General features: G+C 72.0%; 40 protein-coding genes and 2 rRNA genes (1 of these 42 running past the window's edge). 18 read left to right on the forward strand and 24 right to left on the reverse strand.

Annotated features, from left to right (window positions below; genetic code table 11):
* Nucleotides 1-73 (forward strand): 23S ribosomal RNA (locus ACIQHQ_RS00005); the annotation flags it as partial.
* An 84-nt stretch (nucleotides 74-157) separates the two neighbouring features.
* Nucleotides 158-274, forward strand: a 5S ribosomal RNA gene (gene rrf, locus ACIQHQ_RS00010).
* Between the two features lie 78 nt (nucleotides 275-352).
* Here the strand turns inward: rrf and ACIQHQ_RS00015 are convergent.
* Genes ACIQHQ_RS00015 through ACIQHQ_RS00035 form a run of 5 tightly spaced genes read right to left on the reverse strand, consistent with a single transcriptional unit; the run spans nucleotide 353 to nucleotide 5,975 of the window.
* Nucleotides 353-1,663, reverse strand: coding sequence for a DUF58 domain-containing protein (locus ACIQHQ_RS00015; protein WP_402608496.1), 1,311 nt, complete (start codon nucleotides 1,661-1,663; stop codon nucleotides 353-355).
* Nucleotides 1,663-2,652 (reverse strand): AAA family ATPase, encoded by a 990-nt coding sequence (locus ACIQHQ_RS00020; protein WP_402608498.1) that lies wholly within the window; start codon nucleotides 2,650-2,652, stop codon nucleotides 1,663-1,665. The genes ACIQHQ_RS00015 and ACIQHQ_RS00020 overlap by 1 nt, the downstream gene beginning before the upstream one ends.
* Nucleotides 2,652-3,848, reverse strand: coding sequence for a DUF4350 domain-containing protein (locus ACIQHQ_RS00025; protein ID WP_402608500.1), 1,197 nt, complete (start codon nucleotides 3,846-3,848; stop codon nucleotides 2,652-2,654). Before ACIQHQ_RS00025 ends, ACIQHQ_RS00020 begins: the two co-directional genes overlap by 1 nt.
* Nucleotides 3,845-4,612: a DUF4129 domain-containing protein gene (locus ACIQHQ_RS00030; protein ID WP_402608502.1), complete on the reverse strand. Its 768-nt coding sequence runs from the start codon at nucleotides 4,610-4,612 to the stop codon at nucleotides 3,845-3,847. Before ACIQHQ_RS00030 ends, ACIQHQ_RS00025 begins: the two co-directional genes overlap by 4 nt.
* A gap of 4 nt (nucleotides 4,613-4,616) precedes the next feature.
* Nucleotides 4,617-5,975, reverse strand: a complete 1,359-nt coding sequence (locus tag ACIQHQ_RS00035) for a glycerophosphoryl diester phosphodiesterase membrane domain-containing protein (protein WP_402608504.1) — start codon at nucleotides 5,973-5,975, stop codon at nucleotides 4,617-4,619.
* 140 nt (nucleotides 5,976-6,115) lie between these two features.
* Between ACIQHQ_RS00035 and mtnA the strand changes: the two genes are divergently transcribed.
* From mtnA to ACIQHQ_RS00070, 7 genes are all read left to right on the forward strand, one after another.
* Nucleotides 6,116-7,264 carry an S-methyl-5-thioribose-1-phosphate isomerase gene (gene mtnA, locus ACIQHQ_RS00040; RefSeq protein ID WP_402608506.1) on the forward strand — a complete coding sequence of 383 codons (1,149 nt, stop codon included), beginning with the start codon at nucleotides 6,116-6,118 and terminating at the stop codon, nucleotides 7,262-7,264.
* Nucleotides 7,265-7,495: 231 nt separating this feature from the next.
* Complete coding sequence (gene mtrA / locus ACIQHQ_RS00045) at nucleotides 7,496-8,185, forward strand: two-component system response regulator MtrA (protein ID WP_009188938.1); 690 nt, start codon at nucleotides 7,496-7,498, stop codon at nucleotides 8,183-8,185.
* A 1-nt stretch (nucleotide 8,186) separates the two neighbouring features.
* Complete coding sequence (mtrB, locus tag ACIQHQ_RS00050) at nucleotides 8,187-10,382, forward strand: MtrAB system histidine kinase MtrB (RefSeq protein WP_402608509.1); 2,196 nt, start codon at nucleotides 8,187-8,189, stop codon at nucleotides 10,380-10,382.
* Nucleotides 10,372-12,201: an LpqB family beta-propeller domain-containing protein gene (locus ACIQHQ_RS00055; RefSeq protein WP_402608511.1), complete on the forward strand. Its 1,830-nt coding sequence runs from the start codon at nucleotides 10,372-10,374 to the stop codon at nucleotides 12,199-12,201. The genes mtrB and ACIQHQ_RS00055 overlap by 11 nt, the downstream gene beginning before the upstream one ends.
* Before the next feature lie 359 nt (nucleotides 12,202-12,560).
* Nucleotides 12,561-13,484 (forward strand): ComF family protein, encoded by a 924-nt coding sequence (locus tag ACIQHQ_RS00060; RefSeq protein WP_402608513.1) that lies wholly within the window; start codon nucleotides 12,561-12,563, stop codon nucleotides 13,482-13,484.
* 312 nt (nucleotides 13,485-13,796) lie between these two features.
* The gene (hpf, locus tag ACIQHQ_RS00065) at nucleotides 13,797-14,492 is read left to right on the forward strand and encodes a ribosome hibernation-promoting factor, HPF/YfiA family (RefSeq protein WP_033308245.1); all 696 of its coding nucleotides are present in this window, start codon (nucleotides 13,797-13,799) and stop codon (nucleotides 14,490-14,492) included.
* 205 nt (nucleotides 14,493-14,697) lie between these two features.
* Complete coding sequence (locus ACIQHQ_RS00070; protein ID WP_283973050.1) at nucleotides 14,698-15,444, forward strand: response regulator transcription factor; 747 nt, start codon at nucleotides 14,698-14,700, stop codon at nucleotides 15,442-15,444.
* Nucleotides 15,445-15,453: 9 nt separating this feature from the next.
* Here the strand turns inward: ACIQHQ_RS00070 and ACIQHQ_RS00075 are convergent, their stop codons facing one another.
* Nucleotides 15,454-16,626: a winged helix-turn-helix domain-containing protein gene (locus ACIQHQ_RS00075; RefSeq protein WP_402608516.1), complete on the reverse strand. Its 1,173-nt coding sequence runs from the start codon at nucleotides 16,624-16,626 to the stop codon at nucleotides 15,454-15,456.
* 69 nt (nucleotides 16,627-16,695) lie between these two features.
* Nucleotides 16,696-17,262 carry a GNAT family N-acetyltransferase gene (locus tag ACIQHQ_RS00080; protein ID WP_402608518.1) on the reverse strand — a complete coding sequence of 189 codons (567 nt, stop codon included), beginning with the start codon at nucleotides 17,260-17,262 and terminating at the stop codon, nucleotides 16,696-16,698.
* Between the two features lie 280 nt (nucleotides 17,263-17,542).
* On the opposite strand from ACIQHQ_RS00080, the gene secA reads away from it, so the two are divergent.
* Entirely contained in the window at nucleotides 17,543-20,389 is a 2,847-nt protein-coding gene (gene secA, locus ACIQHQ_RS00085) for a preprotein translocase subunit SecA (RefSeq protein WP_402608520.1), read from the forward strand.
* 66 nt (nucleotides 20,390-20,455) lie between these two features.
* On the opposite strand, the gene ACIQHQ_RS00090 is transcribed toward secA, so the two are convergent.
* Nucleotides 20,456-21,526, reverse strand: a complete 1,071-nt coding sequence (locus ACIQHQ_RS00090; RefSeq protein WP_402608522.1) for an Rv3235 family protein — start codon at nucleotides 21,524-21,526, stop codon at nucleotides 20,456-20,458.
* 309 nt (nucleotides 21,527-21,835) lie between these two features.
* Here ACIQHQ_RS00090 and ACIQHQ_RS00095 point away from each other — a divergent pair, with 309 nt between their 5' ends.
* The 5 genes from ACIQHQ_RS00095 (at nucleotide 21,836) to ACIQHQ_RS00115 (ending at nucleotide 30,527) form a co-directional block, all read left to right on the forward strand.
* Complete coding sequence (locus ACIQHQ_RS00095; protein ID WP_402608524.1) at nucleotides 21,836-22,351, forward strand: DUF6912 family protein; 516 nt, start codon at nucleotides 21,836-21,838, stop codon at nucleotides 22,349-22,351.
* Nucleotides 22,352-22,431: 80 nt separating this feature from the next.
* A complete protein-coding gene (locus ACIQHQ_RS00100) occupies nucleotides 22,432-23,097 on the forward strand; it encodes an HAD family hydrolase (RefSeq protein WP_402608526.1) in 666 nt (221 codons plus the stop codon).
* A 469-nt stretch (nucleotides 23,098-23,566) separates the two neighbouring features.
* Nucleotides 23,567-28,519 carry an NAD-glutamate dehydrogenase gene (locus ACIQHQ_RS00105; RefSeq protein WP_402608528.1) on the forward strand — a complete coding sequence of 1,651 codons (4,953 nt, stop codon included), beginning with the start codon at nucleotides 23,567-23,569 and terminating at the stop codon, nucleotides 28,517-28,519.
* Nucleotides 28,520-28,621: 102 nt separating this feature from the next.
* Nucleotides 28,622-29,080 (forward strand): GtrA family protein, encoded by a 459-nt coding sequence (locus ACIQHQ_RS00110; protein WP_402608530.1) that lies wholly within the window; start codon nucleotides 28,622-28,624, stop codon nucleotides 29,078-29,080.
* On the forward strand, nucleotides 29,064-30,527 hold the full coding sequence (locus ACIQHQ_RS00115; RefSeq protein WP_402608532.1) for a hypothetical protein: 1,464 nt from the start codon (nucleotides 29,064-29,066) through the stop codon (nucleotides 30,525-30,527). The genes ACIQHQ_RS00110 and ACIQHQ_RS00115 overlap by 17 nt, the downstream gene beginning before the upstream one ends.
* A 115-nt stretch (nucleotides 30,528-30,642) precedes the next feature.
* On the opposite strand, the gene ACIQHQ_RS00120 is transcribed toward ACIQHQ_RS00115, so the two are convergent.
* The 4 genes from ACIQHQ_RS00120 to ACIQHQ_RS00135 all read right to left on the reverse strand — a co-directional run bounded on the left by ACIQHQ_RS00120 (nucleotide 30,643) and on the right by ACIQHQ_RS00135 (nucleotide 36,298).
* Nucleotides 30,643-32,289 carry a glycosyltransferase gene (locus ACIQHQ_RS00120; RefSeq protein ID WP_402608534.1) on the reverse strand — a complete coding sequence of 549 codons (1,647 nt, stop codon included), beginning with the start codon at nucleotides 32,287-32,289 and terminating at the stop codon, nucleotides 30,643-30,645.
* Nucleotides 32,286-34,481, reverse strand: coding sequence for a CDP-glycerol glycerophosphotransferase family protein (locus ACIQHQ_RS00125; protein WP_402608536.1), 2,196 nt, complete (start codon nucleotides 34,479-34,481; stop codon nucleotides 32,286-32,288). Before ACIQHQ_RS00125 ends, ACIQHQ_RS00120 begins: the two co-directional genes overlap by 4 nt.
* Before the next feature lie 79 nt (nucleotides 34,482-34,560).
* Nucleotides 34,561-35,385: an ABC transporter ATP-binding protein gene (locus tag ACIQHQ_RS00130; protein WP_402608538.1), complete on the reverse strand. Its 825-nt coding sequence runs from the start codon at nucleotides 35,383-35,385 to the stop codon at nucleotides 34,561-34,563.
* Nucleotides 35,378-36,298 (reverse strand): ABC transporter permease, encoded by a 921-nt coding sequence (locus ACIQHQ_RS00135; RefSeq protein ID WP_402608540.1) that lies wholly within the window; start codon nucleotides 36,296-36,298, stop codon nucleotides 35,378-35,380. Before ACIQHQ_RS00135 ends, ACIQHQ_RS00130 begins: the two co-directional genes overlap by 8 nt.
* A 185-nt stretch (nucleotides 36,299-36,483) precedes the next feature.
* Between ACIQHQ_RS00135 and ACIQHQ_RS00140 the strand changes: the two genes are divergently transcribed.
* The gene (locus ACIQHQ_RS00140; RefSeq protein WP_402608542.1) at nucleotides 36,484-37,110 is read left to right on the forward strand and encodes a TetR/AcrR family transcriptional regulator; all 627 of its coding nucleotides are present in this window, start codon (nucleotides 36,484-36,486) and stop codon (nucleotides 37,108-37,110) included.
* Between the two features lie 264 nt (nucleotides 37,111-37,374).
* Here the strand turns inward: ACIQHQ_RS00140 and galE are convergent, their stop codons facing one another.
* Both galE and ACIQHQ_RS00150 read right to left on the reverse strand, forming a co-directional pair.
* Entirely contained in the window at nucleotides 37,375-38,355 is a 981-nt protein-coding gene (galE, locus tag ACIQHQ_RS00145) for a UDP-glucose 4-epimerase GalE (protein ID WP_402608544.1), read from the reverse strand.
* A 69-nt stretch (nucleotides 38,356-38,424) separates the two neighbouring features.
* A complete protein-coding gene (locus ACIQHQ_RS00150; protein ID WP_402608546.1) occupies nucleotides 38,425-40,071 on the reverse strand; it encodes a glycosyltransferase family 2 protein in 1,647 nt (548 codons plus the stop codon).
* Nucleotides 40,072-40,174: 103 nt separating this feature from the next.
* Here ACIQHQ_RS00150 and ACIQHQ_RS00155 point away from each other — a divergent pair, with 103 nt between their 5' ends.
* Nucleotides 40,175-41,791, forward strand: coding sequence for a glycosyltransferase family 39 protein (locus ACIQHQ_RS00155; protein ID WP_402608548.1), 1,617 nt, complete (start codon nucleotides 40,175-40,177; stop codon nucleotides 41,789-41,791).
* On the opposite strand, the gene ACIQHQ_RS00160 is transcribed toward ACIQHQ_RS00155, so the two are convergent.
* A complete protein-coding gene (locus ACIQHQ_RS00160) occupies nucleotides 41,721-42,236 on the reverse strand; it encodes a MarR family winged helix-turn-helix transcriptional regulator (RefSeq protein ID WP_402608550.1) in 516 nt (171 codons plus the stop codon). The genes ACIQHQ_RS00155 and ACIQHQ_RS00160 overlap by 71 nt on opposite strands.
* Before the next feature lie 94 nt (nucleotides 42,237-42,330).
* Here ACIQHQ_RS00160 and ACIQHQ_RS00165 point away from each other — a divergent pair, with 94 nt between their 5' ends.
* Nucleotides 42,331-42,744: an organic hydroperoxide resistance protein gene (locus ACIQHQ_RS00165; protein ID WP_030837644.1), complete on the forward strand. Its 414-nt coding sequence runs from the start codon at nucleotides 42,331-42,333 to the stop codon at nucleotides 42,742-42,744.
* Between the two features lie 19 nt (nucleotides 42,745-42,763).
* Here ACIQHQ_RS00165 and ACIQHQ_RS00170 read toward each other — a convergent pair whose 3' ends face one another.
* From ACIQHQ_RS00170 to ACIQHQ_RS00210, 9 genes are all read right to left on the reverse strand, one after another.
* Nucleotides 42,764-44,323: a hypothetical protein gene (locus ACIQHQ_RS00170; RefSeq protein ID WP_402608552.1), complete on the reverse strand. Its 1,560-nt coding sequence runs from the start codon at nucleotides 44,321-44,323 to the stop codon at nucleotides 42,764-42,766.
* A 72-nt stretch (nucleotides 44,324-44,395) separates the two neighbouring features.
* Nucleotides 44,396-46,231, reverse strand: a complete 1,836-nt coding sequence (locus tag ACIQHQ_RS00175) for a hypothetical protein (protein ID WP_402608554.1) — start codon at nucleotides 46,229-46,231, stop codon at nucleotides 44,396-44,398.
* Nucleotides 46,228-48,468: a CDP-glycerol glycerophosphotransferase family protein gene (locus tag ACIQHQ_RS00180; RefSeq protein ID WP_402608556.1), complete on the reverse strand. Its 2,241-nt coding sequence runs from the start codon at nucleotides 48,466-48,468 to the stop codon at nucleotides 46,228-46,230. Before ACIQHQ_RS00180 ends, ACIQHQ_RS00175 begins: the two co-directional genes overlap by 4 nt.
* 8 nt (nucleotides 48,469-48,476) lie before the next feature.
* Complete coding sequence (locus ACIQHQ_RS00185) at nucleotides 48,477-50,684, reverse strand: CDP-glycerol glycerophosphotransferase family protein (RefSeq protein WP_402608558.1); 2,208 nt, start codon at nucleotides 50,682-50,684, stop codon at nucleotides 48,477-48,479.
* A gap of 163 nt (nucleotides 50,685-50,847) precedes the next feature.
* Entirely contained in the window at nucleotides 50,848-53,109 is a 2,262-nt protein-coding gene (locus ACIQHQ_RS00190) for a CDP-glycerol glycerophosphotransferase family protein (protein WP_402608559.1), read from the reverse strand.
* Between the two features lie 142 nt (nucleotides 53,110-53,251).
* On the reverse strand, nucleotides 53,252-54,112 hold the full coding sequence (locus ACIQHQ_RS00195; protein WP_402608560.1) for a carbohydrate ABC transporter permease: 861 nt from the start codon (nucleotides 54,110-54,112) through the stop codon (nucleotides 53,252-53,254).
* A complete protein-coding gene (locus tag ACIQHQ_RS00200; protein ID WP_402608561.1) occupies nucleotides 54,109-55,455 on the reverse strand; it encodes a carbohydrate ABC transporter permease in 1,347 nt (448 codons plus the stop codon). The genes ACIQHQ_RS00195 and ACIQHQ_RS00200 overlap by 4 nt, the downstream gene beginning before the upstream one ends.
* Nucleotides 55,456-55,459: 4 nt before the next feature.
* Nucleotides 55,460-56,872 carry an ABC transporter substrate-binding protein gene (locus ACIQHQ_RS00205; protein ID WP_402608562.1) on the reverse strand — a complete coding sequence of 471 codons (1,413 nt, stop codon included), beginning with the start codon at nucleotides 56,870-56,872 and terminating at the stop codon, nucleotides 55,460-55,462.
* A 174-nt stretch (nucleotides 56,873-57,046) separates the two neighbouring features.
* Nucleotides 57,047-57,671, reverse strand: partial view of an FtsK/SpoIIIE domain-containing protein gene (locus ACIQHQ_RS00210; RefSeq protein ID WP_402610584.1) — the 3' end only. It continues 3,398 nt past the right edge of the window; the window shows 625 of its 4,023 coding nt (coding positions 3,399-4,023); the start codon falls outside the window, past its right edge; it ends in the stop codon at nucleotides 57,047-57,049.

Consider the following 57,671-nt stretch of genomic DNA (forward strand, 5'->3'; position numbering starts at 1 on the left):
GTTGATAGGCCGGATATGGAAGCACGGTAACGTGTGGAGTTGACCGGTACTAATAGGCCGAGGGCTTGTCCTCAGTTGCTCGCGTCCACTGTGTTGGTTCTGAAACCACGAACAGCCCCACGTGCCACACGTGGTGCGGCTGACAGTTTCATAGTGTTTCGGTGGTTATAGCGTAGGGGAAACGCCCGGTTACATTCCGAACCCGGAAGCTAAGCCTTACAGCGCCGATGGTACTGCAGGGGGGACCCTGTGGGAGAGTAGGACGCCGCCGAACAATTTTTGGGAAAACCCCCGCATCTTCGGATGCGGGGGTTTTCTGCGTTTCAGGACCCCTTTCGGGGCCCGCTTTCGTTCAAAGGCGTCCGGCCGCCTTCAACGCCAGATAGGCATCCGCCAGCGCCGGCGCCAGGTCGTCCGGTGCGGCGTCGACGACCGTGACGCCGTGGCGGCGGAGTTGCTCTGCCGTACGGTGACGTTCCGACTGGGCCTGGGCGGCTGCGGCGGCCTCGTACACGGCGTCGACATCCCCGCGGCCCTTGGCCATGCGGGTGATGTGCGGGTCCGCCACCGAGGCCAGCAGGACCGTATGGCGCTGAGTGAGCTGGGGGAGGACCGGGAGCAGGCCCTCTTCGACGGGGGCCGCGTCCGAAGACGTGAGCAGGACGATCAGGGAGCGGCGGGGAGACGTGCGCAGGGCGGTGGCCGTGAGACCCCGGGCGTCCATCTCGACGAGTTCCGGTTCGAGCGTGGCCATGGCGTTGACCAGCGCGGGAAGGACATCGCCTGCGGTGCGGCCCTGGACGAGGGCGCGGACTTTGCGGTCGTAGGCGAGAAGGTCCACGCGGTCGCCGGCGCGGGAGGCGAGGGCGGCGAGCAGGAGGGCCGCGTCCATGGCGGCGTCCAGGCGGGGGGCGTCGCCCACGCGGCCGGCCGAGGTGCGCCCGGTGTCGAGGACCAGGAGGATGTGACGGTCCCGCTCGGGACGCCAGGTGCGTACGGCGACCGTGGTCTGGCGGGCTGTGGCGCGCCAGTCGATGGAACGGGTGTCATCGCCCGGGACGTACTCGCGCAGGCTGTCGAACTCGGTGCCTTCACCGCGGGTGAGGACGCTGGTCCGGCCGTCCAGTTCGCGCAGGCGGGCCAGTTTGGACGGCAGGTGCTTGCGGCTGGTGAACGGGGGAAGGACGCGTACCGCCCAGGGGGCCTGGTGGGTGCCCTGGCGGGCGAAAAGGCCGAGGGGGCCGTACGAGCGGATGGTGACGCGGTCGGTCTGGCGGTCACCTCGGCGGGTGGGGCGCAGCCGGGTCGTCACACGGCGGCGTTCCCCCGGCGGGACCGTGATGCGGTGGCGGGAAGCCGTCGTTTCCGTGCCCGGTGTCCAGCTGCTGGGGGGCCAGGCGTCACGGAGCCGGGCGCGGAGGGGGCGGCGGGACGGGTTGGTGAGCGTGAGGGTCACGTCCGCCGTGTCGCCCAGGCGTACGGAGGTGTCGCCGGAGCGGGTCAGGCCCAGGCGTCGTACGGGGGCGGCCAGTGCGAAGTCACAGGCGCAGGCCGCGGCCAGGGGAGCGTTGACCGCCAGGATGCCCGTCCAGCTGGGCTCCCAGATGCCGACGGGGAGGGAGCCCAGGGCCGCGAGGAGGGCGGCGCGTCCGGTGAGTGCCATCAGCGGGGGACGGGGACGTGGGCGAGGATGGCGGTGATGACCGAGTCGGCCGTCACGCCTTCCATCTCGGCCTCCGGGCGGAGCTGCACGCGGTGCCGGAGGGTGGGGAGGGCGAGTGCCTTCACATCGTCCGGGATGACGTAGTCGCGGCCGGTCAGCCAGGCCCAGGCGCGGGCGGTGGACAGGAGGGCCGTGGCGCCTCGTGGGGAGACGCCGAGGGTGAGGGACGGCGACTCGCGGGTGGCGCGGCAGATGTCGACGACGTAGGCGGTGATCTCCGGGGAGATGGTCGTCTTGGCGACGGCGGCTCGGGCTGCTTCCAGGTCGGCGGGGCCCGCCACGGGGCGGACGCCGGCGGCCCGCAGGTCGCGTGGGTTGAAACCTTCGGCGTGACGGGTGAGGACGTCGATCTCGTCCTCGCGGGACGGCAGGGGGATGGTGAGCTTGAGGAGGAAGCGGTCCAGCTGGGCTTCCGGGAGGGGGTAGGTCCCCTCGTACTCGACCGGGTTCTGGGTTGCTGCGACCAGGAACGGGTCGGGGAGGGGGCGGGGGGTGCCGTCGACGGTGACTTGGCGTTCCTCCATGGCTTCCAGGAGGGACGACTGGGTCTTGGGAGGCGTGCGGTTGATCTCGTCGGCGAGGAGAAGGTTGGTGAAGACCGGGCCGGGCTGGAAGGAGAACTCGGCGCTGCGGGTGTCGTAGACCAGGGAACCGGTCACGTCGCTCGGCATGAGGTCGGGAGTGAACTGGACGCGCTTGGTGTCGAGTTCGAGGGCGGAGGCGAGCGCTCGGACCAGGAGGGTCTTGGCGACGCCGGGGACGCCTTCGAGGAGGACGTGGCCGCGGCAGAGCAGGGCGACGACGAGGCCGGTGACGGCGGGGTCCTGGCCGACCACGGCCTTGGCGATCTCGGCGCGCAGGGCCTCCAGGGCGTCTCGGGCGGTGCCCGGGTCCCCGGTCTGCCCGGCGTTGTCAGTGGTCGGGTCCATCATGGACGGCGTACCTCTCTTTCGAGGGCGTCGAGTCGGTCGGCGAGTGCGATGAGCGCTGTGTCGTCGCTGGGCGGTGGTCCGAAGAGGAGTGCGTGCTGGTCCCGGCCGTCGCCGTGGAGGTGGGCGGACAGGGCGGGGAGCAGGGCCTCGGGCGTGTGCGCCTGGGTGACGGGGACGCCTACGAGGGGGGCGAGGCGGGTGCGGGTGGTGGAACGAAGAGCGTCGGCCGCGCGGTCGCGGGCGTCGGCCTTGCGGTAGAGGCGGGCGCGGCCTTCGGCGGTTTCCGAGGCGCGGATCGCGACGGGGAGATTTTCGGGCACGAGGGGGCCGAGCCGGCGTGCCCTCCACAGGGCGGCCAGGGCCGCGGCGATGAAGAGCTGCAGGGTGCCCCAGAGCCAGCCCGGGGGGAGCAGGTCGAAGAAGCTGCGTTCGTCGTCGGCGTCGCTGGCCGACGTGTCGGAGAGCGAGGGGAGATACCAGACGAGATGAGGGCGGGAGCCGAGCAGTTGGAGGGCGAGCGAGGCGTTGCCCTGCTCGTCGAGGCGGTCGTTGAGGAGGATGTCGGGCGCGCCCAGGGCGATGGTGTCGCCGTCCCCGCGTGGGTCCGGGATGCGCAGCAGGGTGGCCAGACGCTCGCTGGGGTAGCACTGGTCCGCGCCGAGGTGGGTGGTGGTGTAGCGGACGCCGCCGGTCTCGGCGGTGCCGGCGCGCCGGGCGGCGGGCAGGGTGCAGTTTGGGGAGAGCGTCGAGTCGAGACTGGTGGCGGGGTCGGCGGTGACGCCGGGGGCGAGCCGTTCGATGGAGGCGCTGCCGGAGGCGACCAGGACGGTGCGGCCGTGGGAATCGGCGAACGCGCGGTGCAGGCGATGCTGCTGACCGGGGGTCAGCAGGTCGGGGGCGGCCACCAGGAGGGTGGTGTCCGGTCCGGCTGCGGTGGCCGCGTCGTTCAGGGTCGTGACGACCCGGGTGTCCACGCCGCGGTCGGCGAGGAGTTCGGCGACGGCGCGGCTGCCGTTGGGGTCGGCGGAGCGCGGGTCGAGTTCGCCGTGGCGGGCGTCGGAGCGGATGACGGCGATGGCGACAGCTCCCACGAGGAGCACCACGAGGGCGAGCGCGATGCCGCGGGCGCGGGTCCACACCTGGCGGGCGGTGGGCGAGGCCGAGGTGGAGGAGAGGGTGGCCTCGGTGGTCATTCGGCGGCTCCCTGGCGGCCGGTGGGGGCCGTGCTCGCGCCGCTCGCCGTCAGCTGGGGCTTGGTGCGTTCCAGGTCGCGGTCGAGTTCCGCGATGCGATGGTACGACTGCTCGGTCGCCGAGCGGCCGCCGTACGTCACGTCGTCGAAGTCGCGTGCGGCGGTGCGCAGCCGGTCGGTGTGGGCCGGCAGGGCGCGGCCGGCTTCGGCTACGGCCTCGTCGGCGGTGCGGCCGGGGCGGACGTCGAGGAGGGCGCGTTCCTCCAGGGCGCGGACGAGGGCCCGCATGCGTTCCTGGACGGCCTGGTTCCAGTGGCCCTGTGCGGCGTGCGCCTCGGCCGTGGCGCGGTGGTCGGCGGCGCTGCGAGGGCGGTCGTCGAACAGGGCGGCGGACGAGGTGGGTCGGCGGCGGGGGGTGCCCAGGCGCCACCACAGGGCGGCCAGGAGCGCGATGACGGCCAGGATGATGACGATCAGGCCGAGGGTGCCGCCGGGGGTGGCGGCCGAGGTGGCGTCGAAGAGTTTGCCGAGCCAGTCCCAGAAGGCGTCCAGGGCGCGCTGGAACAGGCTGGGGTCGTCCTCGTGGTACATCCGCTTGGACAGCTCGCGCCGGGCCGCCTCGCGCGCGGGGTCGCGCGGTGTGGTGAGGGGCGGTTCGTCGGCGGAGCGGGCCGGCGACAGCAGGGGTGTGTCGCCGGCGCTCAGCAGCGTCCGTATCCCGGCGCGTGGCAGCGCCGTGATGAGAAGTTCCCCCGCCCTGCTCACCGCATCAGCTCCCCGGAGTGGCGCCGGGGGCGGGGGAGCCGTAGCCCTGGACGCCTGCGGCGCGGGCCAGTTCGAGGTCGAGGGCCTCGCGGCGGATGCGCTGGTCGATGTAGAGGAGCACGGTGACACCTGCCGTGATCGGCAACGTGATCATGGAGCCGATCACCGAGCCGATGCCGCTGATGATGAGGAACGTCCAGCCGAGGCTGCCGACACCGCTGTTGAGCCAGCCGGTGAGGCCGTCGCCGCTGAGGGCCGCGGCGAGGAGGGTGAAGGGGATGACGATGATCGAGGCGACGACGTTCGCGATGAGCGTGGCGAGCAGCTGGATGCCGAAGATCCGCCACCAGGTGCCCTGGACCAGCTTCGCGGACCGGCTCATGGCCTTCTTGATGCCCTGCTTCTCCAGCATGAGGGCGGGCGAGGCGAGAGAGAAGCGGATCGCCAGCCACAGGGCGACGATGCCGGCGCCGATGATGCCGAGAACCGTGAGAGCGACGCCTGCGCCGTTGTTCCCGGCGACGGTGACGAGGAGGCCGGGCAGGGCTCCCACGGTGACGACGCCGACGGTGATGAGCAGCAACACGCAGATCAGGCCGAACAGTTTGAGGACCTGAGGGCGGGCGTCCCGCCAGGCTTCGCCGATGGTCACCGACGTGCCGAGGACGGCACGGCTGGTGACGGTGGTGAGCAGCGCGGTGGCGATGACGGTGCCGACCAGGGAGATCACGAAGACGACCGTGGAGTTGAGCATGGCGTCGCCCATGGCGCGGGTCAGCTCGCTGAGGGTCGCGCTGGGATCGTTGAGGGCGTCGGTAGTGGCCTCGTCCAGGACGAGGCCCTGGAAGAGGACGACGATGACCTCGGTGAGGACGGCGACGGTGAGCGAGATGCCCAGGACCGTGCGCCAGTAGGTGCGCATGGTGGAGACCGCGCCGTCGAGGATCTCGCCCACGCCGAGCGGGCGGAGCGGGATGACGCCGGGCTTGGCGGCGGGCGGGGGGCCGCCCCAGCCGCTTCCCCAGCCGCCGGGGGCGCCGTGTCCGGGGCGGCCTCCGGGGCCGTATCCGCCGGGACCGTGGCCGCCGGGAGGCTGGGTGCCCCAGCCCGGGCCGGGCGGCGGGGGCGGGGGCGCCTGGCCGGGGACGGCCGGGCCGCTGGGGGCGGACCACTGGGCCGGTGGCGGCTGCTCCTTGGACCACTGCGGGCCCGGGCCCTGCGGGGTCCGGCCGGGCTCGGCCGGCTGGTCCGCGGGCTGTGCGGGTCCGGGGCGGTCGGTGGGCTCGGCAGGGCCGGACTGATCCGGCTTCTGCCCGTCGGACGGGGCGGATCCGGGCGAGGCCCAGCCCGGAGTGTCGTTCATCGTCGCTCCTTCACGGTGCCCGTCCGCGGTCGCGGCGGCAGGTTGGCAGCCATCGTGCCATGGGGTGGTCTTGGAATGACCGGCCGCGGTATGGGCTGCGTACCTTCAATTGTCCGCTCGATAGGGGGCAGACTGACGGCATGGCTGATCAGTACGCGCACAGCGGTGACGACAAACGGCCGACTGACATCCCCGCGATCCGCTGGGAAGAGCCACCGGAAGGCCCCGTTCTGGTCCTGCTGGACCAGACGAGACTGCCCGTAGAGGAGGTCGAACTGGTCTGTACGGACGCGTCCGCACTCGTGGAGGCGATTCGCTCGCTCGCCGTGCGCGGAGCGCCCCTGCTCGGCATCGCGGGGGCGTACGGGGTCGCGCTCGCGGCCATGCGGGGTTTCGACGTGGACGAGGCCGCCTCCGCGCTGGCGGGTGCCCGGCCGACCGCGGTGAACCTGGCTGTGGGTGTGCGCCGGGCCCAGGCGGCTCACCGGGCGGCGCTCGCCGAGGGCGGTGACGTCCGGCAGGCGGCCGCGGCGGCGCTGGCCGCGGCGCGGCAGCTGCACCGGGAGGATGCCGAGGCCAGTGGGCGGATGGCCGAGCACGGGCTGGCGTTGCTCGACGAGTTGCTGCCCGGGGGCGGGCACCGGATCCTCACCCACTGCAACACCGGTTCGCTGGTGTCGGGCGGGGAGGGGACGGCGTTCGCGGTGGCGCTCGCGGCACACCGGACGGGGCGGCTGCGGCGGCTGTGGGTGGACGAGACACGGCCGTTGCTGCAGGGAGCTCGCCTGACGGCGTACGAGGCGGCTCGCAGCGGGATGGCGTACACGCTGCTCACCGACAATGCGGCGGGGTCGCTGTTCGCCGCCGGTGAGGTGGACGCGGTGCTGATCGGGGCGGACCGCATCACGGCGGACGGTTCGGTGGCGAACAAGGTCGGGAGCTATCCGCTGGCGGTGCTGGCGCGGTACCACCATGTGCCGTTCATCGTGGTGGCGCCGGTGACGACGGTGGATCTGGACACTGCGGACGGTGCGTCCATCGAGGTCGAGCAGCGGCCGGGGCACGAGGTGACGGAGGTGACCGCGCCGCAGGTGCCGGTGGCCGGTGCGGAGGCGGGCGGTGGGATTCCGGTGGCGCCGCTGGGGACACAGGCCTACAACCCGGCGTTTGACGTGACCCCGGCCGAGCTGGTGACGGCGATCGTCACGGAAGAGGGTGTCGTTTCGCCTGTGACGGCGGAGGCACTCGCAGAGGTGTGTGCGCGGTCGCGACGGGTGTCGGCGGACTGAGCAGGCGGTTGCAGAGGGTGCGCGGGGCGAGGCGGGTTCCGGGCACCCTCGCCTCGCCGTGCTCCGTTCTGCGGTCTTCCCTGCCCTTGAGAGGCCCTGAAACCGGGCGGGTCTCGTCCGCGTCGAGATCATCGGCGGGCGGGCGAGGGCAGACAGTAGCGCTAGCTGCGACTATGGTCACTGGCCGGTGAGCTACCTCACCACTGCCTTCGCCACCGTTATGAGAATGGGATGATGTCGTTTATGAAGGGACGAGTCCTTGTCGTCGACGACGACACCGCACTGGCCGAGATGCTCGGCATCGTGCTGCGTGGTGAGGGTTTCGAGCCGTCGTTCGTGGCCGACGGCGACAAGGCGCTGGCCGCTTTTCGCGAGGCCAAGCCCGATCTGGTGCTGCTCGACCTGATGCTGCCCGGCCGGGACGGCATCGAGGTGTGCCGCCTGATCAGGGCGGAGTCGGGCGTGCCGATCGTGATGCTGACCGCGAAGAGCGACACCGTCGATGTCGTCGTGGGCCTGGAGTCCGGTGCCGACGACTACATCGTGAAGCCGTTCAAGCCGAAGGAGCTGGTGGCCCGTATCCGGGCGCGGCTTCGGAGGTCCGAGGAGCCCGCTCCGGAGCAGCTCGCCATCGGTGACCTGGTCATCGACGTGGCCGGTCACTCCGTGAAGCGGGACGGGCAGTCGATCGCGCTGACGCCGCTGGAGTTCGACCTGCTGGTCGCGCTGGCCCGCAAGCCTTGGCAGGTGTTCACCCGCGAGGTGCTGCTGGAGCAGGTGTGGGGCTATCGGCACGCGGCGGACACGCGGCTGGTCAACGTGCATGTGCAGCGGCTGCGCTCCAAGGTCGAGAAGGACCCGGAGAAGCCGGAGATCGTGGTGACCGTTCGTGGTGTCGGGTACAAGGCAGGGCCGAGCTGACATGTCCGGCGACAGTGCCGCTTCGGCGCCCGGCCGGTCCGGGGCCCGCCCGGAGCGGCCTGTCGGGCGGCGGAAATCCGGCTCCCGCTGGGCGCGGTTCCTGGAGAGCGGCCTGCTCCAGGGCGGCGTCCAGGGCAGCCCGGTCATCCGTCTGTTCATGCGATGGGTGCGCCGGCCGCTGCTGCCCGTCATGCGGCTGTGGCGGCGCAACATCCAGCTCAAGGTCGTCGTCACGACCCTGCTGATGTCGCTCGGTGTGGTGCTGCTGCTGGGCTTCGTCGTCATCGGGCAGGTGCGCAACGGCCTGCTGGACGCCAAGGTGAAGGCGTCCCAGAGCCAGGCCACGGGCGGGTTCGCGGTGGCCAAGCAGCGGGCCGGCGAGGCGGCGAGCGGCACCGGCGACGACGCCGTCACGGCGGACGGGCGCCCCGCGCAGAACGTCACCCCGTGGATGAGCGACCTCGTCTCCTCGCTGTCCAGTGGCGGCCAGGGCGCCTTCGACGTGGTGACGCTCCCGGCCTCCGACGCCGACGGCGCGGGCGGCCGCGGGCAGCGTGCCTCCGGCGAGGTGGACTGGAGCAGGAGCGTGCCCGCCGACCTGCGTGAGCGGGTCGGCAGCAGTACGGCGGCCGCGCAGAGCTATACCCGCATCACCTACAACAACGAGACCAAGGACTCCCAGCCGGGCCTGGTCATCGGCATGCAGGTCGACGACCCCAACGGCGACCCGTACCAGCTGTACTACCTCTTCCCGCTCACCCAGGAGGAGAAGTCGCTGAGCCTGGTCAAGGGCACGCTGGCGACGGCCGGGCTGTTCGTCGTGGTCCTGCTCGGAGCGATCGCCTGGCTCGTCGTGCGGCAGGTCGTCACGCCGGTGCGGATGGCGGCGGGGATCGCCGAGCGGCTGTCGGCCGGGCGGCTTCAGGAGCGTATGAAGGTCACCGGCGAGGACGACATCGCGCGGCTCGGTGAGGCCTTCAACAAGATGGCGCAGAATCTCCAGCTGAAGATCAGCCAGCTGGAGGACCTGTCGCGGATGCAGCGGCGGTTCGTGTCGGACGTGTCGCACGAGCTGCGCACGCCGCTGACGACCGTCCGGATGGCCGCCGACGTCATCCACGAGGCGCGTGTGGACTTCGACCCGGTGACCGCCCGGTCGGCGGAACTGCTCGCCGACCAGCTGGACCGGTTCGAGTCGCTGCTCGCCGACCTGCTGGAGATCAGCCGGTTCGACGCGGGCGCCGCGGCGCTGGAGGCGGAGCCGATAGACCTCAGGGACGTCGTACGGCGGGTGGTCAGCGGGGCCGAGCCGCTCGCGGAACGCAAGGGCACCCGCATTCGGGTCCTCGGGGACCAGCAGCCCGTCGTCGCCGAGGCCGATGCCCGGCGCGTGGAGCGGGTGCTGCGCAACCTCGTCGTCAACGCCGTCGAGCACGGTGAGGGCAGGGACGTCGTCGTCAAGCTCGCCGCGGCCGGTGGTGCCGTCGCCGTGGCGGTGCGGGACTACGGGGTCGGTCTGAAGCCGGGCGAGGCGACCCGGGTGTTCAGCCGCTTCTGGCGGGCCGACCCGGCCCGCGCCCGTACCACCGGTGGTACGGGCCTGGGGCTGTCGATCGCCCTGGAGGACGCGCGGCTGCACGGCGGCTGGCTGCAGGCGTGGGGTGAGCCAGGGGGTGGTTCGCAGTTCCGGCTGACGCTGCCCAGGACCGCCGACGAGCCGCTGCGGGGCTCTCCGATACCGCTGGAGCCCAAGGATTCACGGCGGAACCGGGGGCTGGACGATGCCGGCCTGCCGTGCGGCGGTGGGGACGGCGAGAAGCGGGCGACCGTGCCGGCGCAGCCGGTGAGCGGGCCGGTGCCGCAGGGCACGAAGCGGGACCCGATACCGCCGCGTGTCGCCCCCACGGCGGATCCGACGGCCCTGCCCGGCAACGGTTCGCGTGTGGTGCCCAGGCCCGCCTCGGCCACGCGGCGGCAGGACGAGGCGGCGGGGGCGGAGCAGTCGGCTCCCGGCGCGGGCGTGAGTGAGCCGGAGGGGTCGGGGCGGGGCGAGGACGCCGGCGGCCGGGCCGGGCCGACCCGGGATCCGGTCGGGAACGGGCCCCGGGACGACGACGACCGCTCCGCGGGATCGGGCGGCCGGGAGACCGGGCCCCGGGACGTGGACAGGCAAGGGGAGGCATCTCGTGGGCGCTGACCGCGAGGGGCGCGGCCGGCGCAGGCCCGCGCGCGTGATGGTGTACGCCGCCGGTGGCGTCCTGGTGCTGGCGGGGTGCGCCTCGATGCCGGACAGCGGGGATCTGCGGGGCGTGGAGTCCACCCCGCGCCAGGAGACACAGGTGCGGGTGTTCGCCGTGCCGCCGGGGGAGGACGCGCCGCCCTCGGAGATCGTGCAGGGCTTCCTGGAGGCGCTCACCAGCGACGATCCGCACTACAAGACGGCACGCCAGTACCTGACCGGCGACGCCGCGAAGACCTGGCGGCCCGAGGCGTCCGCCACCGTGCTGACGGACGGGCCGGGCGCCAAGCCCGAGGCCGGCGGCGGTGGTGAGGACAGGGGCGAGATCTCGTACATGCTGACCGGCACCAAGGTCGCCACCGTCGACGCGCAGCAGGCGTACGCGCCCGCGAAGGGGGCGTACGGCAGGAGCGTGCGCCTGACGCAGGACGACAAGCGGCAGTGGCGGATCGACGCGCTGCCGCAGGGCGTCGTCATGGGCGAGTCGGACTTCCAGCGCAACTACATGTCCGTCAGCAAGTACTACTTCGCCTCGAACGCCGACGCGGCCGGATCGAAGTCACAGCCCACGGCGGTCGCCGACCCGGTCTACGTGCGTCGGCGCGTGGAGCCCATGACGCAGATGGTGAGCTCCCTGCTCAACGGGCCTACGCGGTGGCTGGGGCCCGTGGTCAGATCGAGTTTCCCCACCGGTACGGCGCTGGCGAAGGACGCCGGCGCCCTGACGCCCGACGACCGGAACAAGCTGACGGTTCCGCTCAACGACAAGGCCGAGGGCGTCGGCACCAACCGGTGCGAGGAGATGGCCGCCCAGCTGCTCTTCACGCTGCGGAACCTCAGCCCCGCGGTGGACGAGGTCGAGCTGCGGGCCGGCGGGGAGAACCTGTGCTCGCTCACCCAGGGAGCGGCCGAAGCGGCGGCCTCCCGGAGCGCGGCGCGGCACCCCGACTACCTGTACTTCGTCGACGGCAAGCACCGGCTCGTACGGATCGCCGCGGGCAACAGTGACACCGATCCGGAACCGGCGCCGGGGGCGCTCGGCGAGGGTGAAACGGCGCTGCGGTCGGTGGCGGTCTCGCGTGACGAGCACACCGCGGCCGGTGTCAGCCTCGACGGCAAGTCGCTGTACGTGGGCTCGCTGGTATCGGGCGGTTCGCTGGGCGAGCCGGTGCTGCGCAGCCAGGGCGGGGCCGAGAAGCAGCGGCTGACCACGCCCAGCTGGGACGCGGACGACGGTCTGTGGGTGGCCGACCGCGACCCCGAACATCCCCGGCTGCTCCTCCTCCAGGAGGGCAAGGGCGATCCGCTGGAGGTGCGCATGCCGCACCTCGATGGACGGATCCAGTCCGTGCGGGTGGCCGCCGACGGGGTGCGGATCGCGCTCGTCGTGGAGAAGGGCGGCAAGAAGACCCTGCTCATCGGGTTGATCGAGAGGGGCGAGAAGCAGGGCGGTGAGCCGGCCGTCAGCGTGGTCGAACTGCGCTCCGCGACACCGGAGTTGGAGCAGGTCTCGGCCATGTCGTGGGCCGGGGACAGCCGGCTCGTGGTGGTCGGGCGCGAACACGGGGGCGTCGAGCAGATGCGGTACGTCCAGGTCGACGGTTCCACCCCGGACGTGCCGGTGCCCGCGGCCCTGACCGGCGTCAAGGACGTCACCGCCGCAGAGGACGACCAGTTGCCGCTGGTGGCGTACTCGGTGGACGGCATCGTCCGGCTGCCGTCGGGGGAGCAGTGGCAGAGGGTGACGGAGGGGACGGCGCCGGTTTATCCGGGGTGAGGTGTGAGCGTCCCGGAGGTGTCGCCGGGGTGTGCTGAACGCGGGCGGCCGCTCCTGCCGAGGATGGACTCGGCAGGAGCGGCCGTCGGCGTTCGGGCGGGGCGGTGCACGGGGTTGCCGCCGCTGTGGGGCGGGGCGGTTCACCGCGCTGCCGCCGGTCTGGGGCGCGGTCCGTAGGGGGCCGGGCCTGTGCGGGTGTCGCTCTGCCGGCTTCACTCCTGTCGGCTTCACGCGTGGTGACTTCACCCGTGCGGGCTCCACTCGTATGGGGGACGGCCGGGTCGCGGCGCGGCTGGTTGTGCACAGGGGGTTGTCCACAGGGGTGGTCGGGCCGGGCCCGGGTGGGCACAGTGGTGGCCATGTGGGGGTGGTGGCAGGACCTGACCGACCTGGTGCTGCCGGGCGAGTGCGGGGGCTGCGGAGCGCTTCGTACGGTGCTGTGCGCCCGGTGCCGTGCGGTGCTGAGCGGAGCGGCGGTGCGTCGGGTGCGTCCGGTGCCGGAGCCGCCCGGGCTGCCCATGGTGCACGCGGCGGCCCGGTATGCGGACGAGGTCCGGGCGGCGCTGCTGGCCCACAAGGAGCGAGGCGCTCTGGCACTGGCCGGGCCGCTCGGGGTGGCGCTCGCGGGGGCCGTGCGGGCGGGGCTCCGGGACGCCTCGGCTCCGGCTGCGGCCGGGATGGCGCGGTCCCGGGGTGGCAGAGCTCCTGTGCTGCTCGTGCCGGTGCCGTCCGGGCGGCGCGCCGTGCGGGCCCGGGGGCATGATCCGACACGGCGGATCGCGCTCGCGGCGGCGGTGGAGTTGCGGCGGAGAGGGCTGCCGGCCCGGGTGCTCGGCGTGCTGCGGCAGCGGCGGGCCGTCGCCGATCAGTCGGGGCTCAACTCCCGGCAGCGGCTGGACAATCTCGCGGGGGCCCTGGAGGTGGCTCCCGTCGGTGTCCGGCTGCTCTCCGGAGGGCCGGTCGTCCTCGTCGACGACGTGATGACCACCGGGGCCTCTCTCGCGGAGGCCGCACGAGCCGTGCGCGCGGTCTCGTACAGGCTTGCGGCCTCGTACCGCGCGACGGGGCCGATTCCGAACGCTGCGGGGACTTCGGCCGTGTACGGGCGAGAGACGTGGGAAAGCAGAGAGGAACAGAACGTCGGATCAAGGCGAGAGAGGACGGGCCGGCGGCCCGCCCGGCAGGGAATCGCGGGCGCGGATGACACCGACGGGGTCGTCGACATGGTGTGCGCGGCAGTCGTCGCGGCATCACCGGACTCATTGGAAATAAACCGGAACTGACCGAGATCTTGTGTCGTTGCAGGTAACGAGAGGGCCTATTCACCTGAACGGAGGTACGCCGCAGTAGAGGGTGACGACATCCGTCCGGGCGAGATATGTTCGGTTGAGAGGGAAAGCCGCAGGCCACACCTCTCCAATCCGAATGCCGTGCCGCGCGTTTTTCTTCATCACTCGCGACGGTGGAGTGGAGATCTTGCCCATGGGGGAGGAGGTGGAAGTCACCGAGTCCGAAGGTTCCGGGGCTCACCGGAACCTGGTGCAAAAGGGAGACGCTCCGCATCGAAGCGGAGCGATCCGGGAACGGAGTTCTGCGTGGACATCGTCGTCAAGGGCCGCAAGACCGAGGTGCCCGAGCGGTTCCGGAAGCACGTGGCCGAGAAGCTGAAGCTGGAGAAGATCCAGAAGCTCGACGGCAAGGTGATCAGCCTCGACGTCGAGGTGTCCAAGGAGCCGAACCCCCGACAGGCCGACCGCTGTGACCGAGTGGAGATCACACTCCGCTCCCGCGGTCCGGTGATCCGGGCGGAGGCAGCGGCGAGCGACCCGTACGCGGCGCTCGACCTGGCGGCGGAAAAGCTGGAAGCCCGGCTGCGCAGGCAGCACGACAAGCGGTACTCGCGCCGTGGAGCGCGCCGGATCCCGGCCGCCGAGGTCGCCGACCACGTCCCGGGCGTGGCGACGCTCAACGGAAACGGCCTGGTGCCCGCCTCCGAGGAGGAGCCCGAGGCCGTACCCACGAAGAAGATCGGCTCACTGGAAGTGCAGGGTGACGGCCCCATCGTCGTCCGCGAGAAGACCCACGTCGCAGCACCCATGACCCTCGACCAGGCTCTCTACGAGATGGAGCTGGTCGGGCACGACTTCTATCTGTTCGTCGACTCCGAGACCAAGGAACCGAGTGTCGTCTACCGACGGCACGCCTACGACTACGGCGTGATCCATCTCAGCACGGACACCATGGTCACCCAGGCGCACTCTCCCGACGCGGGCGGTGCGCTCGGCGGCTGACCATGCCGGGTGACAGCGGAACCGGTGCCCCTGGAGCGCGTGTGCGCCCCCAGGGGCACCCCCGTGCGACCACTTCGCGCCCCGCTCCGGCACCCCGGTGCCGTCCGGGCATGAAATCATGGTGGCCACGGCCCAACCGGTGGGTCGTTGCTCTGGGTTGGCGATGGCTCAGGACCTCAGGCCACAGCCTTCAGGGGGAGGAACGATGGCGGACAGCTTCGGACCGATGCGTGACAAGGATGCCGGCGACGGCGTCGTCGCCATGGGCCCGGACTCGGGGACTCCACGCAAGGAACCGATCAGAGTCCTCGTGGTGGACGATCACGCCTTGTTCCGCCGTGGTCTGGAGATCGTGCTCGCCGCCGAGGAGGACATCCAGGTCGTGGGAGAGGCGGGCGACGGCGCCGAGGCCGTCGAGAAGGCCGCCGACCTGCTGCCCGACATCGTCCTGATGGACGTCCGGATGCCCAAGAGGGGCGGGATCGAGGCATGCACCTCCATCAAGGAGGTGGCACCCAGCGCCAAGATCATCATGCTGACGATCAGCGACGAGGAAGCCGACCTCTACGACGCCATCAAGGCGGGCGCGACCGGCTATCTCCTCAAGGAGATCTCCACCGACGAGGTGGCCACCGCCATTCGCGCGGTGGCCGACGGGCAGTCGCAGATCAGCCCGTCCATGGCGTCGAAACTCCTCACCGAGTTCAAGTCGATGATCCAGCGCACGGACGAGCGCCGGCTGGTGCCCGCTCCGCGCCTGACCGACCGTGAACTCGAAGTCCTCAAGCTCGTCGCCACGGGAATGAACAACCGCGACATCGCCAAGGAGTTGTTCATCTCCGAGAACACCGTGAAGAACCACGTCCGCAACATCCTGGAGAAGCTGCAACTGCACTCCAGGATGGAAGCGGTGGTGTACGCGATGCGGGAAAAGATCCTCGAGATCCGCTAGGACCCGGCCTCAGCCGAGCAGGCGTGCGAGGTCCTTCACCAGGGGCTCGCGCAGGTCCGGCGCGTCGACCCGATCCACGCGGACGTCCGTGCAGCCCACCCAGGTAGCCGCCTCGGCCAGGGCCTGGGCGACGGCCGGGACCGACTTCGGGCCGTCGAGCGTGACCTGCTTGGCCACCAGTGTGCGGCCCTCGCGGGCCGGGTCCACGCGGCCGACGAGACGGCCACCGGCCAGCACCGGCATCGCGAAGTAGCCGTAGACCCGCTTCTGCCTGGGGACGTAGGCCTCCAGGCGGTGCGTGAAGCCGAAGATCCGCTCCGTGCGAGCCCGCTCCCAGATCAGGGAGTCGAAGGGCGACAGCAGCGTCGTGCGGTGACGCCCCCGCGGGGACGTCTCCAGGGCCGCGGGATCGGCCCAGGCCGGCTTGCCCCAGCCCTCGACCGAGACCGGGACCAGACCCGAGTCGGCGATCACCGCGTCGACCTGTTCCCCCTTGAGACGGTGGTAGTCGGCGATGTCAGCACGGGTCCCGACCCCGAGCGACCGGCCCGCCAGACGGACCAGGCGGCGCAGGCACTCGGTGTCGTCCAGCTCGTCGTGCAGCAGCGCCTCCGGGACGGCCCGCTCGGCCAGGTCGTAGACGCGCTTCCAGCCGCGGCGCTCCACGCACACCACCTCGCCGTACATCAGGGCGCGTTCGACGGCGACCTTGGAGCCGGACCAGTCCCACCAGTCGTTCGTCTTCTTCGCGCCGCCCAACTCCGTGGCTGTGAGGGGGCCTTCGGAGCGGAGCTGTTTGATGACCCGGTCGTAGGCGCCGTCGGGCAGCTCGTGGTTCCAGTGCGGGCGGTTGCGGTAGGCACGGCGGCGGAAGGCGAAGTGGGGCCACTCCTCGATCGGGAGGATGCACGCGGCGTGGGACCAGTACTCGAAGGAGTGGGTGTCCTGCCAGTAGGCGTCCTCGACCGTCCTCCGGCCCACCGCGCCCAGGCGGGCGTACGGCACGAGTTCATGGGAGCGGGCCAGGACCGAGATGGTGTCGAGCTGTATCGCGCCCAGGTGGCGAAGGACGCCCCGGACGCCGGAGCGACGGTCGGGCACGCCGAGGAAGCCCTGGGCACGCAGCGCGATTCTGCGGGCCTCGTCCGCGGAGAGGTCTGCTGTGGGGCGCGGAGTGGTCATGGTCGCAGCGTAGGGGCTGGGACTGACAACGGGCTGTGACCTGCGGGTTCGCCAGGGAGATCGAGCCGGTCAGCGTGCCGGCAGGTACGGGGCCACCGACGGGAGGCCCAGGTCCGAGGGGAGCAGCGAGCCCACCCAGGCGTCACGGCGTACCCCCTTGTTGTTCGTCGCGGAGCGCAGTGTGCCCTCGATCGTGAAACCCGCTCGTTCGGCCACCGCTCGGGACGCCCGGTTGCCCACCTCCGCGCGCCATTCGACGCGGTCGAGTGCGGCGTGGGTGAAGGACCAGCGGCAGGCGGTCAGGACGGCCTCGGTGACGTAGCCGTTGGCGCGGTGCTGTTTCGCGGCCCAGAAGCCGATCTCGCCCAGGCCCAGGGCGCGCAGCGTGATGCCGAGCATCCCCGCCAGTTCTCCGGAGTGCAGGAAGACACCGAAGGTGAACATGGAGCCGTCCGCCCAGCCCCGCGGTGCCAGTTGCTCCGTGAAGTTCCGGGCGTGCTCGCGCAGGTAGGGCGAGGGGATCGTGGTCCAGCGCTGGATGTCGGGGTCCTGGCAGGCGTCGTACACCGCGTCGGTGTCCTGGGGGCCCACCGGGCGCAGCAGGAGGCGGTCCGTGGTGAGGGTGACGGGGTCCATCGGCCGATTCTGCTCGGAGGCCGGCCGCGCCGCCATCGATTTGCCGTGCGTGAGCGGGTGATCACGTGGTGTGCGATTCGGCCGAGAGGTGCGGCACCATCCGGGAGGGCCGGACGTTGTCCCCTTTGAAGCAGACGTGAATCAGAATGGAAGCAGCGGACGGTCGCCGTCACGGCAGGCCCTCCCGGCGCGGCGGGGTCCTCGCATACGATGGCCGTTGCTCAGTAAGTCAAGTGGTAACCGACCGTCCCAGGCCCGACCGGCAAGGAGACCAACCCCCGTGTCCGTCCTCTCGAAGATCATGCGTGCAGGCGAAGGCAAGATCCTGCGCAAGCTGCACCGCATCGCGGACCAGGTCAACTCCATCGAAGAGGACTTCGTCGACCTCTCCGACGCCGAGCTGCGCGCCCTCACCGATGAGTACAAGCAGCGCTATGCCGACGGCGAGACCCTGGACGACCTGCTGCCCGAGGCTTTCGCCACCGTCCGCGAGGCCGCCAAGCGCGTCCTCGGCCAGCGTCACTACGACGTGCAGATGATGGGCGGCGCGGCGCTGCACATGGGCTACGTGGCCGAGATGAAGACCGGTGAGGGCAAGACCCTCGTCGGCACCCTTCCCGCGTACCTCAACGCCCTGTCCGGCAAGGGCGTCCACATCATCACGGTCAACGACTACCTGGCCGAGCGCGACTCCGAGATGATGGGCCGCGTCCACCGCTTCCTGGGCCTGAGCGTGGGCTGCATCCTCGCCAACATGACGCCGGCTCAGCGCCGCGAGCAGTACGCCTGCGACATCACGTACGGCACCAACAACGAGTTCGGCTTCGACTATCTGCGCGACAACATGGCGTGGTCCCAGGACGAGCTCGTGCAGCGCGGCCACAACTTCGCCGTCGTCGACGAGGTCGACTCCATCCTCATCGACGAGGCCCGTACGCCGCTGATCATCTCCGGCCCGGCCGACCAGGCCACCAAGTGGTACGGGGACTTCGCCAAGCTGGTGAAGCGCCTCAAGCGCGGCGAGGCCGGCCAGCCGCTCAAGGGCATCGAGGAGACCGGCGACTACGACGTCGACGAGAAGAAGCGCACGGTCGCCATCCACGAGTCGGGTGTCGCCAAGGTCGAGGACTGGCTGGGCATCGACAACCTCTACGAGTCGGTGAACACCCCGCTGGTGGGTTACCTGAACAACGCCATCAAGGCCAAGGAGCTCTTCAAGAAGGACAAGGACTACGTCATCATCGACGACGAGGTCATGATCGTCGACGAGCACACCGGACGTATCCTCGCGGGCCGCCGCTACAACGAGGGCATGCACCAGGCGATCGAGGCCAAGGAAGCGGTGCCGATCAAGGACGAGAACCAGACGCTCGCCACGATCACCCTCCAGAACTTCTTCCGCCTGTACAAGCGCCACGACCACAACGGCAAGGAACAGCCCGGTCTGTGCGGCATGACCGGTACGGCCATGACCGAGGCCGCCGAGTTCCACCAGATCTACAAGCTCGGCGTGGTGCCGATCCCGACCAACCGGCCGATGGTCCGCAAGGACCAGTCGGACCTGATCTACCGCACCGAGGTCGCCAAGTTCGAGGCGGTCGTCGACGACATCGAGGACAAGCACCGCAAGGGTCAGCCGATCCTCGTCGGCACCACCTCGGTCGAGAAGTCCGAGTACCTCTCGCAGCAGCTCAGCAAGCGCGGCATCCAGCACGAGGTGCTGAACGCCAAGCAGCACGACCGTGAGGCGACGATCGTCGCCCAGGCCGGCCGCAGGGGCGCCGTCACGGTGGCCACGAACATGGCCGGGCGTGGTACGGACATCAAGCTCGGCGGCAACCCCGAGGACCTCGCCGAGGCGGAGCTGCGTCAGCGCGGCCTCGACCCCGAGGAGCACATCGACGAGTGGGCGCACGCCCTGCCCGAGGCGCTCGAGCGGGCCGAGAAGGCCGTCCAGGCCGAGAAGGACGAGGTCGAGAAGCTCGGCGGGCTCTACGTGCTCGGTACCGAGCGGCACGAGTCGCGGCGCATCGACAACCAGCTGCGAGGTCGTTCCGGCCGTCAGGGCGACCCCGGCGAGTCGCGCTTCTACCTTTCCCTCGGCGATGACCTGATGCGCCTGTTCAAGGCCCAGATGGTCGAGCGCGTGATGTCGATGGCGAACGTCCCGGACGACGTGCCGATCGAGAACCGGATGGTCACGAAGGCGATCGCGTCCGCCCAGTCGCAGGTCGAGCAGCAGAACTTCGAGACCCGGAAGAACGTCCTCAAGTACGACGAGGTCCTCAACCGGCAGCGCGAGGTCATCTACGGCGAGCGGCGCCGCGTCCTGGAGGGCGAGGACCTGCACGAGCAGATCCAGCACTTCATGGACGACACCATCGACGCCTACGTCCAGGCCGAGACCGCCGAGGGCTTCCCGGAGGACTGGGACCTCGACCGGCTGTGGGGCGCCTTCAAGCAGCTCTACCCGTGCAACATCACCGTCGAGGAGCTGGAAGAGGCGGCCGGCGACCGCGCCGGCCTGACCGCCGAGTTCATCGGCGACTCCATCAAGGACGACATTCACGAGCAGTACGCGGCGCGTGAGGCGCAGCTCGGCTCCGAGATCATGCGCGAGCTGGAGCGCCGGGTCGTGCTGTCGGTCCTCGACCGCAAGTGGCGCGAGCACCTCTACGAGATGGACTACCTCCAGGAGGGCATCGGCCTGCGCGCCATGGCGCAGAAGGACCCGCTGGTCGAGTACCAGCGCGAGGGCTTCGACATGTTCACCGCGATGATGGAGGGCATCAAGGAGGAGTCCGTCGGCTACCTGTTCAACCTGGAGGTCCAGGTCGAGCAGCAGGTCGAGGAGGTCCCGGTCGAGGACTCCAAGCCGGTGGCCGACCTCGAGAAGCACGACGCGGTGCCGGCGCAGGCCGGCGCCCGGCCGGAGATCCGGGCCAAGGGGCTCGACGTCCCGCAGCGGCGCAACCTCCACTTCTCCGCGCCGACGGTCGACGGCGAGGGCGGCACCATCGAGGGCGACTTCACCGAGGACGGCGAGCCGGTGCGTTCCCAGGCCGACGGCCTCACGCGCGCGGAGCGGCGCAAGCAGGCGCGCAGCCGCGGGCGTCGTAAGAAGTGACGGTAGTCGCGTAGCGGCTTGAGGGGCCGGACACCTGCGGGTGTCCGGCCCCTCGGCGTGCAGGCCTCAGTCGGATTCCGGGCGGGGTGGGCGGGGGCCGCCGAGCTCCACCGCCGTGCAGCGCCAGCGCAGGTCCTCGCCCAGTTCCAGGCGGAAGGCCATGGCGCGCAGCCGGTCACCGGCGCCGATGCGGGCGAAGGCCTCGATGGCGCCCGGGCGGGGCTCGAAGTAGCCGATGTCGCGGACGACGGGGCGGGCGCCGCGGGTGCGCAGGGGGCCGCGTTCGGCGAGCCAGGCCAGTTCGTCGTAGGCGCGTCCGCGGGTGTGGCGGAGCATCGAGTGGACGGGGCGGTGCCCGCTCAGGACGGCGACGAGGAGATCGGCGAAGAGATCGGTGGGCCGGGGCTGGGGGACCGCCGCCTGGCGGAAGCCCTGGACCGGGAGGCGCGGGGCGGCTTCGGTGGCGGCCGGGGCAATGGTGCCCGCGCGCGCCGGGGTGGTGGTGTCCGTCGCCCTGCGGGGCGCTGTGCGGGTGGTGGAGGGCGTCGATGGGCGCGTGTCCGCGGGGCGCGTGCGGGAGGTCCTGGTGCGGGCGGAGGCCGGTGGACGGCCACCCGCGGCCGGAGGCCGGGTCCGGCCGCTGCCGGGGGAGCGCGGGGGCGCGGCGCCGGCAGGGGCGGGCGGTGCGGTTCGGGTGCCGGCGAGGGCGGGGCCGGACACCTGCGGGTGTCCGGCCCCCGGCCGGGTGGCTCCGGCGTTGGCGGGAGTGCGCGTGTCGTGTGCCGTGCTGCCGGGTGTGCCGGGTGCGGTGTTGTGGCGGATGGTGGGTGTGGTGCTCCCCGGCGGGTGGGGTGTCGTGTTGTCGGGTGTGCCGGGTGCGGTGCTGCCGGGTGTGCCGGGTGCGGTGTTGTGGCGGACGGTGGGTGTGGTGCTCGCGGACGTGTGTGGTGTCGTCTTGCTGGATGTGCCGGGTGCGGTGCTCCCCGGCGGGTGGGGTGTCGTGTTGTCGGGCTTGCCGGAGGCGCTGCTCACGGGAGCGTCGGGTGGGGTGCTCGCCGTGGGGCGTCGGGTGATCGGGTGGTGGGGCTCGTGGTGGCTCGGTGGGCGGGTGGCCGGACGGTGCTGGGTCCTGGTCATGACCTTGTGCATGGGGGTCCCCGTTCGTGGGCCCGGGGGATACCCGGGAGTAACTTCGGTCGGTGATCTTGTACGGGGCCGATGGGGGTGGCGGCAAGGCAGCGTGCCTCGGGGCGCGGGCGGCGGAATGTTCACCTATCCGGGTGATGCCGGGGGTGTGGTCCCCGTCGGCGCGGGGGTGTGCCGGGTGAATTCCGGGACCGGGGTGGACGCGTCGGGCGGCACGGGGCGGGACTCGAAAGGGGACGCCCCGCACGTATCCTGAAGGCCCTCCGGAGCCCTCCGACCCGACCACGAAAGCGGCCAGCCATGCGTGTCTACGTGCCCCTGACCCTCCCCGGTCTCGCCGAGGCGTACAAGGCGGGCCAGCTGGGAGCCGGGCCGTTCGCCGCCTACGCCGTGACGCCCGGGCTGCGCGAGTGGTACGTCTCCGACGACATCGAGGAGCTGGAGTACGCGGCGCTCAGCCGGGCCGCTCTGGCCTCGCTGCGGCTGCTGGCGGCCGAGCCCGAGGCGCCACGGCGCCGGGTCGTGGTCGCCGTCGACGTGGCCGACCGGGCCGTGAGCGCGGATCCGGACCGGGCACTCGATCCGGCGGCGCTCGGCGAGGTGCTGGTCGCGGGTGCGGTGCCCATGGGCAAGGCGGCGTCGGTGCACGCCGACGCGGCGGACGCCGAGGCCGACGTGACGGCGGCCGTGGAGGCACTGCCGGCGGCGGACGGCGGGGACGGCGACGCGCAGTTCGTCGTGGACGGGGCGGAGGACCACGAGCTGCTGTGGTTCGCCACGCAGGAGATCCCCAACCTGGTGGAGCGCGGGACCTGAACCGGCCGAGGGGGCGCTCCGAGGGGGCGCGTTGAGGCGCCGTCTCTTGATTGTCAGTGGAGGCGGGTACGTTTTCGGGCATGGGGATGAAGACGCGCGCGCACATTGTCTGGGACTGGAACGGGACGCTGTTCCACGACATCGACGCGATCATCGGGGCGACGAACGCGGCCTTCGCCGAGCTGGGGCTGGAGCCGCTGACGCTGGAGAGGTACCGGGAGCTGTACTGCGTACCGGTGCCGAAGTTCTATGAGCGACTGATGGGGCGGCTGCCGACCGAGGCCGAGTGGGAGGCCATGGACGACATCTTCCACCGGTACTACGCCGAGCACCGGACGACGTGCGGGCTGACGGCGGGGGCCGTGGAGCTGCTGTCCGGCTGGCGGTCGGCGGGGTGCAGCCAGTCGATCCTGAGCATGTACGTGCACGAGGAGCTCGTTCCCCTGGTGCGGGGCTTCGGAATCGAGCCGCACTTCATACGGGTGGACGGGCGGACCGGGCCGTCGGGGGGCAGTAAGGCCGAGCACATGGTGCGGCACCTGGCGTCCCTGAGCGGGGTGGCGCCGGAGCGCACCGTGGTGATCGGGGACGCGGCGGACGACGCCGTGGCCGCCCTGCATGTAGGGGCCCGGGCCGTGCTGTACACCGGCGGGTCGCACAGCCGGGTGAGCCTGGAAGCGGTCGGCGTTCCTGTGGTGGACACGCTGGAAGAAGCGGTCGAAGAGGCGCAGCGGCTCGCGGCCTGACCGGTACCCCGGAGGTCCTCCAGACCAAGATGCGTAGCGGCACTGTGCAGAACGTCAAACTTCCAGGGCTGGTTTTGTACACATACGGCTCATGACGGAGTACCTGTAAGGAGCGATAGCCTTAGTGGCGTGATCAGCGCGATAGTTCGCGGGGACGTCGTCGTCCCTGCCCTGCGCCCGGAGAGCACGGACGACATCCGTGACCGGGCGGCGGTCGCTGGTCTTCGCAGGCGGGACGTGGCATCGAGGACTCCCGGGACGCCGAGCATCATCCGTTCCCAGGCGTCGCAGAGAGCAGTGTCACACCGGTGGCGCAGCTCAAGAATGGCTCAGACACCCCCGCTCATCTCACCTTGCGGCATAGCGTCGGAACAGACCGGATACCCCGTGTCACGACGTGAGGTCGTAAGCGCAGAGGCCGTACTTCCTTCTACGTCACGCAACGGCGCGCGACAGGAGCCAGAGGACAATGCAGACCAAGCTGGACGAAGCCAAGGCCGAGTTGCTCGAGAGGGCCGCCCGGGTAGCTGAGAACAGCCCGGTCGGGGGGCACCTACCGACCGGGTCGACGGGCGAGGAGACCCCAGACGCCCAGAAGGCCCCGGACCGCGAGACCCTCCTTACGTTCCTCCAGCGTTACTACCTGCACACGGCCCCGGAGGACCTCACCGACCGCGACCCGGTCGATGTCTTCGGAGCCGCCGTATCGCACTACCGGCTGGCCGAGAACCGCCCCCAGGGCACCGCCAACGTGCGCGTGCACACCCCCACGGTGGAAGAGAACGGGTGGACCTGCAGCCACTCCGTGGTAGAGGTCGTCACCGACGACATGCCCTTCCTCGTCGACTCCGTCACCAATGAGCTGACGCGTCAGGGGCGCGGGATCCACGTCGTCATCCACCCGCAGTTCGTGGTGCGGCGCGATGTCACCGGCAAGCTCATCGAGGTCCTGTCCACCCCGGCGACCGGCGACCTTCCGCACGACGCGCACGTCGAGTCCTGGATCCACGTCGAGATCGACCGCGAGACCGACCGGGCCGATCTGAAGCAGATCACCGCCGACCTGCTGCGCGTGCTGTCCGACGCCCGTGAGGCCGTCGAGGACTGGGGCAAGATGCGGGAGGCGGCGATCCGGCTGGCGGAGGGGCTGCCGGACGAGCCCATCCCCTCCGACCTGCCCGGACCCCAGGTCGAGGAGGCCCGCGAGCTGCTGCGCTGGCTGGCCGACGACCACTTCACGTTCCTCGGCTACCGCGAGTACCAGCTGCGCGACGACGACTCGCTGGCCGCCGTGCCGGGCACCGGGCTCGGCATACTGCGCGCGGACCCGCACCACGCGGCCGAGGAGAGCCACCCGGTCAGCCCGTCGTTCGAGCGGCTGCCCGCCGACGCCCGGGCCAAGGCGCGCGAGCACAAGCTGCTCGTGCTGACCAAGGCGAACAGCCGGGCGACCGTGCACCGGCCGTCGTACCTGGACTACATCGGCGTCAAGAAGTTCGACGCCGAGGGCAACGTCATCGGCGAGCGCCGCTTCCTCGGACTGTTCTCCTCCGCCGCCTACACCGAGTCCGTGCGCCGGGTCCCGGTCATCCGTCGCAAGGTCGAGGAGGTCCTGGAGCGGGCCGGATTCTCGCCCAACAGCCACGACGGCCGTGACCTGACGCAGATCCTGGAGACGTACCCGCGCGACGAGCTCTTCCAGACCCCGGTCGACGAGCTGCGGGCCATCGTCACCTCCGTCCTGTACCTCCAGGAGCGCAGGCGCCTCAGGCTCTACCTGCGCCAGGACGAGTACGGGCGCTACTACTCCGCCCTCGTCTACCTCCCGCGCGACCGCTACACCACGGCCGTGCGCCTGAGGATCATCGAGATCCTCAAGGAGGAGCTCGGCGGCATCAGCGTCGACTTCACGGCCTGGAACACCGAGTCGATCCTGTCCCGGCTGCACTTCGTGGTCCGGGTCCCGCAGGGCACCGAGCTGCCGGAGCTGTCCGACTCCGACAAGGAGCGCATCGAGGCCCGGCTGGTGGAGGCCGCCCGCTCCTGGGAGGACGCCTTCGCCGAGGCGCTCAACGCCGAGCTCGGCGAGGAGCACGCGGCCGAAGCGATGCGCCGGTACGCGCACGCCTTCCCCGAGGGCTACAAGGCCGACCACAACCCGCGCGCCGCGGTCGCCGACCTCGTCCACCTCGAGCAGCTGAACGCCGAGGAGGGCAAGGACTTCGCGCTCAGCCTGTACGAGCCGGTGGGCGCCGCCCCCGAGGAGCGCCGCTTCAAGATCTACCGCACGGGTGACGCGATCTCCCTGTCGGCCGTGCTGCCGGTCCTCAACCGGCTCGGTGTCGAGGTCGTCGACGAGCGGCCGTACGAGCTGCGCTGCTCGGACCGCAGCGTGGCCTGGATCTACGACTTCGGTCTGCGCATGCCGCGTGCGAACGGCGCCGGGGACCACTTCGGCGACGACGCCCGCGAGCGCTTCCAGGACGCCTTCGCCGCCACCTGGACCGGCAAGGCGGAGAACGACGGCTTCAACGCCCTCGTGCTCAGCGCCGGGCTGACCTGGCGCCAGGCCGTGGTGCTGCGCGCGTACGCCAAGTACCTGCGCCAGGCGGCGTCGACGTTCAGCCAGGACTACATGGAGGACACCCTCCGCAACAACGTCCACACCACCCGGCTGCTCGTCTCCCTGTTCGAGGCGCGGATGTCGCCGGACCGGCAGCGCGCCGGGCACGAGATCGTGGACGCGCTGCTGGAGGAGGTCGACGCGGCCCTCGACCAGGTGGCCTCGCTCGACGAGGACCGGATCCTGCGGTCCTTCCTGACCGTCATCAAGGCGACCCTGCGGACCAACTTCTTCCAGGAGGCCGCGGGCGGCCGGCCGCACGACTACGTCTCCATGAAGTTCGACCCGCAGGCCATCCCCGACCTGCCGGCACCGCGCCCGGCGTTCGAGATCTGGGTGTACTCGCCGCGCGTCGAGGGCGTGCACCTGCGCTTCGGCAAGGTCGCGCGCGGAGGCCTGCGCTGGTCCGACCGGCGTGAGGACTTCCGCACCGAGATCCTCGGCCTGGTCAAGGCGCAGATGGTGAAGAACACCGTCATCGTGCCGGTGGGCGCCAAGGGCGGCTTCGTCGCCAAGCAGCTGCCCGACCCGAGCGTCGACCGTGACGCGTGGCTGGCCGAGGGCATCGCCAGCTACAAGACGTTCATCTCGGCGCTGCTCGACATCACCGACAACATGGTCGCGGGCGAGGTCGTCCCGCCCGCCGACGTCGTCCGCCACGACGAGGACGACACGTACCTCGTCGTCGCCGCCGACAAGGGCACCGCGACCTTCTCCGACATCGCCAACGGCGTCGCCGAGAACTACAACTTCTGGCTCGGTGACGCCTTCGCCTCCGGCGGCTCCGCCGGTTACGACCACAAGGGCATGGGCATCACCGCCCGTGGTGCCTGGGAGTCCGTCAAGCGGCACTTCCGCGACATGGGCGTCGACACCCAGAACGAGGACTTCACGGTCGTCGGCATCGGCGACATGTCGGGTGACGTCTTCGGCAACGGCATGCTGCTCTCCGAGCACATCCGCCTGGTCGCCGCCTTCGACCACCGGCACATCTTCCTCGACCCCAACCCGGACGCCGCGACCTCCTACGCCGAGCGGCGCCGCCTGTTCGAGCTCCCCCGCTCCAGCTGGGAGGACTACGACAAGGGGCTGCTGTCTGCCGGTGGCGGCATCTTCCCGCGCACGGCCAAGGCGATCCCGGTCAACGCGCACATCCGTGAGGCCCTCGGCATCGAGGCCAAGGTCACCAAGCTGACCCCGGCCGACCTGATGAAGGCGATCCTCCACGCGCCGGTGGACCTGCTGTGGAACGGCGGCATCGGCACGTACGTGAAGGCCTCGACCGAGTCGAACGCGGACGTCGGCGACAAGGCCAACGACGCCATCCGCGTCGACGGCAAGGACCTGCGCGTCAAGGTCGTCGGCGAGGGCGGCAACCTCGGCCTGACCCAGCTGGGCCGGATCGAGTTCGCGCTGCACGGTGGCCGGATCAACACCGACGCCATCGACAACAGCGCGGGCGTGGACACCTCCGACCACGAGGTGAACATCAAGATCCTGCTCAACGGCCTGGTCACGGACGGCGACATGACCGTCAAGCAGCGCAACAAGCTGCTCGCCGAGATGACCGACGAGGTCGGCCGCCTGGTGCTGCGCAACAACTACGCGCAGAACACTGCGATCGGTAACGCCCTCGCCCAGTCCAGCGCCATGCTCCACGCCCAGCAGCGCTTCATGAAGCACCTGGTCAGGGAGGGACACCTCGACCGGGCACTGGAGTTCCTGCCCACGGACCGGCAGATCCGCGAGCGGCTCGCCCAGGGCCAGGGCCTGACCGGCCCGGAGACGGCCGTACTGCTGGCCTACACGAAGATCACGGTCGCCGAGGAGCTGCTCCACACCTCGCTGCCCGACGACCCGTACCTGAAGGGCCTGCTGCACGCGTACTTCCCGACGGAGCTGCGCGAGCAGTTCTCCGACCGGCTCGACGGCCACCCGCTGCGCCGCGAGATCACCACGACCGTCCTGGTCAACGACACGGTCAACACGGGCGGTACGACGTACCTGCACCGTCTGCGCGAGGAGACCGGCGCGTCGCTGGAGGAGATCGTGCGGGCCCAGACCGCGGCCCGGGCGATCTTCCGCCAGTCCCCGGTGTGGGACGGGGTCGAGGCGCTCGACAACAAGGTCGAGGCCGAGGTCCAGACCCGTATCCGGCTGCACGCCCGTCGCCTGGTGGAGCGCGGCACGCGCTGGTTGCTCAACAACCGGCCGCAGCCGCTGGAGCTCGCCGGGACCGTCGACTTCTTCGCCGAACGGGTCGAGCAGGTCTGGGGGCAGCTGCCGAAGCTGCTGCGCGGCGCCGACCTGGAGTGGTACCAGAAGATCTACGACGAGCTGACGGGCGCCGGCGTCCCGGACGAACTCGCCACCCGGGTGGCGGGCTTCTCCTCGGCCTTCCCGACGCTCGACATCGTCTCGGTCGCCGACCGCATGGGCCGGGAGCCGCTGGACGTCGCGGAGGTCTACTACGACCTCGCCGACCGGCTGCGCATCACCCAGCTCATGGACCGCATCATCGAGCTGCCCCGCTCCGACCGCTGGCAGTCCATGGCCCGCGCGGCGATCCGCGAGGATCTGTACGCGGCCCACGCCGCGCTGACCGCCGACGTCCTGGCGGTGGGCAACGGCACCTCGACGCCCGAGCAGCGCTACAAGGCGTGGGAGGAGAAGAACGCGGCGATCCTCGGCCGTGCCCGCACCACGCTGGAGGAGATCCAGAGCTCCGACGCGTTCGACCTCGCCAACCTGTCGGTGGCGATGCGCACGATGAGGACGCTGCTGCGCACGCATTCGTAGGCGCACGGCGTGACGGGCGCCCCGGGCCGGTTCCGGCCCGGGGCGCTTGTTCTCGGTGTGTCTTAGGGCGAGGCGACCCCGAATCCGGCTAAGGCTTGGGTCGTGACTGTGAACCTCGCCGAGGAGCGGGTGGCCGCCCCCGCCCTCCCGGTCAAGCGCGTCATCCTCGAAGTGGCGGACTTCGCGCCGGTCGGCGGCAGCGGTGTCGCCGTCAACGTCCCGGTGTCCAACGTGCCCCTGCACGGGCTGCACCGGTCCGCCATGGTGGCGACCGTGCGGGCCGGCCTGGTCGCGAGGGGCGGCAAGCACCTCGGCTTCCGGTACGTCACCTCTCGCGACCGGGCGTCCCGGACCCGGCGTCGGATCGGGCTGTTCTTCGTGTTCGGCGCGCTCGGCGTCGCCTTGGACAGCGGACTGTTCCACGCCGGGTTTCACGGCCTCGGCCTGGACGGGCCTCTCGAATCCCATGCCGTCAAGGCGGTGCCCATCGTCCTGGCCTCCGCCTTCCTGTTCCTCGTCCACCGGGCCCGGGTGTTCCAGCACGATGCGCGCCGCGCCTAGACCGGCCGTCGTCGCCGCGCAGGCCGCTGCCGCGGTGGTGGTCCTGCTGTTGCTCCTGGTCATCGTCCGGCTGCCGTGGGCCGGTGATCTCGGGATGCACGCGGCGACCGTCCAGCGCCTGCGGCACGACCTCGTCGACCCGGGCAATCCGCTCGTCGACGCGGACACGCCGAGCCCGTACTACTCGCCCTGGATGCTGGTGCTCGGCTGCCTCGCGCGGGTCAGCGGCCTGTCGGTCTTCGTGGTGCTGCGGCTGGCGGCACTGGCAGGGCTGGGGCTGCTGGTGACAGGGGTGTGGCGGTACGTGCGGACGCTGACCGGTCATCGTGCCGCGCCCGCGCTCGCCCTGCTGAGCCTGCTGTTCCTGTGGGGAACGGCCCTGTTCAAGTGGAGTGGCTTCTACGGGCTCAACTCGCTGGCGCTGACGGTGTCGTACCCGAGCCTGTTCGCGCTGGCGCTGGCGTTCCACCTCTGGGCATGGCTGGCGCGGGCGGTGCGCAGCGGTGCCGGATGGGGGGTGTGGCCCGGACTCGGGACGCTGTGGGCGGTGATCGCGCTGTGCCACCAGTTCTCGGGCGTGGTGGCGTCGCTGGGCGCGGTCGCGACGGTGGTGGCGGCGCGGCCCGGCCGGCAGGTGTGGCTCCGGCTCGGCGGTGGGCTGGCCGTGGGGCTCGCGGTGCTGGCGCTGTGGCCGTACTACGACTTCTTCGCGCTGTTCGGGGCGGGGGACGGGCTGGAGGCGGTGCACCGGCCGTTGTACGAGGACCTGCTCGGGCGGTACTGGCTGGTGCTGCTCGGGGTGGTGGCCCTGGGGATGCGGGCGTGGCGGGACCGGTGGGATCCGCTGGTGCTGTTCTTCGTGCTGGGTGTCGTGGTGGTGACGGTGGGCGGGGTCAGCGGGCACTACGCCTGGGGGCGGGCGTTGCCGGCGGCGCTGATCCCGGCGCAGCTCGCGGCGGCCGTGGAGGCGTGCGAGGCAGGGCGGCGCGGGGTGCGGGTCGGGTGGGCGTGCGTCCTGGGCGCGGCGCTGGCTCTGGGCGCGTGGACGCAGGTGGGGACGGTCGGGTACGTGGTGAAGCCGCGGGATCTGCCGGAGGCCGTCGCGGAGAAGTACCGGCGGCCGTGGACCGGGTACCACTGGATGACGCGCTGGGTGGGGTACGGGGATGTGGTGATGGCGCGGGAGGGGCGGCCGGCCCGGCAGATCCCGGCGTACGGGGCGTACACGGTCGCGCCGGGGTATCCCGACTTCTTCCTGCCGGACGAGGGGCGGCGGGAGCGGGCGGTGCGGAGGTACTTCGCGGACGGGACGCCGAGGGAGGAGCGGGGGGAGATCCTGCGGGAGTACGGGGTGCGGTGGGTCGTGGACACGGGGAGTGGGGGAGCGGGGCTGCGGGAGGTGGCTCGGGGGCCCGAGGGGCAGGTGTTGTACGCGGTGGTGCGTTAGGGGGTGCTGCGCGGGGGTCGCCGAGACCGGGTGGGTCCGCAACCCCGGCTGCGGGCCTGGGTGCCGCCGGGCCCACCCGGGCCACCCCGCGGCGCCCATGCCCGCGGCCGGGCGGTTACTTCAATGCGCTCGCCACCAAGCGCACCGCCCGTTTCACCCTCGGGCGGGCCACCCTGCGTACCGTCGGGCGGATCAGCCTCGCCGTCACGCCCACCGGCTCCCAGCGGACCTGGAGGCGGCCCGGGCCGTGGCCCTCCGGTTCCACCGTCAGACGGTGGGAGGGGACGCGGGTCGTCAGCGTCGGGAAGGTCAGGGGCGCCAGCAGCAGGCCCGTGTGGGACAGGCCCTGGTGCTGGAGGCGGAGCAGCGGGTGGCGGATTCCGGCGAAGCCCTGGAGGGGGAGCGGGGCCGCCGCGAGGTCGAGGTGGGCGTGTCCTTCGAAGAGGCCGGGGCGGACGGGGGAGAGGCGGAAGTGGACGCGGAGACGGCGGCCGCCCGGGGCGATGAGGAGCGTCGCTCGCTGCGGGCCGACGGGGAGGCGCAGCGCCGGGTCGTAGGTGCGGATCGTGAGGTCGATCGAAGCACCCGGCCCTCGGGTGATCTCCTTGATCTCGTGGCGGAACTGGGCGCTCGGGAAGGGACGGGTCTCCAACTCCAGGTCGGAGACGTCCAGTTCGCGGCGTGACCACTCCGACTGGGGGACCCGGTCCCCCCAGTAGGTGCGGCCGTCCCCGTCGGTGATCACACGCCTCGGTGCCACCCCGTGCCCCAGGCCCCGGGCCGCCAGACGCGCCTCCGGCAGACGGCCCTCGCGGATCAGCTGGATGACGACGCGTTCGGCGCGCGGGAGACGCGCGAACGCGCCCGGGGTGAGTGTGCCGAGGTAGGGGGTGACGATGTCCGCGAAGGACGTCAGCCAGGCGTCGTCCCGGTAGGGCAGGTCCCCGGCGTACATCCGGAAGTCGTGCTTGAGGAACTTGTGGTCCTTGTCCTCGCGCAGCGACTCGTGCCCGCTCTCGGCCAGGAACGCGTCGATGAGGTGCTGGACGTGGATCCGGTCCCGGACGTTGGCGAGCCTGTGCCGCTGGTTGGAGATCGAGGCCGCCTCGGAGGCCGCGAAGGGTGCCACGTACCAGCGGTAGACCGGCTCCGGGATGATGGTGAAGCTTTCGGCCAGACAGTACGCCTGCGCAGAGAACAACTGGTCCTCGTAGTGGATGCCCTCGGGGAAGCGCAGGTCGTGCCGGTCGAGGAAGGCACGGGCGTACATCTTGCTCGTCGACAGGTGCTCGAAGAGCAGGCGCGGGTCCGCCTCGATGCCGTCGAGGGTGCGGCGCTCGGCGACCAGGTGCGGCATCCAGGTCGAGCGGCGGCCGTTGTCCACCCGGATCCGCTGCACCGCGCCCATCGCGAAGTCGATCTCGCGTTCGCGATGCGCGGCGAGCAGCAGTTCGACGGCGTTGTCGGGGAGTTCGTCGTCGCTGTCGAGGAACATCAGGAACGGGGCGCGTGCGATCCGCAGGGCGCGGTTGCGGGGGGTGCTGCAGCCGCCGCTGTTCCGCTCCAGGCGGAGGTGGCGGACACGGGGATCTCGGGCCGCCAGCCGCTGGGCCACCGCCGGGGTCTCGTCCGTGGAGTGGTCGTCGCTGATGATGATCTCGATGTTCGTGTGGGTCTGGCGGCGGACCGATTCGACCGCGCGGGTGAGCCGTTCGGCGTCGTTGTAGACGATGACCGTCACGGTGACGTCGGGGGTGCTCATGCGGTCGCCTCCTGCGGGGTGGGGGCGGGTGTGCGTTCCTCGACCGGCAGCACGGGCGGCAGGTCCCGTTCGTCCTGGCCGAGGAAGACCCGGCGCACGACGCGTTCGGCGGCGCGTCCGTCGTCGTACTCGCAGAACCGGCGGCGGAAGACGGCCCGGGTCTTCGCCGCGCCCTCGTCACGCCAGGCCTCGGTGGTGAGAGTCTCCGTCAGCTCCTCCTGGGTGCGGGCGACCGGGCCCGGGGCCTGGTCCATCAGGTCGAAGTAGACGCCCCGGGTCGTGCGGTACGTCTCCCAGTCGTCGGCGTGGATCACGATCGGCCGGTCGAGGTTGGCGTAGTCGAACATGATCGAGGAGTAGTCCGTGACCAGGACGTCCGCCGCCAGGCACAGCTCCTCGACCGGGTCGTAGGAGGAGACGTCGATGATCCGGCCCGTGCGGCGCAGGTTGGTGAGCGGGGAGGCGGCGCCGCCGTAGAAGTAGTGGCCGCGCACGAGCAGGACCGTGTCCTCGCCCAGGCGGTCGGCGAGGGCGGCGAGATCCAGGCGCGGGGTCCAGCCGGCCTCGTAGTCGCGGTGGGTGGGCGCGTAGAGGACGGCGCGGCGGCCCGGGGCGATGCCGAGGCGGTCGCGGACCGCGCGGACGTCACCGGCGCCGGCCGTGTAGTAGACGTCGTTGCGCGGATAACCGTAATCCAGGGAGACGTAGTGCGACGGGTACGCGCGCTCCCACATGCGGGTGGTGTGGCTGTTGGCCGAGACGCTGAAGTCCCACTTGTCGATGCGCTCCAGCAACGCCCGGAAGTCCAGGCCCTGCGCGGCGGCCGGGAACGCCATCTGGTCGATGCCCATGCGCTTCAGGGGCGTGCCGTGGTGGGTCTGGACGTGGATCGCGTCCGGGCGTTTGACCACCGCGTTCGGGAAGTTGACGTTGTTGACGAGGTACTTGGCGGTCGCCAGCACCTCCCAGTAGCGGCGGCTGCCGGGCACCACGTGGTCGGTGCCGGGCGGGAGGAGGGCCGCGTTCTCCTCGGTCACCACCCACACCGCGTGGATCTGGGGGGCGAGTTCGGCGAGCTTGGCGGCGATCGCGGCCGGATTGCAGGCCACCCCGCGGTTCCAGTACGCCGAGAACACCGCGAGGTGCGGGTTGACGGGGCGGCCGAGCGCCCTGCGGTACTGGTGGTCGCGGAGCTTGGCACCGGCCTGGCGCTTCCGGGCCCGTACGGCCGACCTGGCGGTGCGGCGGGTGCGGTTGACGGCCTGGAAGGCCCGGTACTTGGCGTACGCGCCCTCCTCCAGCAGGGAGCGGCGGACGCCTTCGAGCCCGGCGGGGCGGCGGTAGCCCTCGGGGCGGCGGCGCAGGGCGGCCAGGGACGCCCGGTGGAAGAACTCCCGCGCGACCTCCTCCGGCATGCCGCCGCGGGCGAAGGTGCGCAGGCAGTCGCGGACCATGACGTCGTAGAGCACGGTGTGCGCGGCGCGCCGGCCGCGGGTGAGGTCGAGGAGGGACTCGTAGCGCTCGACGAGGCCGTAGCGCTGCTCGGGGGTGACCGGGGGCAGGCTCGCGGGGCGCAGCCGGCGGTCCTCGTAGGCGACGTGCGGCAGGCAGGCGACGCGGCCGGCGAGCAGCAGGGCGGCCAGTGCGGCATACGGCTCGTCGCCGGTGGCGAGCCGGTGCTCGTGCGCCCGCCAGAAGTCCGCGCGCAGGACGCGGGTGCCCAGCAGCGGGGTCAGCCGCAGCAGGGGCGCACTGTCGTCGAGGGCGACGTCGGCGCGGCCCGCCCGGGCGAGGAGCGGGCCGTCCGGGGAGGGCATGCCGGAGGTGTGCCAGGTGCTGCGGACGTGGTCGAGCAGGAGGACGTCGACCTCGTCGGGCAGTTCGGCCACCCGCTCCGCGACGGTGCGGGGGGTGCCGGCCGGCAGCCCGTCCTTGGCGTGCACGAAGTGCAGCCAGCGGCCGGACGCCCTGGCGGCGCCCGCCGCCCGGGCCACCGTGTCCCCGGTGCCGTCCGGCAGCGGCACGATCTGGACGTCCGGGGTGTGCCGCTCGGCCGTCTCCCGGGCCCAGTCGCCGACCGCGGCCACGATCACCTCGGCGTCCGCGAGGGGGTGGGCGGCGAGGGAGTCGAGGAGTTCCGTCAGATGGTCCTGGACGTTCGGCCCGTGGACGATGACACTGAGTTCGGCCATCCCGGGGACCCCCTCTCACAGCTGCACCGTATGCGGTCATGCTGCCATCAATGGGGCGAAAGGGTCGGCTGGGTGGGCCTCACGAGGGAACCGTGTCCTTGGGCTTCGGCTTGGCGGCCTTGTCCCCGGTGAACGCCTCGTACTCCTTGAGGACGTCCTCCGTCGGCCCGTCCATGCGCAGCTCCCCGCGCTCAAGCCACAGCACGCGGTCGCAGGTGTCGCGGATCGACTTGTTGTTGTGGCTGACCAGGAACACCGTGCCCGCGTGCTTGCGCAGCTCGCGGATGCGCTCCTCCGAGCGCTTCTGGAAGGAACGGTCGCCGGTGGCCAGCGCCTCGTCGATCAGCAGGACGTCGTGGTCCTTGGCGGCGGCGATGGAGAACCGCAGCCGGGCGGCCATGCCGGAGGAGTAGGTCCGCATCGGCAGGGTGATGAAGTCGCCCTTCTCGTTGATGCCGGAGAAGTCGACGATCTCCTGGTAGCGGTCCTTGACCTGCTCACGGGACATGCCCATGGCCAGGCCGCCGAGGTGCACGTTGCGCTCGCCGGTGAGGTCGTTCATCAGGGCCGCGTTGACGCCGAGGAGGGAGGGCTGGCCGTCGGTGTAGATACGGCCGTTCTCCACCGGGAGGAGCCCGGCGACGGCCTTCAGCAGGGTCGACTTGCCGGAGCCGTTGGTGCCGATCAGGCCGATCGCCTCGCCCCGGTAGGCGACGAAGGACACGTTATTCACGGCGTGCACCCGGCGCACGCCCGACGCCTTCTCGGTCTGCTTGCGGCGCACGATGCGGTTGAGGGCGGCGGTCGCCGAGCCGCGTCCGGCGCCCATGCCGTTGACGCGGTAGACGATGTCGACGCCGTCGGCGACGACGGTGGGGATCTTCTCGCTCGGGTGCTCAGCCACGGCCGTACGTCTCCTCAGCCTTCCAGAAGTAGATGAAGCCGCCGATCCCGGCGACCAGCGCCCAGCCGGCGGCGAGCGCCCACACGTGGGCGGGGAGCTGGCTCGCGTGGAAGCTGTCGATCAGGGCGAAGCGCATCAGGTCGATGTAGACGGCGGCCGGGTTGGCCGCCAGGGCGATGGTCACCGCGTGGGGAAGGCTGTCCTTCTGCGCCAGCTTGTCGATGCTCCACATGACACCCGAGACGTACATCCAGGTGCGCAGCACGAACGGCATCAGCTGGGCGATGTCGGGGGTCTTGGCGCCCATCCGGGCCATGACCATGGCGACGCCGGCGTTGAACGTGAACTGCAGGAACAGGGCCGGCAGCGCCAGCAGCCAGGACACGCCGACCGGCACGCCGAAGCAGAGCAGGATGACGATCAGGGCGCCCATCGAGAACAGCAGCTGCTGGAGCTGCTGGAGGCAGAAGGAGATCGGCAGTGCGGCGCGCGGGAAGTGCAGGGCGCGGACCAGGCCGAGGTTGCCGGAGACGGCGCGGGTGCCCGCCATGATCGAGCTCTGTGTGAACGTCCAGATGAACACGCCCGTGACCAGGAACGGGATGTAGTCCGGCACGCCGTGCTTGGTGCCGAGCAGCACGCCGAAGATGAAGTAGTAGACCGCCGCGTTCAGCAGTGGGGTCATCACCTGCCAGACCTGGCCGAGCTTCGCCTGGCTGTACTGGGCGGTGAGCTTGGCGGTGGCGAACGCGGTGATGAAGTGGCGGCGGGCCCACAGCCGGCGGACGTACTCGGGCAGGGAGGGCCGGGCGCCGCTGACCGAGAGACCGTGACGGGCGGCGAGGGCCGCGAGGTCGTCGTCGGCCGGGGCCGGGGCCGGGGTCTGGGGCGGCGCGTGGAGGACCGTACTCACATCCGCTGCTTTCGCTCGGGGGACGGGGGTGGGGCCTGGGGGCCATGAAGCTCCGGGCGGGAGTGGTCTTACCGGACTCTTCACGGATTCTTACGTCGGGACGGGACCGTATCGTCGTAACGGGAGCGTACGACGGGCGAACGTCGGAACGCAACCGTTTCGTCGTGACGGCCTATGCTGTCGGCATGACGACGAAGCCCGACGAGCCCAAGCAGCCGCCGCGCCGCCGGGCCCCCGCGGGGGCCGCCGTACTGCGGGAGGACGTGACGGAAGCGATCCGGGCGGCCGTCTTCGAGGAACTCGCGGCCGTCGGCTACGCGCGGATGTCCATCGAGGGGATCGCGCGCCGGGCGGGCGTCGGGAAGACGGCGGTCTACCGCCGCTGGCGCTCCAAGCTGCACCTGGTGCTGGACATCGTCTCGGCGCTCGCCGTGCAGGGCCTGCCCGCGCCGGACACCGGCTCCCTGGAGGGCGACCTGCGGCTGCTCTACGAGGTGACGTCCCGTGCCCTGCGCCACCCCGTCGCCTCACAGGTCATCCCCGATCTCCAGGCCGAGGCGGCCCGCAACCCCGAGATCGCCGAGGCCATGCAGAAGGCCCTGCGCGAGGGCCGTGACGGCGTCGCCACCGGCATCGTGACGGCGGCGGAACGCCGCGGCGAGCTCCGCGAGGGCATCGACCGCGACCTGGCCCTCGACCTGATCTCCGGCCCGCTGTACTGGCGCTCGGTGGTGATCCGAAGCCCGAAGCTGCCGAAGGGGTATCTGGCCGCGTTGGCCCGGGCCACGGCGGAAGGGCTCAAGGCGCTGTAGGGAGGGACCTCGAGGTCCCCTTCGAGGCCGCGGTCCGAGGCGTCGTGAGGCGGCCCCGCCTCGCCGAAGCGGCCTTGTCCCGGTGAGCGTGCGTCTCGTCGATGTGGCCCCGCGCCGGCGGGTGTGCCTCTCGTCGATTGCCCCGCCCCCGGCGGGTGTGCGCCCCGCGTGAGCGCGCCCCTCGACAGCGAGGTCACGCGTGGGTGAGCGGCGCTCGAGTGAGCCCCGGCAGTCGCCCCGGGGCTCGTCAAAGGCTCGGACGGATCAGCTCCGCTCCGCCTCCGGATGCAGCCGCAGCCACCCCTCCCAGGCCGACGTGATCATGTCCTGCACGTCGTGCCGGGCCTTCCAGCCGAGTTCCGTGGCCGCGCGGTCGGCGGAGGCGACGACCCGGGCCGGGTCGCCCGCGCGCCGGGGCGCCACCGTGGGCGGCCGGTCGTAGCCGGTGACCGCGTTGATGCGGTCGATCATCTCGCGCACGGACACCCCCTCGCCCCGGCCGATGTTCAGCGTGAGACCGCGGCCGGGGGAGGCGCGCAGGGCCCGGGCCGCCGCCACATGGGCCTCGGCCAGGTCGACGACGTGGATGTAGTCGCGCACACAGGTGCCGTCGTGGGTCGGGTAGTCGTCGCCGAAGATCCGCGGCGGCGCGTCCTCCGTCAGCTTCTCGAAGACCATGGGCACGAGGTTGAACACCCCGACGTCCGCGAGCTCCGGGCTCGCCGCGCCCGCCACGTTGAAGTAGCGCAGGCACGCGGTCGACAGCCCGGTCGCCCGCCCCGTCGCGCGCACCAGCCACTCACCGGCCAGTTTGGTCTCGCCGTACGGCGACATGGGCACGCACGGCGTCTCCTCCGTCACCAGGTCCACGTCCGGCATGCCGTACACCGCCGCCGAGGAGGAGAAGACGAAGGACGGCACCCGCGCCGCCGTCACGGCGTCCAGCAGGATCCGCAGGCCCTCGACGTTCTCCCGGAAGTAGTGCAGCGGCAGTTCGACCGACTCGCCGACCTGCTTCTTCGCCGCGAGATGGACGACACCGGTGACCGCGTGGTCCGCGAGGGCGCGGGCGAGCCGCTCGGCGTCCAGGGTCGAGCCCGCCACCAGGGGCACCCCGTCGGGCACGCGCTCGGCGATACCGGTGGACAGGTCGTCGTACACCACCGCCTGTTCCCCCGCCGCGGTCATCGCCCGTACCACGTGCGCGCCGATGTAGCCGGCGCCGCCGGTGATCAACCAGGTCATGTGCGGTCGTCCCCTCTCCAGTTGACCCGTGGTGGTGCTGTGCGCCGCTCCGTCGCGGGTGTCGCGCTCTCAGTGAAGCAGGCGGCGCAGTCGTGCGCGGGCGACCGACAGCACACCGCGTACGCCGGGGGCCACCCGCAGCGCCAGCGCGCCGGAGTGGGTGGTGTACGGCTGTACGAGTACCACGCCGTGCCGGGCGCTCGGGACGGCGCTGCGGCGCAGCAGCCCGGCGCCCGTGAGCGCGTGCGCGGTGACGTCGCGGCTCGCGCCGTCGCGGAAGCGGATGCGAAGGCGCAGGTCCCAGGTGCCCACGCCGAGTGCCGCCAGCGCGGCGAGGTCAACGGTCGTCTCGGCCCACCAGGTGCCGGCGTCCCCGGCGGCCCCGGAGCCCGTCGCGCACGGCACGAGCGCGACGGTCGCGCCCCGGACCGCCACGTTCTCGTCGTTCCGGTGCCGCCACTCCGTCTCCACCCTCTCCGGTCCCGCCTGCGCCACGCGCCCGTACAGCTCGTGCAGGCGCAGCCGCAGCCGGGTGCTGCGCGCGCGTGGCCGCAGCTCCCCGTCGACGGCGAGGGGCAGCGCACGCACCGGCCTGTCCTGCAGAGGTTCCAGGGAGACCTGGGGCAGGCCGTCCGACCACACGGGCGTGCCGTCCGCGGCGCGGGCGTACGGCGGGTACAGACGGGCCGGGCGGGCGGCCAGTTCCCGCAGCCGGGGCAGGTCGCGCGGCTCCGGGGAGGCCAGGACGACCCGCCCGGCCAGCCGGCCGGGAGCGCCCGGGTTGCGCGCCCAGTCGTCGGCGTCGTACTGCGCGAGATGCGACCGCGTGAGCTCCCACCACGCGCGCCGGTAGGCGATGTCGCGCAACCCCAGTTCACGCAGGTACATCCGCAGGTCGTGGTCGAGGAACTTGGCGCGCACGGCCCGCGCGAGTTCCTTGTGGCCGGCGCCCAGCAGCACTTCGTGCGCCTGTCGGCAGGCCTCCGTGCGGGCCCGCCAGTTCTCGACGCCGGCCCGGTCCAGGGAGATCGACAGCCGTTCGGCCGACCGGCGCACGTGCCACACGTACACCCGGTCCGGGACCAGGGCGATGCGCGGGGCCGCGGCGAGCACGCGCGCGGTGAAGACGACGTCCTCGTACGGGAAGCGGCCCTCGGGGAAGCGGATGCCGTGCGCGCGCAGGAAACCGGTGCGGTAGAGCTTGTTGACGCAGAGCGTGTCGTCGACCAGGCGGGGCCGCTGCGCGGGGTGCGGCACCACGGCGTGCAGCGCGTAGAGGCGTGCCTGCCAGGGGACCTCGCGCCCCGAGGGCACCTCCCGGCGGACGCACAGGCCGCCCGCGACCTCCGCACGCGCACCCGAGGCCGCTTCGAGCAGCGCGTCGACCGCGCCGGGCGGCAGGACGTCGTCACTGTCCAGGAACATCACGTACGGCGCGGTCACCGCGTCGAGTCCGGTGTTGCGCGGGGTGCCGCAGCCGCCGCTGTTGACCCGGCGGCGGATCACCTTCAGGCGGGGCTCCGAGGCGGCGAGCCGGTCGAGGAGGTCCGCGCTGCCGTCCGTCGAGCAGTCGTCGACGGCCACCACCTCGCGTACGGCCGGGCCCTGGTCGAGCGCCGAGCGCACGGCGTCCGGCACATGGGCGGCGTCGTCGTAACCGATCACCACGACGGCGACCTCGGCGAGCGGCCTCTCGATGTCCGTCTCGGTATGCATCACGGCATTCATCACGACGAATCGTAAGCCGGGCGAATGACATTAAAGTGATAACACACCATCAAACCCTGTCAAAAGGTACTAAGCGCCACAGAATCGGGCCGTGAAGAGCGGACAGTCGAGGGGGAGCGGCCGGTTCGGCGCGGATGTGGTGCCCGTGGCGGTGCCCATGGCGGTGATGCTCGCGATCGGGCTGTGGGGGCTGGACCGCGGCGGCATGTGGGGTGACGAGAGTGTCACCTTCCAGGTCGCGCAGCGTACGGTCCCGCAGATCTGGCGGCTGCTGCACGACGTGGACGCGGTGCACGGCCTCTACTACCTGTTCATGCACGCCGTCCTCGCCGTCCATCCCGGCGAGGTCGTACTGCGCCTGCCGTCGGTGTGCGCGGCGACGGCGACGGCCGGTCTGGTCGCGGCCCTGGGGGTCCGGCTGGCGGGGCCCCGGGTCGGCCTGTGGGCCGGTGTCCTCTACGCGATCACGCCGATGGTCGGCCACTACGCCCAGGAGGGACGGTCGTACGCGCTCGTCGCGGCGGGCGTGGCGGCCTCGACGCTGCTGCTTCTGAGGACTGTGGACGGGGTGGGGGGCCGGGGCTGGGGACCGTACGGGGCGGTCGTCGGCCTGACCTGTGCCCTGCACGAGCTGGCGGTTCCGGTGCTGTGCGCGCACGCGGTGACGCTGGCCCTGCTGCGGGTACCGAGAGGGCTCTGGTCCGGCTGGGGTCGGGCGGCGGTGGCGGTGGCGCTGCTCCTGGTGCCGCTGGTGTGGGTGTCGCGGGGGCAGTCCGGGCAGGTGGCGTGGCTGGTGGCGCCGGGGTGGGACCGGGTGGAGAGGCTGGCCGGGAACTTCTCTCCCGGCCCGGCGGGGCCGGTGTTCTGGGGGTCGCTGCTGCTGTCGGCCGTGGGGCTGTGGGAGCGGCGGACCGCGGCGGTCGCGCTGCCGCTGCTGCTCGTGCCGCCGACGGTCCTGATGGCCGTGTCGCAGGTCCGGCCGCTCTACCACGACCGGTATGTGCTCTACGCGCTGGCGGGTGCGTCCCTGCTGGTCGCGGCCGGGGCCGGACGGGTGGCCCGGGCTCTGGGGCGGATGCGGTTCGAGGGGCGGCGGATGCGGGTCGGCGGCCGGCGGGTGCACGCCCTGCTGGGGGCCGCCGGTGTCCTCGCCCTCGTCGTCACCTTCCTGACCCAGCTCCCCGTGCATCGCCAGGACCGTGCCGCCGCCCACCGCCCGGACAACCTCGCCGTGGTCTCCGCGCTCGCCGTCCGGCAGATGCGGCCCGGCGATCCGGTGCTGTTCGTGCCGTCGGTCGGCAGGCTCGCCGCGCTGGCTTACCCCAAGGGGTTCCAGCGGGCGCGGGACATCGCGCTGCGGGAGTCCGCGTCCCGCTCCGGGACGCTGTGGGGCCGGGAGGCGTCCCCCGGGGAGCTGCGCCGGCGGCTCGCCTCGGTGGACCGTGTCTGGGTCGTCTCCGAGCCGTACGCGCTGGACCCGCGCTGGTCCCCGCCCGACCCGGTCGAGCGCGCCAAACTCGCCGTGCTGAGGGAGGAGTTCGCCGTCCGGGAGGAACACGCCCGGGACGGCGTGGTGCTCCGCCTCCACGTGCGGCGGCAGCCGGCGGACGAGCCGCCCGGCGAACCGCCCGGTGCCGCTACGACGGCTCGCCTGCCGGTGAGCCGCCCTGCGGCTCCGCGAACGCGGCGGCGTCCAGGGCGGTGGTGAGCTCGTCGAGGCGGGCGCGCAGGGCGCGGATCTCCTCGGGGTCGAAGCCGGTCGAGGCGGCGATCCGGCGCGGCACCTGAAGCGCCCGCCCGCGCAGGGCGACGCCCTCCCCGGTCAGCCGCACCTCCACCGACCGCTCGTCGCGCGCGCTGCGCTCCCGGCGCACCAGACCGGCCGCCTCCAGCCGCTTGAGCAGCGGCGACAGGGTGCCCGAGTCGAGCCGCAGGTGTTCGCCGAGCTTTTTCACGGGCAGCTCGTCGTGCTCCCACAGGACCAGCATCACCAGGTACTGCGGGTAGGTGAGCCCGAGGTCCTTGAGGATCTGGCGGTAGACGCCGTTGAAGGCGCGGGAGGCCGCGTGCAGGGAGAAACAGATCTGCTGGTCCAGGCGGAGCCAGTCGTCGTCGGGCGCGTTCATGCCTCCAGGGTAGCTCGCGCCCGCCATTCAATTGCGCACAACTTAGTTGTGTGCTCTAATTCTGGTGTCGGGCGGCCCGGAAGCGGGCCGCCGAACCATGACGTGAGAGGGAAGGTCTTCCATGGACGCGCTCTACACCGCTGTCGCCACCGCCACCCACGGCCGCGACGGCCGCGCCGTCAGCTCCGACGGCGTGCTGGACCTCGCCCTGGGCGTGCCCCAGGCGATGGGCGGCAACGGCCAGGGCACCAACCCCGAGCAGCTCTTCGCCGCCGGTTACGCCGCCTGCTTCGGCAGCGCCCTCGGCCTCGTCGGCCGCCAGGCCAAGGTCGACGTCAGCGACGCCGCCGTGACCGCCGAGGTCTCCATAGGCAAGCAGGGCGAGGGCTTCGGCCTCGCCGTCACGCTCCGCGTGGAGCTGCCCGACAGCGTGGACGAGGCGACCGGCCGCAAGCTGGTCGAGCAGGCCCACCAGGTCTGCCCGTACTCCAACGCCACCCGCGGCAACATCGAGGTCGACCTCGTCATCGAGTGACCCCGCAGGCCCGCGGAGGTCACCCCCCGACCCGCGCCAGCACCTCCCCCGTCCGACGGCTCCACGCCACCACCACGGCCTCCTCGGGCACCGGGTGCCGGCGCGTCAGCAGCAGCCAGCGCACGTGATAGCGGCGGGCGACGGCGGACCGCTCGGCGCGGGTCGAGCCGGGGGCCAGATAGGCGCGGACATCGGCCGCCCGGCGCTCCCGCCTCCGCTCGTCCAGAGCCGGGTCGGGCCAGATGGGCGCCGCCAGGTTCGGCCCGTACCCGGCGATGGCGTGAGAGGCGAAGTACCCGTCGGTGATCACGACCTCGCCGGGCCCGATGTGCCGCGCCGCCCAGTCGTACGACGGCCAGCGCGTCGGCTGCGTGAACCCCACCGGGTCGACCGAGCGCGGCACGACCGCCCCGGCGTGCACGGTGACGAACCCGACGCACGCCCCGGCCGCCGCCGCCCCGCCCAGCACCCGCCTGGCCCGGCTCCAGGGCCGGGGCGCCGCCAACTCCACCGCCAGCGCGAACTGCAGCGGCACCAGCACGGCCCACAGGGCCCGGGCGTACGTGTAGTGCCCGCTCACCCAGCCGTACGCCACCAGCAGGCACTCCAGCAGGAACATCCACACCAGCGGATCACGCGCCGACCTGCGGGCCCGCCCCCACAACGCGGGCAGCCCGAGCAGCGCCAGCCACGCGTTGGCGAGCATCCTCTCGTACAGCTGCCGGTGCATCGCGTCCATGCCGGTGTCCCCCACCAGCGTCAGAACGTCGTAGTACGGCCAGGTCAGGGCGGCCGTCGCGCAGGCCGCCGCGGTGAGCGCCCAGCGTGCCGTGACCGGCCGGCGCCAGCCGCGCTGCCGTGACGCCACGATCGCCACCGCCCCGGTGAGCGCGGAGGCCGCCGTCACGGGATGGGTGAGCAGGATCAGCCCGTACAGGGCGCCGATGCCGGCGTACCCCCACCAGCCGCCGAGCCCGCTCGGCCCGACGAACCGCACGGCGGGGGCGTCGTCCCGCGCGCGGGTGCCCGTCCAGGCCCACGCCCAGAACGTCAGGCCGATCGCCAGCGCGGACGGGTAGCCCAGGTTCGTCGTCATCGACATCAGCCCGAGGTAGCCGCTCCACAGGATCCGCGCGGTGCCCCACAGCAGCGTCATGCACAGCAGTGCCCACACCGGCGCCCAGGGACGCGAGGTGAGGGTCCTCACGAAACGGCCGAGCCCCGTCAGCAGCACCAGCAGGTGCACCGGCCCGGCGAGCTTCACGACCTCCCAGCCCGACAGCCCCGTCAGCCGCGCCAGCACGCCCTGGGCGACGGCGTACGGGCCGTAGTACGGGCTGCCCTCACCCGGCAGATCGGCCATGGTGTGGGCCGGGTGCAGCAGATCGGCCTTCAGACGCTCGACGACCGCCGCGTGCTGTCCCGCGTCGCAGCACAGCGGGATCCGCCAGTACGCCAGCGTCATCACCAGCCAGAACAGGGCGCCGTAGAGCTGGTACGGGGTGAGCCGCCCGGCACGGCCGCCGCGCAGGGCCGTCGCGCCGCGCACGGCCCGCCGGACCAGGACCGGGGCGCTCACCGGAGAGGGGAGGGGGTCTGGGACATGCGCCGAATGTTCCCGCCCCTGTACACGCCCTGACCCCGGGTCACTTCATCGGGTGAGGCCGCTACGCCCACCTGCCGGTCGGTCGCACAGCGCCTGCTGCGCCGCCGCCGGCCAGCGCGCGAAACGGAACCGCGTCCGCTCGACCGCCCCGGTGAGGTTCCGCCAGAACCGCTCGGCGGTGAGGGGCGCACGCACCGACTCCCTCAACTCGGCGAGTTCCCCGCAGCCCAGCGCGGCCCGGGCCGCCTCGACCGCCTCTGGGGGAGCCCCGGCCCGCAGCAGGTCGCGCCGCGGCGGATGCTTGGCCGCCCACTCCGCGAAGACCCAGTGATTGCGCAGGAACTTCTCGTGCCCGGGCCAGCTCCACCGCTCCAGCGCCAGATGCGCGCCGATCGGGCTGGCCAGCCCCCAGGCGTCGTTGACGTAGGCGTCCAGCGGCGCCGCCGCCCCCGTCACTCCGAGGTGACGTCCCACGATCACCACCCGGTACGGGGAGTCCGCGCGCGCCGGTGTGGCGTGCAGCCGCCGCGCGGCGTCGAAGTAGAGCAGCGTCGGCCCGGGCGCGCGCTCGGCCCGCGCCAGCATGGCGCGCCCCTCCGGCAGGGCGGGCCAGTTGGCCACCCAGGTGGCGGTGCGCACCGGGTTGTGGTCGCCGAGGCCCTCCACGTCGGAGCTGCGCACGTTGAACGAGCCGGGCGTGCTGCGCACGTCGAACGGCGTCCGCAGCGGGCTGACCGCCGCGCACAGCCACACCGCCAGCAGCGCGCTCGCGACACCCGTGAACCTGGTCGCGGGCACGACCAGCACCGGCAGGAGCAACAGGAGCAGGGCGGGCAGGATCATGCGGGCGTGCATGTAGTCGCCGCCGACCCGGACGACGTACCCGGCCAGCAGCAGACCCGCCGCGAGCGGCGCCAGCAGCACCGCGAGGGAGGCCCGGCGCGGGGCGCGCTCCCGCCGCTGCCGCCGGGCGCGGCGCACCAGCAGAGCCGCCAGCGCCCCGAGCACGGGAACGACGGGCCACAGCCAGTAGGGCCCGAGCGTCTCCTGCACATACCCGGCGCCCCGGCTCCAGTCGCTGGCGCCCGCCTCCTTGGCGATGGCCGGCAGCGGCACCAGGACCCCGTAGTACCCCGCCCGGAACACCTCGTACGCCAGCGGCACCGCTCCCGCCGAGGCCAGCACCGCCACCGTGCCCCGGCGGGAGGGCCGCAGCACCCACCACTGCGCCGCCAGGAAACATGCCGTGACCACCGCCAGATCGGGCCGGACCAGCGGACCCAGCCCGAACACGAAGGCGGCCCGGTACGTCTCCCGGGCCTCCTGACCGCGCCGGGTCCGCGTCAGCAGCCACCACGACAGGCCGGTCCAGAAGGCGCCGAGGCCGCTCTCCAGACCCGAGGTCATGTACGACCAGAACGGCGGCACGGCCAGCAGCACGAACACGCCCGCCGGGAGCAGCACTCCCGCGCCCCGGTGCAGCCGGCAGGTGGCGAACAGGGCGAACGCGAACCCGGCGGTGCTCAAGGCCAGGCCGAGACCGACCGCGAGGAACGCCGGGTCCTCCCCGGTGACCCGCGTGGCGAGCACCAGCAGCCACTGCCACAAGGTGCCGGTCGAACTCTCCGCCCGCTCCCCGACGTTGAACACGGGCCCGTTGCCCGCCAGGATCTGCCGCACCGGACGCAGGTAGATGAGCCCGTCGTCGCAGATCCAGCGGCGCCGGTAGCCCAGCACGAACAGAGCCGCCGTGGGCACGGCCACCAAGGCCGCGTGCCACCCGTGCACCCACGGCAGCCGCTCGGCGGCGGGCGGCCGGGCCGAGGCGGCCCGCTGGCCCGGCAGGGAGGGGGCGGCCTCGGGGGTCGCGGGAGTTCTCATCTCTCGATCAGCGCCTGGGGTCGGGGGCGGACGCCCTCGGTCCGGCGGGCCGCGGGCAGCAGCGCGCCACCCCGCTCGCCCAGCATCAGCAGCCGGACGACCCGCTCGGCGGCCCGCCCGTCCTCGAACTCGCAGTAGCGCTCCCGGAAGCCGGAGCGCAGCCGCGCCGCCTCCGCGTCCTGCCAGGTGCCGGACGCGAACAGCCAGGCCAGCTCCCGGTACGAGCGCGACACATGGCCCGGCGCGTCGGCCGTGATGTCGAAGTAGGCGCCCCGGCTGGCCGCGAACGCGCCCCAGTCGTCGGCGTGGACGACGATCGGGCGGTCCAGCAGGGCGTAGTCGAACATCAGGGCGGAGTAGTCGGTGACCAGCACGTCGGAGGCGAGCATCACGTCCTCCACGTGCGGCTCGTCGGTCGCGTCCACCAGCACGCCCCGCCGGTGCAGATCGGCCAGGCCGAGGCCCCGCGCGACACCCGACGCCAGCGACGGGTGCAGCCGGACGACCAGCGTGTGCCCGGGGCCCAGGTCCTCGGCGAACCGGGCCGGGTCGAACCGGTCGACATGTCCGCCCCGCCGGTAGTCGCGCCGGGTCGGCGCGTACAGCACGACCGTGTCGCCGGGCGGGATGCCGAGCCGCTCGCGCACCTCCCGGCCCCGCTCGGGCCCCGCGCCGATCAGCACGTCGTTGCGCGGGCTGCCGGTCCGCAGCGAGGTGAAGTGGCACGGATAGGCCCGCTCCCAGGCCCGTTCCGCGTGCCGCCCCGCGACCAGGCTGTAGTCCCAGCGGTCGGCCCGGCGCAGCATCTGCGGCACGTCGAAGCCGTGCCGGGCGCCCGGCTTGGTCAGCAGGTCGGCGCCCATGTACTTGAGCGGGGTGCCCTGGTGGGTGTGGATGTGGACGCTGCCGGGCCGCTTGGCGAGGGTGCCGGGCCAGTTGACGTTGTTCACCCAGTACGTGGCCCGCGCCATGACCTCGTGGTAGCGCCGCGAGCCCGGCGTCACATGGTCGACGCCGGGCGGCAGCGCCTCCACCGCGTCCTCCCGGACCACCCACACGCCCCGGAGGTGCGGGGCGATCTCGCGCGCTTTCTCGTAGATCGCCGCGGGATCACCGGACACGCCCCCGTGGTGGGTCGCCGAGTAGACGGCGAGATGCGGATCCAGGGGGCGCTTCGACTGGGCCGCGTACCAGCCGCGCAGGGCCGTCTTCGACGCCTTCTTCGCCACCCGCCGCTGCCCGCCCACGGCGGTCGCGCGCAGATTCCGCAGCCCGCGCGCCGCCGCGTACGACGCGTAGGGCGCCGAGGCCAGCAGCCGCATCTCGACCCCGCGCCAGCCGTCCGGCCGCAGGAAGCCGCCCTCCGGGAGATGACGGCGGTGGAAGGAACGGATCTCGCGGTAGAAGTCCCCCCGGTCCGCGGGCCGCACCCGGTCCTCGCGGGCCAGCACGAACAGCATGTGGTCCAGCGCCCGCTCCAGCAGCAACGGCCGCGCCCAGTCGAGGTCGGGGCGCTGCTCCAGGAACGCGAACAGCCCCTCGTACTGCGGGAAGATGTCGAAGTGCCGGCGCCCCGGCGTCTTGGTGATCGCGCCCTGCCGGCGTTGCCGGTACTCCACGCCGATCCGGTCCAGACAGGCGATGCGGTCGGCCAGCACCATCGACCGGTAGGTGACGGGCGCGTCCTCGTACAGTCCCGCCGCGTACCGAAGACCGTGCTCCAGGAAGAAGTCCCGCCGATAGGCCTTGTTCCAGGCGACCAGGAACAGGTTCAGGTACTGCGGGCTCTCCCGGATGCCGAACGTCTCCAGGCCGGCCGAGGCCAGCAGGTCCGCCGCCTCGCTGCGCCCGCCCCGGCCCCACCAGTGGGTGCGCACATGGTCGAAGACCAGGACGTCCGGGTCGTCCGTCACCGCCAGGCGGGCGGCGACGGCGGCCAGCAGGCCCGGCGTGTAAAGGTCGTCGCTGTCCAGGAAGAGGACGTAGTCGCCGGCCGCCTGTTCCAGACCGGCGTTGCGGGCCCGGCCCAGGCCGACGTTCTCGGGCAGGTGCAGCACTCGCAGCCGGGCGTCGCGGGCGGCGTACTCGTCGAGGATCGCGCCGCTGCCGTCGGGCGACCGGTCGTCGACGGCGATCACCTCGAAGTCGCCGCAGGACTGGCCGAGCACCGAGTCGAGACACTCACGCAGGAAGCCCTGCACCTTGTAGACGGGGACGATGATGCTGAAGCGGGGCACTTCTTCGGTCAGCTCCTCACGAGGGTGGCGGGGGCCGGGACGCGCTCCGCGAGCGGGATCACGGGCGGGATCGACTCGGGCGGCTCCCCCAGCAGCACCCGGCGCACGACGCGCTCGGCGGCGCGCCCGTCGTCGAACTGGCAGAAGCGCTCCCGGAAGGCGGCACGCAGGGCAGCGGCGGACGCGTCGGCGTAGGAGCCGTCGCGGAAGAGGGCCGCCAGCTCCCCGGGCGTACGGGCGACCCGGCCGGGCGGGAGTTCCATCAGGTCGAAGTAGACGCCCCGGGTCTCCCGGTAGACGTCCCAGTCGTCGGCGTACACGACGATCGGCCGGTCCAGGTTGGCGTAGTCGAACATGATCGACGAGTAGTCGGTGATCAGCGCGTCCGCGGCCAGGCACACGTCCTCGGACGAGCGGTGCCCGGTGACGTCGATGATCCGGCCGCCACCCCGGGAGGAGCCCTGGTCGTAGAAGTAGTGGGCGCGCAGCAGCACCACGTAGTCGTCGCCGATCGCCTCGCAGAACTCGGCCAGGTCCAGGCCCGACGCGAAGCCGGTGGCGTAGTCGCGGTGCGTGGGCGCGTAGAGCAGGGCCTTCTTGCCGTCGGGGACGCCCAGTTCCTTGCGGACGCGGGCGACGTCCTCGGCGGACGCCGTGCAGTAGACGTCGTTGCGCGGATAGCCGTACTCGAGGGTCTCGTGGGCGCTCGGGAACGCCCGCTCCCACATCTCGGTGGAGTGCCGGTTGGAGGTGAGGTTGTAGTCCCAGCGGTCCACCCGGGCCAGCAGCCTGGTGAAGCTGCCGGTGGCCGCGGCCACCACGGGATAGGTCGCCTGGTCGGCGCCCATCGTCTTCAGCGGCGTGCCGTGCTGCGTCTGGAGGTGGACGCTGCCGGGACGCTTGACCACGGCGTCCGCGAAGTTGGCGTTGTTGACCAGGTACCCGGCGCGGGCCAGCACCTCCCAGTACTTCCGGCTGCCGATCACCGCGTGCTCCACGTCCGGCGGCAGGCTGCCCACCGCGTCCGGCTCCACCAGGAACACCGCGCGCAGGTGCGGGGCGAGCTCGCGGGCCTTGGCGTGGATCGCCGCCGGATTGCAGGCGTAGCCGCGGCCCCAGTACGCGCAGTACACGACGAGGTTCCGGTCGAGCGGGAGGCGCAGGTGCATCGCGTACCGCAGCCGGGTGCGCAGCCCCCGGGGGCGGGGGAACAGCCCGGTGGCCCGCAGCGCACTCCGGTTGGCGGCGCGCAGGGCGTGGAAGGCCGTGTACGACCCGGAGGCGAGCAGCCGGTGCTGGACGCCGAGGCTCCCGCCGGGCGCCCGGTGGCCGGCGGGCCGGTGCTGCCGGTAGAGCGCGCTCGCCCGCCGGAAGAAGGCACGGCGGCCGGACGTCAGCCGCCGCGGATGGGCGGCCGTCTTCAGCACGGCGGCGAAGAGCTGCTCGAACAGCGGCGTCAGCCGGTCCGCCGCAAGCCCCTGCTCCACGGCCCGCGTCAGCACCAGCTCGGTCTGGTCGAGCAGCTCGGTGTGGTGCTCGCCGGGGAGGTTCAGGCGGTTCCCCTGCCGGCGCAGCAGATGCCGGACGACGACCGCGCGCAGGGCCGCCACCCGCTCCGCGCGCAGGGTGACGAGACCGCCGAAGCCGACGTCGGTGAAGTGGTTCCCGGGGAAGGCGATGCCCTGCTCGGTGAGGAAGGCCCGGCGGTAGACCGCGCTCCACGCCGGCAGTGCCACGCCCGTCAGCCGCGGGGCCCGGCCGGGGGAGAAGGCCCCGTCCGGCGTCCTGGCCAGCAGGGGGGCGACCGGGTTGGCCGGCTCGCCCTCCCACCAGGGGGTGCGCTCGTGCTCGAAGTACAGGACGTCCACCGGGGCGTCCGCGTCACCGGCCTCGGCCAGCCGGGTGTCCAGCGCCGCCAGCGCCCCCGGGACCAGGACGTCGTCGCCGTCGAGGAACAGCACATGGCCGCCGACCGCCGACCGCAGCCCGGCGTTGCGTGCCCCGGCCAGACCGGCCGACGGCGGCGAGTGCACCGGCGTCACCCGGGAGTCCCGCTCGGCGTACCCGGCGACGACGTCCGCCGCCGGCGCGTCGGGTGCGTCGCACACCGGGATCAGCTCGAAGTCGCCGAACGACTGGGCGAGGACCGAGTCCAGCGCCAGGGACAGCCGGCCCGCGACCCCATGGGACGGGACGACGATGCTGAAGCGGGGCATTCCGTCTGCTCTTTCTGTCAGGAGGCGGATCTGCTGGAGCCGGGCCGTCTCACGCGGCGCGCGGGCGTCCCGGCCGCCCGGACGGACGACAGGAGGGCGGCCGGCTGGGTGTCGGCCGCGACGGGCTGGAGGGCATGCGGACTCCCCGGAGTGGAAACCGTGGTCAGAGGCTGTCGGTGACGGCGTGGGGGCCGGCCGGCAGCGACACCGTGGTGAGCGGCTCATGGCCCAGCTCGGCCGCCGCCGAGGGCACCGGACGGCGCTCGCCGAGCGGCACGACCGGCGGCAGCTCCGACTCCCCGAGCACCACCCGGCGCACCACCCGCTCGGCGGCCCGGCCGTCGTCGTAGGTGCAGAACCGTTCGCGGAACGCCGCCCGCAGCTGGGCCGAGCGGGAGCCGCGCCAGTGACCGGTGGCGAAGATGTCGATCAGCTCGTCCTCGCCGCGTGCGACCGCGCCCGGCGGGACCTCGCGCAGGTCGAAGTACGTGCCCCGGGCCGCGTCGTACGCCTCCCAGTCGTCGGCGTGGATCACGATCGGCCGGTCCAGGTTGGCGTAGTCGAACATCAGCGAGGAGTAGTCCGTGACCAGGGCGTCCGACGCCAGGCAGAGCGACTCCACACTCGGGTGGTCGCTGACGTCGACGACCCGGCCGCAGGTGGTGGTCAGCGGGGCGTCGTAGGCGTGGTGGGCGCGGGCCAGGACGACGAAGCGCGGGCCGAGGCGCCGCGCGATCCGCTGCAGGTCGAGGGGGTGACGCTGGGAGCGGCGGTAGTCGCGGTGGGTCGGCGCGTACAGGATCGCCACCGCGCCCCGGGGGATGCCGAGGGAGGCGCGCAGCCGGGCCACGTCCGCCGGGGTCGCCGTCCGGAACACGTCGTTGCGGGGGTAGCCGTACTCCAGCGTGGTGTAGCGGCCGGGATGGACGCGTTCGTGGGTCAGCGTGGTGTGGCGGTTGGCGGACAGCACGTAGTCCCAGCGGTCGACGTCCTTCAGCAGCCGTGCGAAGTCCCGGCCGCGGGCCGCCGCGGGGCGCTCCTGGAGGTCGAGGCCGATGTGCCCCAGCGGGGTGCCGTGCCCGGTGTGGATCAGGACCTGGCCCCGGCGCTTGGCCAGACGGTCGTCGAAGCCGGTGTTGCTGACCAGGTACCGGGAGCGGGCGAGTGCCGTCCAGTAGGCGGCCGTCCCGGGGACGAGGCGGCGCGGGCCGGGCGGGATCGTGTGGTGGTGCTCGCGGCGGGCGATCCAGGACGTGCGGATGTGCGGCGCGAACTCGCGGAACGCGGCCTCCAGCGCGCCCGGGTTGCACCCGTGTCCGCGTCCCTCGTACGCGGCGAAGACGGCACGGTCGGCGCGCAGCGGCAGGCAGCGCTGGACGCGGTAGTGGGTCGTGAGGGCGGCCGACCGCAGGCCTCGCGTCAGCTTCCCGACGGCCCTGGCGGCGGCGCGGTGCACGGCCGACGCGAACTGCAGGGTGCGGTAGGTGCGGTGCAGGCCGAAGCGGATCAGGACGTGGTGGATCCGGCAGCGCAGGGGGACGGGAGCACCGGGGGTGCGGTAGCGGCGGTAGTGGGCGCGGGCCCGGCGCAGGAAGTCGGCGCGCGCGCCCCGGGGCAGCCGGTCCCGCCGGGAGTACACGATCGCCAGGTGGTGCACCATGCGGCGGAACAACACCGGCCGCCACTGGGCCAGCTCGGGACGCTCGTCGAGATGGGCGAAGACCCGGTCGTACTGCTCGAAGATGTCGAAGTGCCGCTCGCTGGTGGTGCGCAGGATGCTGCCCTGCCGCCGCTGCCGGTAGTGCACGCAGACCCGGTCGAGGGTCGCGATCGACTCGGCGGTCATCAGCACCGGATAGGTCCACGGCGTGTCCTCGTAGACGCCGGGCGGGAAGACGAACCCCTCCCGCTCGACGAACTCCCGCCGGTAGGCCTTGTTCCAGGCGACCATCAGCAGCCGCAGCAGGCCCGGCCGATCCTCCAGGCGGAACGGCGCCGGGCCCCGCTCGGTCAGCTGCAGGGCCGCCTGGTTGCGGATCGCCTCCCCCGTCCAGTAGCTGCGCGCGTAGTCGAAGACCAGCACGTCCGGCTCGCCCGTCTCCTTCAGCCGGTCGGCGATCGACCGCAGGGCGTCGGGCGTGAGGGTGTCGTCACCGTCGAGGAACAGCAGGTAGTCGCCGCTCGCGTGCGCCACGCCCGCGTTTCTCGCGCGGCCCAGTCCGACGTTCTCCGGCAGGTGGACGGGGCGTACGCGCGCGTCGCCGGCGGCGAACTCGTCGGTGATCGCGCCGCACGCGTCCGGAGAGCAGTCGTCGACGACGATCAGTTCCAGATCGGGACAGGACTGGGAGAGCACCGACTCCAGGCACTCGTGCAGGTACGCCTGAACCTGGTACGCGGGGACAATGACACTGAACCTGGGCAAGATGCCATCCATCGGTCGGCGCGGGCGTTCGGCCCGGGAACGGCCGATGGGCCGACTTGGTTACGCCGGCTACGGCATCCGGGGGAACGCGGAAGGGGCGGCCCGCCCCCGGCCCGCCCCTCCGAGTACCTTGCCGTGCGCGCTACTTGACCGCGCCCGCCATGACGCCGGACACGAACTGCCGCTGGAACGCGAAGAAGACGGCCAGCGGGACCACCATGGAGATGAACGCGCCGGGTGCCAGCACATCGATGTTGTTGCCGAACTGCCGTACCTGCGTCTGCAGCGCGACCGTGATCGGCTGGCTCCCGGAGTCCGAGAAGATCAGCGCGACCAGCATGTCGTTCCACACCCACAGGAACTGGAAGATGCCGAGCGAGGCGATCGCCGGGCCGCCGAGCGGCATCACGACACGGAAGAACAGGCGCAGTTCACCCGCCCCGTCCAGCCGCGCCGCCTCCAGCAGCTCGCGCGGGATCTCCGCGAAGAAGTTCCGCAGCAGGAACACCGCGAACGGCAGACCGAATCCGACGTGGAACAGCACCACGCCGATCACCGAGCCGAAGACGCCAATCTTGCCGAAGAGTTCGGCGATCGGGATCAGCGCGACCTGCACCGGCACGACCAACAGGCCGACCACGCCCAGGAACCACCAGTCCCGGCCCGGGAACTCCATCCAGGCGAAGGCGTAGCCCGCGAGCGAGCCGATGATCACGACCAGCAGGGTCGCCGGGACGGTGATCCACACCGTGTTCAGCAGGCTGCTGGTGATGTCGTCGTTCTCCAGCAGCTTCGCGTAGCTGTCGAAGGTGATCTGCGAGGGCTCGGTGAACACCTTCCACCAGCCGCTCGCCGCGATGTTCTCCGGCGAACGGAGACTGGCCAGCAGCAGACCGATCGTCGGCACCAGCCAGAACAGGCCGACCACGATGAGGAACACCCGCACCAGCCCGCCGCCGACCCCCTCGGCGAGCCGCGACCCCAGCGACTGCTTGGCCTTCATCGCCGCACCTCCCGCCTGAGCCGACGCACGTTGAACCACATCACCGGGATCACGAGCAGCAGCAGGAACACCGAGATGGCGCTGGCGATGCCCGGCTGGTCCTCGGAGAAGCCCTTGCGGTACAGCTCCAGCGCGAGGACGTTCGCGTCGTCCTGGGCGGATCCCGGCGCGATGATGAAGACCAGGTCGAAGATCTTCAGCACATTGATCATCAGGGTGACGATGACGACCGCGAGGACCGGCGCCAGCAGCGGCACCGTGACCCGTCTGAACACCTGCCACTCGGTCGCGCCGTCGACCCGGGCGGCCTCCAGCAGCTCCCGGGGCACCCCCGCGAGCCCGGCCGCGATCAGCACCATCGCGAAGCCCGCCCACATCCAGATGTACGAGCCGATGATGGACGGGGTGACCAGGGACGGGCCGAGCCAGTCCAGGCCGTTGTAGGGCTCCTTGAAGTTGCTCGCCGGGAGGCGCAGTTGGGCCCCGTCGGCCGCGGCGGGCAGGGTGAAGGTGCCGTCGCCGGCGGCCGTCGCCGACGCCACGACCCTGCCGTCCTTCACGGCCTCGATCTTCATGCCGGCGTAGCCGAGTTCGGCCGTGTCGACGCTGTTGAGCTTGCCGACGCCCTTGCCGCGCGTGAAGTCCTGCCAGGTCGTCCCGGTGACCTTGTCCGGCTCCGGCTTCGGCGCCACGGCGGCCTTCGCGCCGTCCGGCATCATGTCGGGCGCCACTCCCACCAGGGGCAGTGAGACCGCCTCGCCGGTGCGCACGGGCGACGTGGTGATGAACGCACCGCCGCCGGCCGGCTTAAGCGGCGAGTCCCGCCCCGGGTGGGCCTTCGGGAAGGCCGACGCCTGGGAGAACGTGTCGTGCACGCCCACCCACACCGCGTTCGCCACACCCTTGTCCGGGTCCTGGTCGTACACCAGGCGGAAGATGATGCCCGCCGCCAGCATCGAGATCGCCATCGGCATGAAGACGACCAGTTTGAACGCCGTACCCCAGCGCACCCGTTCGGTCAGCACCGCGAAGATCAGGCCGAGGGCCGTGGCGACCGTCGGCGCGAACACCACCCAGATGATGTTGTTCTTCAACGCGGTGCGGATGCCCTCGTCGGTGAAGAGGGCCTGGTAGTTGTCTATTCCGGCGAAGCCGTCACCGGACTGGTCGTAGAAACTGCGTACGACCGAGTACCCGATCGGGTACACCACGAGCGCGCCGAGCAGGACGAACGCGGGCAACAGGAACAGCGCCGCGACGGTCCTGCGGGTGCCGGTCACACTCTTGCGCGACTTGGGAGCGGCAGGGGGCTTGGTGCCCCCTGCCGCCGTCACCGACGTCATGACGTCAGTTCCCGTACGCCGCGGCCGCTTCGGTCTCCAGCTTCGCCTGCGTGCCCGCGATGTCCTTCGGGTTCTTCAGGAAGTCCTGGAGGATCTTCCACTCGCCCTTGCCGGGCGTCCCGCCGAACGCCTGCGGGGCCTGGTCGGACATGTCGAAGCGGAAGTCGTCACCGGCGTCGATGAGCGCCTTGGCGATCTTCTGCTGCACCGCGTTCGGGTACGCGGAGTTCGGCACGTTCTTGTTCGGAGAGAGGTAACCGCCCAGCTTGGCCTGGATCTGTGCCGCGTCCGGCGAGGCGAGCCAGGTGGCCAGGGCCTGCGACCCCTTCGAGTCCTGAAGGATCACGGCCGCGTCGCCGCCCGAGACCACCGGTCCGTTGTCACCGACCGCCGGGAACGGGAACACCTTCGCGTCCGTGCCGATCTTCATGTTCTCCGGGATGTTGACCTGCGCGAAGTCACCCGCGGCCACCATGGCGGCCTTGGGCTGGTCCCCGCCGGTGAAGACCTGCGTGACGGACGCCGGGAAGTCGGTCTGCAACGCCCCGTTCGCCCCGCCCGCGATGTACTCCGGCTTGCCCCAGACCTGCGCGAGCGTGGTCAGCGCGTCCTTCACGGACGGGTCCGTCCACTTGATCTCGTGCTTGGCCAGCTGGTCGTACTTCTCCGGCCCGGCCTGCGAGAGGTACACGTTCTCGAACCAGTCGGTCAGCGTCCAGCCCTCGGCGCCGCCGACGGAGAACGGGGTGACGCCGGAGTCGTAGACCGTCTGCGCGGTCTTGAGCAGATCCGGCCAGGTCTCGGGCTCGCTCGCCCCGGCGTTCTCGAAGACCTGGTTGTTGTACCAGATCAGGGACTTGTTGGCGGCCTTGTAGTAGACGCCGTACTGCTTGCCGCCGACCTTGCCGATGTCCTGCCAGCCCTGCGAGTAGTTCTCGCCGAGCTCCTTGAGGGCGTCGGCGCCGAGGGGCTTGGCCCAGCCCCGGTCGACGGCCTGCTTGATGGCGCCCGGCTGCGGCAGCATCGCGATGTCCGGCGGCTGCCCGCCGGCCACCTTCGAGCCGATGAAGTTGATGATCGGGTCCTGAGCGGGCACGAACGTGACCTTGGCGCCCGTGCGCTTCTCGAACTCCGCCAGGACCTTCTTGAAGTTGGCCTGTTCCGTGCCGCTCCACACGGCGGCGATCTCCAGGCTCGTCCCGTCCAGCTTCGGAAGGTTGACGCTGTTGGCGGTCTCCTCGCTGTCGCCCGTGCTTCCACTGGTGTCCTTGTCGCTGCCTCCGCAGGCGGAGAGCGAGAGCGCGAGCGCTCCCGCGGCGACGGCGGCCGCGGCCTTGACGGCTCTGCGGTGCTGGGGGGTCGCCTTGTCCCGCTCGGGCGACCAGCGTGTCCGGATGGTGCTGCTCGTCATGCGCATGACTGCCCCGTTCTTCGTTCCTCGTCGAACGTCGAGCGCGCTCCCGTGCGATCTGGTCTACGCCCGGGTGTGCGGGGGCGGCAAGATGGCGTCGGCTGTCAAGCGGGGGATCGTGACTCCCTCGTGACCAGGGACGCGGCCCCATGACGCCGTGGGACCGGCGGCCGTACCCGGTTACAGGAGCGACGGCACCTTCGCCGCCGCGACCTCCCGTGCCGCCCTTTCCAGCGCGCTGGCCAACAGTGCCAGGTCGGTCGGCCCGTTTCCGAGCTCCCGCACCGGACGCCGGGCCGGAGGGTCACCCATGCGGTGCCATTCCAGGGGCACGACGGTGGGGCGCAGCGTCGCCGTGCGGGGGATCCGGCCGGTGACCCGCCCACCCTGGAACGGGGTGACCCGCCCGTCCGCGCCGGTCAGCCGCCCGCGCCCGGGCGCGGGCTCGTCCGGGCCCGGGGCCGGGGCGTCGAGCGTGACGCGCAGGGTGGCCCGGCGCGCCGGTTCCGTCTCCGCCGTCCGCGCGCAGGGACCGGTGGCCGCCACCAGATGGACGCCGAGCCGCCGGCCCTCCCGGGCCACGGCCTCCAGCGCGCGCATCACCGAACCGGCCGCGGGCCGCCCGGTCGAGCCGAGCGCCGGGGAGACCAGCGCGTCCAGGTCGTCGACGACCACGACGAGCCGGGGGAGCGGGGGCGCGGCCGCCTCCGCCTGCCGCCGGGCCGCTCCGGGCCGCAGCCGCATGGTGGAACTGGACGGGGAGTCGAGGTCGCCGGAGCCTCCCGAGGCGGGCGGCCCGGCCGGG

Origin of the sequence: Streptomyces sp. NPDC092370 (assembly GCF_044755265.1) — a bacterium.
Classification (GTDB): Bacteria; Actinomycetota; Actinomycetes; order Streptomycetales; family Streptomycetaceae; genus Streptomyces.

Excerpts from the sequence above, each read along its gene's own strand:
- ACIQHQ_RS00195 (WP_402608560.1), bottom strand. The coding sequence starts at position 54,112 with ATGAAGGCCAAGCAGTCGCTGGGGTCGCGGCTCGCCGAGGGGGTCGGC.
- ACIQHQ_RS00090 (WP_402608522.1), bottom strand. The coding sequence starts at position 21,526 with ATGACCAGGACCCAGCACCGTCCGGCCACCCGCCCACCGAGCCACCAC.
- ACIQHQ_RS00200 (WP_402608561.1), bottom strand. The coding sequence starts at position 55,455 with ATGACGTCGGTGACGGCGGCAGGGGGCACCAAGCCCCCTGCCGCTCCC.
- ACIQHQ_RS00080 (WP_402608518.1), bottom strand. The coding sequence starts at position 17,262 with ATGGACCCCGTCACCCTCACCACGGACCGCCTCCTGCTGCGCCCGGTG.
- ACIQHQ_RS00115 (WP_402608532.1), top strand. The coding sequence starts at position 29,064 with ATGCGCGCCGCGCCTAGACCGGCCGTCGTCGCCGCGCAGGCCGCTGCC.
- ACIQHQ_RS00100 (WP_402608526.1), top strand. The coding sequence starts at position 22,432 with ATGGGGATGAAGACGCGCGCGCACATTGTCTGGGACTGGAACGGGACG.
- ACIQHQ_RS00185 (WP_402608558.1), bottom strand. The coding sequence starts at position 50,684 with ATGCCCCGCTTCAGCATCGTCGTCCCGTCCCATGGGGTCGCGGGCCGG.
- ACIQHQ_RS00120 (WP_402608534.1), bottom strand. The coding sequence starts at position 32,289 with ATGAGCACCCCCGACGTCACCGTGACGGTCATCGTCTACAACGACGCC.
- ACIQHQ_RS00150 (WP_402608546.1), bottom strand. The coding sequence starts at position 40,071 with ATGCATACCGAGACGGACATCGAGAGGCCGCTCGCCGAGGTCGCCGTC.
- ACIQHQ_RS00060 (WP_402608513.1), top strand. The coding sequence starts at position 12,561 with ATGTGGGGGTGGTGGCAGGACCTGACCGACCTGGTGCTGCCGGGCGAG.
- ACIQHQ_RS00070 (WP_283973050.1), top strand. The coding sequence starts at position 14,698 with ATGGCGGACAGCTTCGGACCGATGCGTGACAAGGATGCCGGCGACGGC.
- ACIQHQ_RS00095 (WP_402608524.1), top strand. The coding sequence starts at position 21,836 with ATGCGTGTCTACGTGCCCCTGACCCTCCCCGGTCTCGCCGAGGCGTAC.
- ACIQHQ_RS00075 (WP_402608516.1), bottom strand. The coding sequence starts at position 16,626 with ATGACCACTCCGCGCCCCACAGCAGACCTCTCCGCGGACGAGGCCCGC.
- ACIQHQ_RS00020 (WP_402608498.1), bottom strand. The coding sequence starts at position 2,652 with ATGGACCCGACCACTGACAACGCCGGGCAGACCGGGGACCCGGGCACC.
- ACIQHQ_RS00160 (WP_402608550.1), bottom strand. The coding sequence starts at position 42,236 with ATGGCGGGCGCGAGCTACCCTGGAGGCATGAACGCGCCCGACGACGAC.
- ACIQHQ_RS00165 (WP_030837644.1), top strand. The coding sequence starts at position 42,331 with ATGGACGCGCTCTACACCGCTGTCGCCACCGCCACCCACGGCCGCGAC.
- mtnA (WP_402608506.1), top strand. The coding sequence starts at position 6,116 with ATGGCTGATCAGTACGCGCACAGCGGTGACGACAAACGGCCGACTGAC.
- mtrB (WP_402608509.1), top strand. The coding sequence starts at position 8,187 with ATGTCCGGCGACAGTGCCGCTTCGGCGCCCGGCCGGTCCGGGGCCCGC.
- ACIQHQ_RS00205 (WP_402608562.1), bottom strand. The coding sequence starts at position 56,872 with ATGCGCATGACGAGCAGCACCATCCGGACACGCTGGTCGCCCGAGCGG.
- ACIQHQ_RS00140 (WP_402608542.1), top strand. The coding sequence starts at position 36,484 with ATGACGACGAAGCCCGACGAGCCCAAGCAGCCGCCGCGCCGCCGGGCC.
- galE (WP_402608544.1), bottom strand. The coding sequence starts at position 38,355 with ATGACCTGGTTGATCACCGGCGGCGCCGGCTACATCGGCGCGCACGTG.
- ACIQHQ_RS00125 (WP_402608536.1), bottom strand. The coding sequence starts at position 34,481 with ATGGCCGAACTCAGTGTCATCGTCCACGGGCCGAACGTCCAGGACCAT.
- mtrA (WP_009188938.1), top strand. The coding sequence starts at position 7,496 with ATGATGTCGTTTATGAAGGGACGAGTCCTTGTCGTCGACGACGACACC.
- ACIQHQ_RS00175 (WP_402608554.1), bottom strand. The coding sequence starts at position 46,231 with ATGAGAACTCCCGCGACCCCCGAGGCCGCCCCCTCCCTGCCGGGCCAG.
- ACIQHQ_RS00015 (WP_402608496.1), bottom strand. The coding sequence starts at position 1,663 with ATGGCACTCACCGGACGCGCCGCCCTCCTCGCGGCCCTGGGCTCCCTC.
- ACIQHQ_RS00105 (WP_402608528.1), top strand. The coding sequence starts at position 23,567 with ATGCAGACCAAGCTGGACGAAGCCAAGGCCGAGTTGCTCGAGAGGGCC.
- ACIQHQ_RS00025 (WP_402608500.1), bottom strand. The coding sequence starts at position 3,848 with ATGACCACCGAGGCCACCCTCTCCTCCACCTCGGCCTCGCCCACCGCC.
- ACIQHQ_RS00035 (WP_402608504.1), bottom strand. The coding sequence starts at position 5,975 with ATGAACGACACTCCGGGCTGGGCCTCGCCCGGATCCGCCCCGTCCGAC.